At 68.3% G+C, this 55,008-nt stretch carries 55 protein-coding genes (1 of these 55 cut by a window edge); 25 read left to right on the top strand and 30 right to left on the bottom strand.

Translation table 11 applies throughout. The features are described 5' to 3' along the window. From mnmA to BKK81_RS17040, 5 genes are all read right to left on the bottom strand, one after another. Positions 1-593, bottom strand: partial view of a tRNA 2-thiouridine(34) synthase MnmA gene (gene mnmA / locus BKK81_RS17020; protein ID WP_071015375.1) — the 5' portion only. 487 nt of this gene lie to the left of the window's left edge; the window shows 593 of its 1,080 coding nt (coding positions 1-593); it begins with the start codon at positions 591-593; its stop codon lies beyond the left edge, outside the window. Continuing rightward, complete coding sequence (locus tag BKK81_RS17025) at positions 590-1,081, bottom strand: NUDIX hydrolase (protein WP_071016573.1); 492 nt, start codon at positions 1,079-1,081, stop codon at positions 590-592. Before BKK81_RS17025 ends, mnmA begins: the two co-directional genes overlap by 4 nt. A 74-nt stretch (positions 1,082-1,155) precedes the next feature. Beyond that, complete coding sequence (locus BKK81_RS17030) at positions 1,156-2,124, bottom strand: 4-hydroxy-tetrahydrodipicolinate synthase family protein (RefSeq protein WP_083384143.1); 969 nt, start codon at positions 2,122-2,124, stop codon at positions 1,156-1,158. Further along, entirely contained in the window at positions 2,111-2,446 is a 336-nt protein-coding gene (locus BKK81_RS17035; RefSeq protein ID WP_071015377.1) for a hypothetical protein, read from the bottom strand. Before BKK81_RS17035 ends, BKK81_RS17030 begins: the two co-directional genes overlap by 14 nt. A 176-nt stretch (positions 2,447-2,622) precedes the next feature. Then, positions 2,623-3,426 (bottom strand): TorF family putative porin, encoded by an 804-nt coding sequence (locus tag BKK81_RS17040; RefSeq protein ID WP_071016577.1) that lies wholly within the window; start codon positions 3,424-3,426, stop codon positions 2,623-2,625. Positions 3,427-3,802: 376 nt separating this feature from the next. On the opposite strand from BKK81_RS17040, the gene BKK81_RS17045 reads away from it, so the two are divergent. From BKK81_RS17045 to BKK81_RS17065, 5 genes are all read left to right on the top strand, one after another. Further along, entirely contained in the window at positions 3,803-4,927 is a 1,125-nt protein-coding gene (locus BKK81_RS17045; protein WP_071015380.1) for a Re/Si-specific NAD(P)(+) transhydrogenase subunit alpha, read from the top strand. A 98-nt stretch (positions 4,928-5,025) separates the two neighbouring features. Further along, on the top strand, positions 5,026-5,388 hold the full coding sequence (gene panD / locus BKK81_RS17050) for an aspartate 1-decarboxylase (protein ID WP_071015386.1): 363 nt from the start codon (positions 5,026-5,028) through the stop codon (positions 5,386-5,388). Positions 5,389-5,585: 197 nt separating this feature from the next. After that, positions 5,586-5,918, top strand: a complete 333-nt coding sequence (locus BKK81_RS17055; protein ID WP_071015388.1) for an NAD(P) transhydrogenase subunit alpha — start codon at positions 5,586-5,588, stop codon at positions 5,916-5,918. After that, a complete protein-coding gene (locus tag BKK81_RS17060; RefSeq protein WP_071015390.1) occupies positions 5,915-7,387 on the top strand; it encodes an NAD(P)(+) transhydrogenase (Re/Si-specific) subunit beta in 1,473 nt (490 codons plus the stop codon). The genes BKK81_RS17055 and BKK81_RS17060 overlap by 4 nt, the downstream gene beginning before the upstream one ends. A 191-nt stretch (positions 7,388-7,578) precedes the next feature. Beyond that, entirely contained in the window at positions 7,579-8,625 is a 1,047-nt protein-coding gene (locus tag BKK81_RS17065; protein ID WP_071015393.1) for a response regulator, read from the top strand. Positions 8,626-8,662: 37 nt separating this feature from the next. On the opposite strand, the gene BKK81_RS17070 is transcribed toward BKK81_RS17065, so the two are convergent. The 9 genes from BKK81_RS17070 to BKK81_RS17110 all read right to left on the bottom strand — a co-directional run bounded on the left by BKK81_RS17070 (position 8,663) and on the right by BKK81_RS17110 (position 18,601). Then, positions 8,663-9,907, bottom strand: a complete 1,245-nt coding sequence (locus tag BKK81_RS17070; RefSeq protein ID WP_071015395.1) for a THUMP domain-containing class I SAM-dependent RNA methyltransferase — start codon at positions 9,905-9,907, stop codon at positions 8,663-8,665. Between the two features lie 126 nt (positions 9,908-10,033). Then, on the bottom strand, positions 10,034-10,639 hold the full coding sequence (locus BKK81_RS17075; RefSeq protein ID WP_071015398.1) for a 2-hydroxychromene-2-carboxylate isomerase: 606 nt from the start codon (positions 10,637-10,639) through the stop codon (positions 10,034-10,036). 110 nt (positions 10,640-10,749) lie between these two features. After that, the gene (locus BKK81_RS17080; RefSeq protein ID WP_071015401.1) at positions 10,750-11,172 is read right to left on the bottom strand and encodes a CopD family protein; all 423 of its coding nucleotides are present in this window, start codon (positions 11,170-11,172) and stop codon (positions 10,750-10,752) included. 90 nt (positions 11,173-11,262) lie between these two features. Continuing rightward, a complete protein-coding gene (locus tag BKK81_RS17085) occupies positions 11,263-12,543 on the bottom strand; it encodes a glutamate-5-semialdehyde dehydrogenase (protein ID WP_071015403.1) in 1,281 nt (426 codons plus the stop codon). A gap of 100 nt (positions 12,544-12,643) precedes the next feature. Further along, entirely contained in the window at positions 12,644-13,693 is a 1,050-nt protein-coding gene (gene holA / locus BKK81_RS17090) for a DNA polymerase III subunit delta (RefSeq protein ID WP_071015406.1), read from the bottom strand. A gap of 28 nt (positions 13,694-13,721) precedes the next feature. Further along, a complete protein-coding gene (locus BKK81_RS17095) occupies positions 13,722-14,237 on the bottom strand; it encodes an LPS-assembly lipoprotein LptE (protein ID WP_071015408.1) in 516 nt (171 codons plus the stop codon). A 35-nt stretch (positions 14,238-14,272) separates the two neighbouring features. Continuing rightward, positions 14,273-16,891: a leucine--tRNA ligase gene (gene leuS / locus BKK81_RS17100; RefSeq protein ID WP_071015411.1), complete on the bottom strand. Its 2,619-nt coding sequence runs from the start codon at positions 16,889-16,891 to the stop codon at positions 14,273-14,275. Positions 16,892-17,075: 184 nt separating this feature from the next. After that, complete coding sequence (dapB, locus tag BKK81_RS17105) at positions 17,076-17,873, bottom strand: 4-hydroxy-tetrahydrodipicolinate reductase (RefSeq protein WP_071015413.1); 798 nt, start codon at positions 17,871-17,873, stop codon at positions 17,076-17,078. Between the two features lie 113 nt (positions 17,874-17,986). Further along, entirely contained in the window at positions 17,987-18,601 is a 615-nt protein-coding gene (locus tag BKK81_RS17110) for an outer membrane protein assembly factor BamE (protein WP_071015416.1), read from the bottom strand. A 186-nt stretch (positions 18,602-18,787) separates the two neighbouring features. On the opposite strand from BKK81_RS17110, the gene fur reads away from it, so the two are divergent. After that, positions 18,788-19,219, top strand: coding sequence for a ferric iron uptake transcriptional regulator (fur, locus tag BKK81_RS17115; protein ID WP_071015419.1), 432 nt, complete (start codon positions 18,788-18,790; stop codon positions 19,217-19,219). A 103-nt stretch (positions 19,220-19,322) separates the two neighbouring features. Here the strand turns inward: fur and BKK81_RS17120 are convergent, their stop codons facing one another. Beyond that, positions 19,323-20,303 carry a LysR family transcriptional regulator gene (locus BKK81_RS17120; RefSeq protein WP_071015421.1) on the bottom strand — a complete coding sequence of 327 codons (981 nt, stop codon included), beginning with the start codon at positions 20,301-20,303 and terminating at the stop codon, positions 19,323-19,325. A 298-nt stretch (positions 20,304-20,601) separates the two neighbouring features. On the opposite strand from BKK81_RS17120, the gene BKK81_RS17125 reads away from it, so the two are divergent. Next, entirely contained in the window at positions 20,602-21,204 is a 603-nt protein-coding gene (locus BKK81_RS17125) for a flavin reductase family protein (protein ID WP_071015424.1), read from the top strand. Between the two features lie 94 nt (positions 21,205-21,298). Here BKK81_RS17125 and gap read toward each other — a convergent pair whose 3' ends face one another. Next, positions 21,299-22,297 carry a type I glyceraldehyde-3-phosphate dehydrogenase gene (gene gap, locus BKK81_RS17130; protein WP_071015427.1) on the bottom strand — a complete coding sequence of 333 codons (999 nt, stop codon included), beginning with the start codon at positions 22,295-22,297 and terminating at the stop codon, positions 21,299-21,301. Positions 22,298-22,397: 100 nt separating this feature from the next. Then, positions 22,398-24,431 (bottom strand): transketolase, encoded by a 2,034-nt coding sequence (tkt, locus tag BKK81_RS17135; RefSeq protein ID WP_083384145.1) that lies wholly within the window; start codon positions 24,429-24,431, stop codon positions 22,398-22,400. 440 nt (positions 24,432-24,871) lie between these two features. On the opposite strand from tkt, the gene BKK81_RS17140 reads away from it, so the two are divergent. Genes BKK81_RS17140 through BKK81_RS17150 form a run of 3 tightly spaced genes read left to right on the top strand, consistent with a single transcriptional unit; the run spans position 24,872 to position 26,667 of the window. After that, positions 24,872-25,294 carry a VOC family protein gene (locus tag BKK81_RS17140; protein WP_071016579.1) on the top strand — a complete coding sequence of 141 codons (423 nt, stop codon included), beginning with the start codon at positions 24,872-24,874 and terminating at the stop codon, positions 25,292-25,294. Continuing rightward, positions 25,294-26,034 carry a 16S rRNA (uracil(1498)-N(3))-methyltransferase gene (locus BKK81_RS17145; RefSeq protein ID WP_071015431.1) on the top strand — a complete coding sequence of 247 codons (741 nt, stop codon included), beginning with the start codon at positions 25,294-25,296 and terminating at the stop codon, positions 26,032-26,034. The genes BKK81_RS17140 and BKK81_RS17145 overlap by 1 nt, the downstream gene beginning before the upstream one ends. A 42-nt stretch (positions 26,035-26,076) precedes the next feature. Then, on the top strand, positions 26,077-26,667 hold the full coding sequence (locus BKK81_RS17150) for a YidB family protein (protein ID WP_071015434.1): 591 nt from the start codon (positions 26,077-26,079) through the stop codon (positions 26,665-26,667). A gap of 84 nt (positions 26,668-26,751) precedes the next feature. On the opposite strand, the gene BKK81_RS17155 is transcribed toward BKK81_RS17150, so the two are convergent. From BKK81_RS17155 to BKK81_RS17165, 3 genes are all read right to left on the bottom strand, one after another. Continuing rightward, on the bottom strand, positions 26,752-27,372 hold the full coding sequence (locus BKK81_RS17155; protein WP_071015436.1) for a barstar family protein: 621 nt from the start codon (positions 27,370-27,372) through the stop codon (positions 26,752-26,754). Beyond that, positions 27,369-27,749, bottom strand: coding sequence for a ribonuclease domain-containing protein (locus tag BKK81_RS17160; protein ID WP_071016581.1), 381 nt, complete (start codon positions 27,747-27,749; stop codon positions 27,369-27,371). Before BKK81_RS17160 ends, BKK81_RS17155 begins: the two co-directional genes overlap by 4 nt. Before the next feature lie 329 nt (positions 27,750-28,078). Then, on the bottom strand, positions 28,079-30,403 hold the full coding sequence (locus BKK81_RS17165) for an NADP-dependent malic enzyme (protein WP_071015439.1): 2,325 nt from the start codon (positions 30,401-30,403) through the stop codon (positions 28,079-28,081). A 396-nt stretch (positions 30,404-30,799) separates the two neighbouring features. Between BKK81_RS17165 and thiL the strand changes: the two genes are divergently transcribed. The 3 genes from thiL to BKK81_RS17180 all read left to right on the top strand — a co-directional run bounded on the left by thiL (position 30,800) and on the right by BKK81_RS17180 (position 33,066). After that, positions 30,800-31,780, top strand: coding sequence for a thiamine-phosphate kinase (gene thiL / locus BKK81_RS17170; RefSeq protein WP_071015441.1), 981 nt, complete (start codon positions 30,800-30,802; stop codon positions 31,778-31,780). A 130-nt stretch (positions 31,781-31,910) separates the two neighbouring features. After that, on the top strand, positions 31,911-32,477 hold the full coding sequence (locus BKK81_RS17175) for a phosphatidylglycerophosphatase A family protein (RefSeq protein WP_071015443.1): 567 nt from the start codon (positions 31,911-31,913) through the stop codon (positions 32,475-32,477). A 91-nt stretch (positions 32,478-32,568) separates the two neighbouring features. Beyond that, positions 32,569-33,066 (top strand): CinA family protein, encoded by a 498-nt coding sequence (locus tag BKK81_RS17180; RefSeq protein WP_071015446.1) that lies wholly within the window; start codon positions 32,569-32,571, stop codon positions 33,064-33,066. Between the two features lie 27 nt (positions 33,067-33,093). On the opposite strand, the gene pyrF is transcribed toward BKK81_RS17180, so the two are convergent. Next, positions 33,094-33,912, bottom strand: coding sequence for an orotidine-5'-phosphate decarboxylase (gene pyrF / locus BKK81_RS17185; RefSeq protein ID WP_071016583.1), 819 nt, complete (start codon positions 33,910-33,912; stop codon positions 33,094-33,096). 191 nt (positions 33,913-34,103) lie between these two features. On the opposite strand from pyrF, the gene BKK81_RS17190 reads away from it, so the two are divergent. Both BKK81_RS17190 and corA read left to right on the top strand, forming a co-directional pair. Further along, the gene (locus tag BKK81_RS17190; protein ID WP_071015449.1) at positions 34,104-34,988 is read left to right on the top strand and encodes a DMT family transporter; all 885 of its coding nucleotides are present in this window, start codon (positions 34,104-34,106) and stop codon (positions 34,986-34,988) included. Between the two features lie 439 nt (positions 34,989-35,427). After that, entirely contained in the window at positions 35,428-36,390 is a 963-nt protein-coding gene (gene corA, locus BKK81_RS17195) for a magnesium/cobalt transporter CorA (RefSeq protein ID WP_071015451.1), read from the top strand. Positions 36,391-36,411: 21 nt separating this feature from the next. Here the strand turns inward: corA and mtgA are convergent, their stop codons facing one another. The 8 genes from mtgA to mpl all read right to left on the bottom strand — a co-directional run bounded on the left by mtgA (position 36,412) and on the right by mpl (position 44,979). Further along, positions 36,412-37,113 (bottom strand): monofunctional biosynthetic peptidoglycan transglycosylase, encoded by a 702-nt coding sequence (mtgA, locus tag BKK81_RS17200; RefSeq protein WP_071016585.1) that lies wholly within the window; start codon positions 37,111-37,113, stop codon positions 36,412-36,414. Between the two features lie 71 nt (positions 37,114-37,184). Beyond that, positions 37,185-38,084, bottom strand: coding sequence for a shikimate dehydrogenase (gene aroE, locus BKK81_RS17205; protein WP_071015453.1), 900 nt, complete (start codon positions 38,082-38,084; stop codon positions 37,185-37,187). Next, positions 38,084-38,953, bottom strand: a complete 870-nt coding sequence (locus BKK81_RS17210; RefSeq protein ID WP_071015457.1) for an energy transducer TonB — start codon at positions 38,951-38,953, stop codon at positions 38,084-38,086. Before BKK81_RS17210 ends, aroE begins: the two co-directional genes overlap by 1 nt. Before the next feature lie 251 nt (positions 38,954-39,204). Further along, positions 39,205-41,319, bottom strand: coding sequence for a ribonuclease catalytic domain-containing protein (locus BKK81_RS17215; RefSeq protein WP_071015458.1), 2,115 nt, complete (start codon positions 41,317-41,319; stop codon positions 39,205-39,207). A 197-nt stretch (positions 41,320-41,516) separates the two neighbouring features. Further along, a complete protein-coding gene (gene fabG / locus BKK81_RS17220) occupies positions 41,517-42,257 on the bottom strand; it encodes a 3-oxoacyl-ACP reductase FabG (RefSeq protein WP_071015461.1) in 741 nt (246 codons plus the stop codon). A gap of 31 nt (positions 42,258-42,288) precedes the next feature. Then, on the bottom strand, positions 42,289-42,894 hold the full coding sequence (locus BKK81_RS17225; RefSeq protein ID WP_071015463.1) for a chorismate--pyruvate lyase family protein: 606 nt from the start codon (positions 42,892-42,894) through the stop codon (positions 42,289-42,291). Further along, positions 42,891-43,496, bottom strand: coding sequence for a YqiA/YcfP family alpha/beta fold hydrolase (locus BKK81_RS17230; RefSeq protein WP_071015466.1), 606 nt, complete (start codon positions 43,494-43,496; stop codon positions 42,891-42,893). The genes BKK81_RS17225 and BKK81_RS17230 overlap by 4 nt, the downstream gene beginning before the upstream one ends. 16 nt (positions 43,497-43,512) lie before the next feature. Further along, positions 43,513-44,979 (bottom strand): UDP-N-acetylmuramate:L-alanyl-gamma-D-glutamyl-meso-diaminopimelate ligase, encoded by a 1,467-nt coding sequence (gene mpl / locus BKK81_RS17235; protein ID WP_442873384.1) that lies wholly within the window; start codon positions 44,977-44,979, stop codon positions 43,513-43,515. Positions 44,980-45,049: 70 nt separating this feature from the next. On the opposite strand from mpl, the gene BKK81_RS17240 reads away from it, so the two are divergent. From BKK81_RS17240 to BKK81_RS17285, 10 genes are all read left to right on the top strand, one after another. Beyond that, the gene (locus tag BKK81_RS17240; protein ID WP_071015470.1) at positions 45,050-45,757 is read left to right on the top strand and encodes a UDP-N-acetylmuramate--alanine ligase; all 708 of its coding nucleotides are present in this window, start codon (positions 45,050-45,052) and stop codon (positions 45,755-45,757) included. Positions 45,758-45,797: 40 nt separating this feature from the next. After that, positions 45,798-46,340: a TlpA family protein disulfide reductase gene (locus BKK81_RS17245; RefSeq protein WP_071015473.1), complete on the top strand. Its 543-nt coding sequence runs from the start codon at positions 45,798-45,800 to the stop codon at positions 46,338-46,340. A 206-nt stretch (positions 46,341-46,546) separates the two neighbouring features. Further along, a complete protein-coding gene (gene aroQ, locus BKK81_RS17250; RefSeq protein ID WP_071015476.1) occupies positions 46,547-47,032 on the top strand; it encodes a type II 3-dehydroquinate dehydratase in 486 nt (161 codons plus the stop codon). Positions 47,033-47,180: 148 nt separating this feature from the next. After that, entirely contained in the window at positions 47,181-47,636 is a 456-nt protein-coding gene (accB, locus tag BKK81_RS17255; RefSeq protein WP_071015478.1) for an acetyl-CoA carboxylase biotin carboxyl carrier protein, read from the top strand. 168 nt (positions 47,637-47,804) lie between these two features. Further along, positions 47,805-49,172: an acetyl-CoA carboxylase biotin carboxylase subunit gene (accC, locus tag BKK81_RS17260; RefSeq protein WP_071015481.1), complete on the top strand. Its 1,368-nt coding sequence runs from the start codon at positions 47,805-47,807 to the stop codon at positions 49,170-49,172. A gap of 191 nt (positions 49,173-49,363) precedes the next feature. Then, positions 49,364-50,257 (top strand): 50S ribosomal protein L11 methyltransferase, encoded by an 894-nt coding sequence (gene prmA, locus BKK81_RS17265; protein ID WP_071015483.1) that lies wholly within the window; start codon positions 49,364-49,366, stop codon positions 50,255-50,257. Positions 50,258-50,267: 10 nt separating this feature from the next. Then, entirely contained in the window at positions 50,268-51,602 is a 1,335-nt protein-coding gene (locus BKK81_RS17270) for a DUF3426 domain-containing protein (protein ID WP_071015485.1), read from the top strand. A 69-nt stretch (positions 51,603-51,671) separates the two neighbouring features. Then, positions 51,672-52,172, top strand: coding sequence for a thiol peroxidase (gene tpx / locus BKK81_RS17275; protein WP_071015488.1), 501 nt, complete (start codon positions 51,672-51,674; stop codon positions 52,170-52,172). A gap of 73 nt (positions 52,173-52,245) precedes the next feature. After that, a complete protein-coding gene (locus BKK81_RS17280) occupies positions 52,246-53,193 on the top strand; it encodes a carbohydrate kinase family protein (RefSeq protein WP_071015491.1) in 948 nt (315 codons plus the stop codon). A gap of 20 nt (positions 53,194-53,213) precedes the next feature. Continuing rightward, on the top strand, positions 53,214-53,681 hold the full coding sequence (locus BKK81_RS17285; RefSeq protein WP_071015493.1) for a hypothetical protein: 468 nt from the start codon (positions 53,214-53,216) through the stop codon (positions 53,679-53,681). A gap of 284 nt (positions 53,682-53,965) precedes the next feature. Here the strand turns inward: BKK81_RS17285 and BKK81_RS34365 are convergent, their stop codons facing one another. Further along, positions 53,966-54,682 carry a histone H1 gene (locus BKK81_RS34365; protein WP_083384147.1) on the bottom strand — a complete coding sequence of 239 codons (717 nt, stop codon included), beginning with the start codon at positions 54,680-54,682 and terminating at the stop codon, positions 53,966-53,968. Positions 54,683-55,008: the final 326 nt, after the last annotated feature.

A 55,008-nucleotide genomic window follows, 5' to 3' on the forward strand; every position in this document is an offset into this window, starting at 1 on the left:
AAGCAGATACCGGTCGAGTCTTTCTTCTTCGCGTTGGGCAGGCCGATCTCGGCCGCGATCTCGCGCACGCGCGTCTTTGGCATCTCGCCCAGCGGGAACAGGGTACGCGACAATTGCGCCTGGTTCAGGCGATGCAGGAAATAGCTCTGGTCCTTGGTGTGATCGAAGGCCTTGAGCAGTTCGAAGCGCCCGCCCGCCGCCTCGCGCACGCGCGCATAGTGGCCGGTGGCGATGGTCTGCGCGCCCAGCGACATGGCGTGGTCGAGGAAGGCCTTGAACTTGATCTCGGCGTTGCACAGCACGTCCGGGTTGGGCGTGCGGCCGGCCGAGTACTCGCGCAGGAATTCGGCGAACACGCGGTCCTTGTACTCGGCGGCGAAGTTCACCGCTTCCACATCGACACCGATCAGGTCGGCCACCGACACCACATCGAGCCAGTCCTGGCGCGTCGAGCAATACTCGCCGTCGTCGTCATCCTCCCAGTTCTTCATGAACAGGCCGATGACTTCATAGCCCTGCTGCTTGAGCAGCCAGGCCGTGACCGAGGAATCGACGCCACCGGACATGCCGACCACCACGCGCTTGCCGCTCATGGCTGCCCTGCCTTGCCCAGCGCCGAGCTGTGCGTGAACAGCGCGTCGAGCGCGAAGCGCTTGCCGGCCAGGTAGTCGTCGACACAGGCCTGCACCAGCGGCGTGCGATGACGTTCGGGACAGGCGCGCACCTCGTCCGCGCTCATCCACACCGTGCGCACGATGCCGGTGTCCAGCTTGCGGCCGCTCTCGAGGGCACCCAGCTCGCCGGTAAAGGCGAAGCGCACATAGGTGACGTCCTTGCCGGTGCGCGAAGACCTGGCGCGACCCATGTAGCAGCCGAGCAAGGCGCGCGGCTCGAAGGCGTGCGCGGTTTCCTCCAGCGTTTCGCGGATGACGGCGTGGATCAGGCTCTCACCCTCTTCGAGATGGCCGGCGGGCTGGTTCAGGCGCAGGCCCTCCGGCGTCTCTTCTTCCACCAGCAGGAAGCGGCCGCCGCGTTCGATGACGGCGGCAACGGTGACGCTGGCCTTCCAATCGTTTGACATGATGCTCAATATTTAGGCAATCCGGCATTTTACCGGTTGCCGGGGCATCATGCAGGAAGGCAGCGGCGACCGCTTCAAGCCGGCAGGCCTGCCAGGGCCTGCTCGAGCGCCTTGACCAGGCCCGCGCTGGCAGGCTGCAGCGGGCGCCGCACTTCCGCGCGCACCAGCCCGCACAGCGCCAGCGCGGCCTTCACCGGGACCGGATTGGGCTCGGAGAACAGCAGGCCGACCAGCGGCTGCAGTTGCGCGAACAAGGCGCGGGCCGCTTCGTGGTGTCCGCTGCGCACCAGCCGCGCAAGCCGCACGAACAGGTCGGGACGCACGTGGGCCGAAGCCGGCACGGCGCCGGCGCCGCCGGCCAGCAGGTGCACCAGCATGGCGGCATCCTCGCCGCAGAAGACGTCGAGCGGTGCAGTGCCGGCGCCGCCGAGCGCCTGCGCTTCGCACTGCTTGATGGCAACGATGCGGGGGTGCACGGCGAGCCGGGCGATAAGCGGCGCCGACAGGCTGCAGCCGGTGCGCCCGGGTACGTTATAGAGCATCAGCGGGCGCCAGGTGGCAGCGGCCACCTGCTCGAAATGCCAGGCCATGCCGGCATCGCCGACACGCAGGTAGTAGGGCGGCGGCACCAGGTAGCCGGCCACGTCGCAGCGGTCCAGCTGGCGCACCTGCTCGCACACGGCGGCGGTATCCACGCCGCCCACGCCGGCCATCACGGGCACGGCGCCGTCGAGTGCCTGCGTGACGGCCGCCACCAGCGCGAGGCGCTCCCATGGGCGCAGCAGGCCGCCCTCCCCGGTCGTGCCGAGCAGGATCAGTCCGTCGACGCCCGCCTCCGCGTAATGCAAGGCCAGGCGCTGCGCGCACGCCAGGTCGAGCTCACCGGCGTGCAGCGGCGTCACCATCGGCAGCCACAGGCCGTGCGCCAGCGCCCGGCTGCGCGCGGCCGCCGGCGCTTCGCGCCCGGCGGCCGGGCCGTCGTCGCCAGCGCCGCTGACATGGCACGCAGGGGCCGATCCGGTCTCCGCCTCAGTGCGCCACATGGTCGGGCTCCAGCGCCGTCGTCACACCGAACTCGGCCTCGGGCAGCGCCGCCATGATGGCGTGCATGGCCGCGTCGCGCCCGCCGCGCGCCACCTCCACATGCAGCGTGGCCAGGCCGTGGCGATGATCGACCTCGACCACGTAGACGCGCGCCAGCCCGCCGATCGCACGGTGCAGGGACTGGCGCAAGGCATGCACCTGCGCCGAGGCCAGCGCCAGCCGCAAGCGGATCCAGCTGCCGGGCTGCTTGTCCGTCTCGGCCGCGAGGCGGGGCGCAGGAGCAAGCGCAGGCGCTGCAGCCTGGCTGGCGGCATGGCGCATGGAACGGCGTCGGGGCACGGCGGCAAAGGCCGCGGCTAGGCTTGGCTGTCGCATGGATGGCTGGCCCGCGCTGGGCGGGTCGTCTGTTGGAGTGATTCCATGCTAAGGACGGCGGCCTCAAATTGATGCAGGTTTGGCGTGCTCGCGCGTCAACATGCCGTAAAGATCAGAAAAAGTCAGAAGCTCTTGGTGAGCGAGGCCCAGGCGGTGGCGCGGCCCACGTAGCGCCCGCTGGTATTGGTGTACACCGAGCGGTTCGCGTTGGTGTCGATGTACGCCACCGCCAGCGAGAAGCCCTTGCCCAGGTCCTTGGTCAGCCCCACCTTCCAGTCCGTATACGACGCGTCCGTCACGTGCTGCACCTTCTGGTAGCCCACGTGCGCGTTGAACGTCAGGTCCCAGAAATTCAGCGGCACGTTCGCCGACAGGTCGATGTAGAAACTGTTCTTGCTGTCGTTGAAACCGAACAGGTTGGTCAGCGCGTGCGAGTACTTCAGGAACACCGGGCCGCTGCCGATCCCGCCGTACAGCTCCGTCGTGTGCGGCCGCGTGAAGCCCGTCGGGTAGTCGCCCGGGTAGTAGTACTGCAGCACCCCCACGTCATAGTTCCAGTCCAGCCCCGCCAGCGCGAAGGTGTTCTTGAAGCCGCCGTAGAAGTCCATCTCGATCGGCGCCGACACCTGCGAGCTGCTGTCCGAGAGCCAGCTGATGTTCGAGTTCCAGTTGCCCACGTAGAAACCGCTCTCGTGCGCGTAGTCGAAGCCCCCCTGGATCGCCGGATGGCGGTTGGTCTGCATCAGCCCGCGGTAGCGGTACTCGGTGGCCAGCGTCACATTGGCCGTGAACGTGTGCGGCGACGCCGGTGCCGCGTCCGCTGCCGGCGCGGCCGCCGCCGGTGCGGGCGTGGCTGCCGCGTCGCCGCTGCTCTGCGCAAAAGTGCCCGTGGCACCCAGGCAACCGGCCGCCAGCAGGCCGGCCATGGCGGCGCGCCGCGCCGAAGGAAGGAAGAAAGACGTCATCTGCAAGCTCCGAGAAATCCCGGCACATGCCTTGTGGTTGCGCCGGAAGCGCCACTGCCGCGCGCGTGATGCCGCGTCCAAGTGGCGCAGGCGCAACGATACGGAGCAGCGCCTCAAATCGGCGTCAAGATTGGCTGGCGCGGCGAAGTCTTTCGATAAAGGCTGAATGTGCGCTCATTACTACGTCTGCAATCCCCGACCGATGCGTCACCATTGAGCGTCAGATTCCTGTAAGCTGCGGCAAAATTGTGCGCTGCGGCCGGTCGCCGGCAGAGCGCAACGGGCCAGGCAATCCGCCCGCCAACAGAATGGAAGCCAGCCAAAGGAGAAATTGACGATGCACATCGGCATCCCGCAGGAGACGCGGGCAGGTGAGACGCGCGTCGCCGCTACGCCGGAGACGGTCAAGAAGTACCTGGCGCAGGGCCACCAGGTCACGGTCCAGGCGGAGGCTGGTGTGCGCGCCAGCCAGCCGGACGCAGCCTACGAGGCGCTCGGCGCCCGCATCGGCACTGCCGCCGAGGCGCTCGGCGCCGAGCTGGTGCTCAAGGTGCGCGCACCGGACGACGCCGAGCGCGCGCAGATGAAGCCCGGCGCGATACTGGTGGGCATGCTCAATCCCTTCGACGCAGACAACAACGCGCGCATGGCTACGGCGGGCCTGACCGCCTTCGCGCTGGAAGCCGCGCCGCGCACCACGCGCGCCCAGAGCATGGACGTGCTGTCCTCGCAGGCCAATATCGCCGGCTACAAGGCCGTGCTGGAAGCGGCCCACCACTACCAGCGCTTCATGCCGATGCTGATGACCGCGGCCGGCACCGTGAAGGCAGCGCGCGTGCTGATCCTCGGCGCCGGCGTGGCCGGGCTGCAGGCCATCGCGACGGCCAAGCGGCTGGGCGCGGTGATCGAGGCCTCCGACGTGCGGCCCGCGGTCAAGGAGCAGATCGAATCGCTGGGCGCCAAGTTCCTCGACGTGCCCTTCCTCACCGACGAAGAGCGCGAGATCGCCCAAGGCGTGGGCGGCTATGCGCGCCCGATGCCGGCCGACTGGATGCGCCGCCAGGCCGAACTGGTGCACGAACGCGCCCGGCAGGCCGACATCGTCATCACCACCGCGCTGATCCCCGGGCGCGCGGCGCCGGTGCTGCTCAAGGAAGACACCGTGCAGCAGATGAAGCCCGGCTCCGTGGTGGTGGACCTGGCGGCGGCGCAGGGCGGCAACTGCCCGCTGACGGTGCCCGACCAGGTGGTGCAGCGCCACGGCGTCACGCTGGTGGGCCACACCAACCTGGCCAGCATGGTGGCGGCCGACGCGTCCGCCCTGTACGCGCGCAACGTGCTTGACTTCCTCAAGCTGATCGTCGACAAGGAAGGCAAGCCGGTGATCGACCTGTCTGACGACATCGTCGCCGCCTGCCTGATGTGCAAGGGCGGCGAGGTCGTGCGCCAGTCGGCATCCTGAGCTTTTCCACGGCCCTGCGGGGCCCTCTCCCGGTCCCGGCGCCGCGCGCTGCGCGCAGGCGCGCCGGACCTGCATCAACCAAGAAGGACGTATCACCCATGCAACGCATCATGCTCCGCGCCAAGCTGCACCGTGTCACCGTGACGCAGGCGGACCTGAACTACGAAGGCTCGTGCGGCATCGACCAGGACCTGCTCGACGCGGCCGACATGAAGGAATTCGAGAAGATCGAGCTGTACAACGTCAACAACGGCGAGCGCTTCTCGACCTACATCATCAAGGGCGAGCGCGGCAGCGGCGAAATCTCGCTGAACGGCGCCGCCGCGCGCCGCGCGCACCTGGGCGACCAGCTCATCATCTGCACCTATGCGCCGATGAGCGACGAAGAGATCGCCAGCTACAAGCCCAAGGTCATCCTGGTCAACGAGAAGAACGCGATCAAGGAAATCAAGAAGATCTGAGGCCGCCGGCCCATGCCCAGCCTCGCCCCGCATCCCGCCCATGCCAGCCGCACGGCATGGCGCGGGCGACCCGCGGGCCGGGGCGGCGCGCCGCCCTGGCGCGCTGCGCCGCACCGGCCGCGCCGGTATTCGTGACGAGCCACAGCCCCACAACAATGAAGCGGTAGCACGGATTCAAGCAAACGGAGGAGAAGTCGATGGAGATGGTGAACCACACGGTGATCAACCTGATCATCTTCGTGCTGGCGATCTACGTGGGCTACCACGTGGTCTGGACGGTCACGCCGGCCCTGCACACGCCCCTGATGGCGGTGACCAATGCGATCTCGGCCATCATCATCGTCGGCGCCATGCTCGCCGCGGGCCTGACCGAAGGCATGGTCGGACGCACCATGGGCACGCTCGCCGTGGCCCTGGCCGCGGTCAACGTGTTCGGCGGCTTCCTGGTGACCCAGCGCATGCTGGAGATGTTCAAGAAGAAGGAGCCCAAGGCCAAGGCCGACACCAAGGGCAAGGAGGGCGCGCAATGAGCGGCCTCGTCAGCATGAACCTCGTCACCCTGCTCTACCTGCTCGCCTCGGTCTGCTTCATCCAGGCGCTCAAGGGGCTGTCCCACCCTGCCACGGCACGCCGCGGCAATGCCTTCGGCATGGCCGGCATGGCCATCGCCGCACTCACCACGGTGGCGCTGATCGCCAAGCTCAAGGCGGAGTTCCTCGCCGCCGGCGCGGCCCAGTCCTCGATCGCCACCGGCCTGGGCCTGATCCTGCTGTCCCTGGTGGTCGGCGGCGGCATCGGCGCCTATGTGGCGCGCAAGGTCGAGATGACCAAGATGCCCGAACTGGTGGCGGCGATGCACTCGCTGATCGGCCTGGCCGCGGTCTTCATCGCGGTGGCGGCGGTGGCCGAGCCGGCCGCCTTCGGCATCACGCCGCCGGAGTCGCACGAGATCCCGATGGGCAACCGCGTCGAGCTGTTCATCGGCTGCTTCGTCGGTGCCATCACCTTCTCCGGCTCGGTGATCGCCTTCGGCAAGCTGGCCGGACGCTACAAGTTCCGCCTGTTCCAGGGCGCGCCGGTGGTCTTCCCCGGCCAGCACTGGCTGAACCTGCTGCTGGCGCTGGCCATGGTCGGCTTCGGCGTCGGCTTCTTCCTGACGCAGGCCTGGCTGCCCTTCCTGGTGATGCTGGCGCTCGCCTTCGTGCTCGGCGTGATGATCATCATCCCGATCGGCGGTGCCGACATGCCGGTGGTGGTGTCGATGCTGAACTCGTACTCGGGCTGGGCCGCGGCCGGCATCGGCTTCTCGCTGAACAACCCGATGCTGATCATCGCGGGCTCGCTGGTGGGCTCCTCCGGCGCCATCCTCTCGTACATCATGTGCCGGGCGATGAACCGCTCGTTCTTCAACGTGATCCTGGGCGGCTTCGGCGGCGACGCCTCGGCCGTTTCGGCCGGCGGCGCCCAGGCGCAGCGCAACGTCAAGTCCGGCTCGGCCGACGACGCGGCCTTCCTGATGGGCAACGCCGAGACCGTGATCATCGTGCCCGGCTACGGCCTGGCGGTGGCGCGCGCCCAGCACGCGCTGAAGGAGTTGACCGAGATGCTTTCGGAGAAGGGGGTCACGGTCAAGTACGCGATCCACCCGGTAGCCGGGCGCATGCCGGGTCACATGAACGTGCTGCTGGCCGAGGCGGAAGTGCCCTACGACCAGGTCTTCGAGATGGAAGACATCAACAGCGAGTTCGGCCAGGCCGACGTGGTGCTGGTGCTCGGGGCCAACGACGTGGTCAACCCGGCGGCCAAGACCGACCCGAACTCGCCGATCGCCGGCATGCCGATCCTGGAGGCATACAAGGCCAAGACCATCATCGTCAACAAGCGCTCGATGGCGGCCGGCTACGCCGGCCTGGACAACGAGCTGTTCTACATGGACAAGACCATGATGGTGTTCGGCGACGCCAAGAAGGTGGTCGAGGACATGGTCAAGGCGGTCTGAGCGGCGCCGGCGGCGCGTGCGGCCGCCGAGGCCGCCGGCATGCCCGTGCACGGGTCGTGCCGGCGGCACACGTTTGCGCGGGTTCGCGGGCGCGCTATACTGCCTTGCCATCGAGGCTCGCGCGCGCCCGGCTGTGCCTCGGAAGCCGAACCCCTTGCCTGCCGTGCGGCCCGCACGGCCGCCGAACCGCCATGACATTCAGCCAGCACGACCGGAGCCTGTCGGTCTTCCACCACCCGATCCTGACGGTCCTGGTGGACGACAGCAAGTCGTTCATCGACAGCTTGGCCTTCCAGATGGATGCCTCGCGCGCCGTGGTGTCCTTCACCGATCCGCGCGAGGCGCTGCAGTGGATCCGTGATGCCTACACGAGCCGCTTCCCGGGCTTCCTGCCGGTGCGCGTGACGCACGACGACCTGACCTTCCTCAGCGAGCGGCGCACCGTGCAGCTCGATGTCGACCGCATCTACCGCCAGATCCACGACATCCACCGCTTCCTGCAGCCGGGGGTGGTGGTGGTCGACTACTCGATGCCGCAGATGGACGGGCTGAGCTTCTGCCAGGCCTTGCAGGACCTGCCGTGCAAGACCATCCTGCTGACCGGGACGGCCGACGAAAGCATCGCGGTCGAGGGCTTCAACCACGGCCTGATCGACCGCTACGTCAAGAAGCACGAAAGCAATATGGTGGGACGCCTGTGCAAGGAGATCGATGCACTGCAGCAACAGTACTTCGCCGTGCTGTCGCGCACGCTGCGCGACCTGCTGACGCGCCACTCGTACTCCTTCCTGTCGGACCCTGCGGTGGCCGACAGGGTGCGGCAGATTGCCGCACGCTACAACTTTGTCGAGTATTACCTCTACCCCAACCCGGTCGGCATCCTGATGCTGACGGCGCAGGGCCAGGCCACGCTGATGGTCATCGAGACCCAGGCCGGCCTGATGAGCCAGGTCGAGTCGGCCGAGGCCTACGATGCGCCGGCGCCGCTGGTCGAGGGCCTGCGCGAGGGCCGCATCGTCCCGTTCTTCTGGCCCGGCAATGGCATGTTCACCCCGGCCTGCATCGACTGGGAGCAGTACTGCCTGCCTGCCGAGCGCTGCGAAGGCCGCGAGACCTATTACTACGCCCTGTTCGACCTGCCACGCCACCTGCTGCAGGAACCGGTGGTCAGCTACCAGTCATTCCTGGCCGATTTCGCGCGCGACCCGGACGCACTGACCGGCCGCAAGCGCGACTGAGCCTGCCGCCCGGGCGCGCTTTCCCTGGCGCAATGGACTAGGCGCTGCGGTTGCCGCCGCGCACCATGTCGAAACGGAACAACCGGCACTCGATATTGCCGTTGTACAGCGGGGTGCGGCGCGATTCCTTCAGTCGCAGCCGCCGCGGCAGGCTCAGGTCGCCGGTGAAGATCCAGGCCTGCCAGCCGGCGAACTGCTGCTTGAGCGTGGCGGCGAAGGCGGCCGCGAACTGGTCGGCCGCCGCTTCCTCCGCCTCGTCGCGCGGCAAGACCTCTTCCGGCTGGCGCCGCGCGCCGCGCACGGCGATACGCTCGCCATAGGGCGGATTCATCAGCAGCAGGCCCGGCTCGGCGAACGGCGGCTGGGTATGGCGGGCATCGACCTGCTTCAGGCGTGCCTCGCCGGGTAGGCCGGCGCGCTGCCAGTTCGCCTGTGCCATCGCCAGCATGTCCGTGGAAATATCGCTGCCGGCGATCTGCAGCCCGTCGCCGCCGGCCAGCATGCGCGCGCGCTGCGCATCGGCCTTCAACGCCTGCCAGGCCTTGCCGTCCAGGCCCTTGAGCCATTCGAAGGCGAAGCTGCGGCTGGCGCCCGGCGCCAGGCCCAGTGCAACCTGCGCCGCCTCGACCATGAAGGTGCCGCTGCCGCACATCGGGTCGTAGAAGGGCCGCGCGGTGTGGCCGGGCACCCAGCCAGCCAGGCGCAGGATGCCGGCCGCGAGGTTCTCCTTCAGCGGTGCCTCGCCCTTTTCCATGCGCCAGCCGCGCTTGAACAGCGGCTCGCCGGAGGTGTCGAGGTAGAGCGTGCAGTCGCGCTCGGTCAGGTGGGCGTAGATGCGTACGTCCGGACTGGCGGTGTCGACACTGGGCCGCCCCCCCAGGCGTTCCCGCATCGCGTCGCAGATGCCGTCCTTGACCCGCAGCGCAGCGAAGTTCAGGCTGCGCAGCGGTGACTTGTTGGAGGTCACGTCCACGCGCAGGGTCTCATCCGGCGAGAACCACTGCTCCCAGCGCTGGGCCCGCGCCAGTGCATAGACGTCATCCTCGTGCCGGTAGCCGCGCGCGGCCACGCGCATCAGCACGCGGCTGGCGATGCGCGAATGCAGGTTGACGGCATAGGCGGCCGCCGGCACGCCGGAGAATTCGACCCCGCCCGCCACCTCGCGGTGCACCTGGAACGGCGCGACCGAGGCAATGCCTGGGCGCGCCGCGATCTCGCGCAACTCGTCGGCGAGGGCGGTCTCGAGGCCACGCGGGCAAGGGGCGAAGAAGGCTTGGGTCATGAGGTTCCTGCAAAGAAGAAAAGCGCCGCCGGCGGACAGCGCCGGCGCAAATGAAAACGTCCGCCAGGGCGGACGGTAGCACACCCGCGCCGCCTGTGCGCCGCCGGTGGACATGGGACGGAGCGATCAGCCGGCCGCCAGCGCGCGGTCGAGGAAATCGAGCCGGTCCTGGCCCCAGAACGATTCGCCCTCGTAGACATACCAGGGGGCACCGAACACGCCGGCCGAGATCGCGTCCTGGGTATGCTGGGCATAGGCTGCCTGCACGGCCTGGGCCTCGCTGGCCTTGAGCAGGGCCGCGCCGTCGAGCCCGGCCTCGCCGGCGATCTGCGCCAGCGTGGCACCATCGGCGATATTGCGCTGCTCGGCCCACACCGCACGGCCGATGGCGCCGGTCAGGTCCATCGCGCGCGCGGTACCGTGCGCGAGCTGGGTGGCGATGATCAGCCTGGCTGCGGCGTCGCCCGACACCGGGAAGAAGGTCGGCTGCAGGTTCAGCGGCATGCCCAGATAACGGCTCCAGCGTTCCAGCTCGACCAGGCGATAGGCCTGGCGCTGCGGCGGGCGCTGGGCAAGCGGCAGGCCGCCGGAGACGGCGAAGACCTTGCCCAGGTCACAGGGCTTGAGGTTGACCTGGACGCCGTGCCGCGCCGCGATGGCGGCGAAGCGCTCGTGGCCGAGGTAGACGAAAGGCGAAGGGGCGGTGAAGTAGTAGTCGACCTGCTTGCTCATCGGGTTGGTCTCGCTAAGTCATGCACCGGGCCCGTGGGCACCGGCGGGTTCGTACAGCTGGCTGCAAGGGTATCAGGGCGGGATGACAGGCGACCGCGCGGCGGCCGCTCTCAGAAGGGCTTCACCACCACCAGGATCACCACCGCCAGCAGCACCAGCACCGGCAGTTCGTTGAACCAGCGGTAAAAGGTGTGCGAGCGGGTATTGCGACCCGCCTCGAACTTGCGCAGCAGCACATCGCAGCCGTGGTGGTAGCCGATCAGGACCAGCACCAGTGCGAGCTTGGTGTGCATCCAGCCCTGGCCGGGCCCGCGCCCGATGCCGTAGCCGAGATAGAGCCACAGGCCGAACACCAGCGCCGGCACCGCCAGCATGGTCATGAAGCGGTACAGCTTGCGTGCCATCAGCAGCAGCCGCTGCAGGGCGGCCGCGTCGGTTTCCATCGCCAGGTTGACGAAGATGCGCGGCAGGTAGAACAGGCCGGCGAACCAGGAGACGACGAAGACGATATGCAGCGCTTTGACCCAGAGCATCGGCAGGCGTGAGTTATCGGTTGGAGATGAAGAAGTCCGCGGCGGCGGGGCAGCGGACCGGTGGGCCGGCGCGGCGCCGGCCGCCCTGCCTCAGGTGCGGATCTCGCCGTGGCCGAACACCACGTACTTGAGCGAAGTCAGGCCTTCCAGTCCAACCGGGCCGCGCGCATGCAGCTTGTCGTTGGAGATGCCGATCTCCGCGCCCAGGCCGTACTCGAAGCCGTCGGCGAAACGGGTCGAGGCATTGATCATCACGCTGGCCGAATCCACCTCGCGCAGGAAGCGCAGGCCGGTGGAGTAATTCTCGGTGATGATGGAATCGGTGTGCGCCGAACCGTAGGTATTGATGTGCTCGATGGCGGCATCTACGTCGTCGACGGTGCGGATCGCCAGCACCGGCGCCAGGTACTCGAGCCGCCAGTCTTCGTCGGTGGCATTGACCAGGCCGGAGAAGCCGGCGGCCTCCAGCGTCGCGCGCGTGTCGGCGCACACGCGCAGCTCCACACCCTTGTCCTGATAGATGCGGCACAGCGGCGGCAGCACGGTGGCGGCGATATCGCGCGCCACCAGCAGCGTTTCCATCGTGTTGCACGGCGCATAGCGCTGCGTCTTGGCGTTGTCGCAGACGCGCACCGCCTTCTCGACATCGGCATCGACGTCGATGAAGACGTGGCAGATGCCGTCCAGGTGCTTGATCATCGGCACGCGCGCTTCCTGCATCAGGCGCGCGATCAGGCTCTTGCCGCCGCGCGGCACGATCACGTCGACGTATTCCGTCATGGTGATCATCCGGCCGACCGCTGCGCGGTCGGTGGTCTCGATCACCTGCACGGCCTCGGCCGGGAGGCCGGCCGCGGCCAGCCCCTCTGCCACCAGCCGGGCCAGCGCGGTATTGGATTCGATCGCCTCCGAACCGCCGCGCAGGATGGTGGCATTGCCGGATTTCAGGCACAGCGCCGCCGCATCGATGGTGACGTTGGGACGCGACTCGTAGATGATGCCGATCACGCCCAGCGGCACGCGCATCTGGCCGACCTGGATGCCGGTCGGGCGGAACTTCATATTGCTGATCTCGCCGATCGGGTCCGGCAGCGCGGCGATCTGCTCGAGGCCGGCGGCCATGGTGGCGATGGCCTTGTCCGACAGCGTCAGGCGGTCGACGAAGGCGGCGTCCTGGCCATTGGCGCGCGCACGCTCGACGTCGCGCGCGTTGACGGCCTTGAGCTGCTCGGCGTCGCGGCGGATGGCCGCGGCGATGGTCAGCAGCGCGCGGTTCTTGTCGGCGGTACTGGCGCGCGCCATCGCGCGCGAAGCGGCGCGGGCCTGGCGGCCGACGCGGTCCATGTAGAGGTTGAGATCGAGCTCGTTCATATGTCTGGCCGGGGCGTCCCCTGCCCTCAATGCTTGTCTTCTAATACCTGGAGTCGGTGCGCCGGCGCGTCGCCCGCGCCAGCCGGGCATGGCGCCGCGGCTAGCGCGCGATCATCAGCGCGAGCTGCTGCAGGCCATCCCAGGGTTCGGCCGGCAGCGGCTCGCCCGGACCGGGCAGCAGGCCCTTGACCTGGCGGTCCAGCCGCGCGGCCAGCGCCAGCGCCGCCTCCAGCCGGGCCATCGATAACCGTTGTGCGGCCTGCGGCGCGAGCTTCTCGCGCGCACCCCAGATGCGCAGCTCGCGTGCCAGCACGGCGGCGGGCTTGCCTGCCGCCAGTCCTTGCCGGAGCTTGGATAATACGCGAATTTCCTCGGCCAGCGCCCATAGCACCAGCACCGTCGCCTCGCCCTCGCCGCGCAGCCCTTCGAGCATGCGCACCAGGCGCGGCACATCGCCGGCCAGCATGGCCTCGGACAACTTGAAGACGTCGTAGCGCGCCACATTGAGCACGGCGTCGTGGACCTGCTCGAAGCTCAGCTCACCGGCCGGATAGAGCAGGCCCAGCTTCTGGATCTCCTGGTGGGCCGCCAGCAGGTTGCCTTCGACCTTGTCGGCGATGAACTGCAGCGCGCGCCGGCCGGGTTCACCGCCCTCCACCCGCTGCTGCTGCAAGGCCAGCCGTTCACCGATCCAGGCCGGCAGGCGCGCGCGGTCCACCATGTCGACCTTGACCGAGACGCCGGCGCCTTCGAGCGCCTGGAACCAGGCCGACTTGGCCGCGGCGAAATCCAGGCGCGGCAGCGTCACCAGCAGCAGCACATCCGGCGACGACTGGGCCGCGACCGCGCGCAAGGCCTCGCCACCGTCCTTGCCCGGCTTGCCGGACGGGATGCGCAGCTCGACCACCTTGCGGTCGCCGAACAGCGACATCGACTGCTGCGCCTCGGTCAGCTGGCTCCAGTGGAAACCGCGCTCGGCCACCAGCACGTCGCGCTCGGTGAAGCCGCTCTCGCGCGCAGCGCGGCGCAGCCGGTCCACGGCCTCGAGCACTAGCAGGTGCTCGTCGCCGTGCACCACGTAGAGCGGGGCCAGCCCCTTGCTCTTGGCCTGGCGCAGGTGCGCTTCGAGGGCGTCTGGCTTGATCTGCATGCCTTGCGTGCGCCGCGGACGGCCCCGCTCAGAGCGACTTGACCGACGCCAGGCGGCGGATCAGCTGCTGCACGATATCGCTCTGCATGTCGCGGTAGAGCTGCTGCTCCTCGTAGTCCTTGGCCAGCGTGTTCGCCTCGTTGTAGGTCAGGTCGCGCGTCAACATCATCTGCGAGGGCGCGATCAGTTCCTTGCCGTCGGCGCCGCGCAGGCGGAAGGTGAAGCGCTGCGTCAGGCGGTATTCGCGCACCACGCCGGCGGTGGTCAGCGACAGCACGGTCTTGACGCGCGAGTCCTGCAGCACGTCGAGCAGGGCGTCGGCCTGCTTCGGATCGTCGACGACGACGGTGTCGGAGCCACCGCGGATGGTGCGACGCAGCTCTGCGCCCATCGGCGAATTGGCCGGAATTCCAACGTACAGCCGCTTGAAGGCGAAATCGCTCTGGCCGCGCAGGTGGAAGCCGCAGCCGCCCAGCAGGCCGGCGGCGGCGCCGGCGAGGATCAGGGCGAGCGCCTTGCGGCGGGACGGGCTCGGGCTATCCATGTCGTTGACGTTCCTTGGAAGATAGGCGGCGCCGCTTACAGCACCACGTTGACCAGGCGGCCCGGCACCACGACGATCTTCTTCGGCGCGGCACCGGCGGCGAACTTCGCCACCGTCTCGCTGGCTGCCGCGGCCGCCTCGATGGCGGCGCGATCGGCACCTGCCGGCACCACGATGCTGCCGCGGACCTTGCCATTGACCTGCAGGACCAGTTCGATCTCGCTCAGCACCAGCGCCGACTCGTCGACCTGCGGCCAGGGTGCATCGAGCAGGTCGCCGGCGGACGCGGCGTAGCCCAGTTCCTGCCACAGCACATGGGTGACGTGGGGCACCACCGGATAGAGCGCGCGCAGCAGGATGCCGAAGCACTCGCGGCGCGCCGCGGGCGAAGCCGCCTTGGCGTCCTCCAGCGCGTTCAGCATCTTCATGGTGGCGGACACCACGGTGTTGTACTGGATGCGCTGGTAATCGTAGTTGGCCTGCTTGAGCACGCTGTGGATCTCGCGGCGCAGCGCGCGGTCGGCTTCCGCCGTCTCCCTGCCGTCGGCGCGGATGGCCTCGGCATGCGCATGGCCGTAGGCCCAGACGCGGCGCAGGAAGCGCGATGCGCCTTCCACGCCGGAGCCGCTCCATTCGAGCTGCTGCTCGGGAGGTGCGGCGAACATCACGAACAGGCGCGCGGTATCGGCGCCATACTGGTCGATCAGCGCCTGCGGGTCGATGCCGTTGTTCTTCGACTTCGACATCTTCTCCACGCCACCGATCACCACCGGCTGGCCGTCGGCCTTCAGCGTGGCGCCGAGCGGGCGACCGCGCTCGTCGGTCTGCAGGTCGACGTCGGCGGGGTTGTACCAGGTCTTCTTGCCGGACGCATCCTCGCGGTAGAAGGTCTCGTTGAGCACCATGCCCTGGGTCAGCAGGTTGGTGAACGGCTCGTCGAACTTGACCAGGCCCAGGTCACGCATGACCTTGGTCCAGAAGCGCGCGTACAGCAGGTGCAGGATCGCGTGCTCGATGCCGCCGATGTACTGGTCCATCGGCATCCAGTAATCGTTGCGCGCGTCGACCATGGTGGCTGCGTCCGGGCAGGTGTAGCGCATGTAGTACCAGCACGAGTCGATGAAGGTGTCCATCGTGTCGGTCTCGCGCCGCGCCGGCTTGCCGCAGGACGGGCAACTGCAGTTGAGGAAGCGCGGGTCCTTGGCCAGCGGATTGCCGCTGCCGTCCGGCACCAGGTCTTCCGGCAGCACCACCGGCAGGTCCTTCTCGGGCACCGGCACCACGCCGCAGCTCTCGCAGTGGATCAGCGGGATCGGCGTGCCCCAGTAGCGCTGGCGCGAAATGCCCCAGTCGCGCAGGCGCCAGGTGATCTTCTTCTCGCCCAGGCCCTGCGCCGCCAGGTCGGCCGCGATGGCGTCGACGGCGGCTTCGTAGCCCAGGCCGTCGTACTTGCCGCTGTGGATGCAGCGGCCATGTTCCTTGTCGCCGTACCACTCGGCCCAGGCCTCGGTCGAATACGCCTGGGCCTTGACGTCGATCACCTGCTTGATCGGCAGGCCGTACTTGCGCGCGAAGGCGAAATCGCGCTCATCGTGCGCCGGCACGCCCATCACGGCACCGTCGCCATAGCTCATCAGCACGTAGTTGCCGACCCAGACGTCGACCGGCTCGCCGGTCAGCGGGTGGGTGACCTGCAGGCCGGTCGGCATGCCCTTCTTTTCCATGGTCGCCATGTCGGCTTCCATCACCGAGCCGCGCTTGCACTCCTCGATGAACGCCGCCAGCTCGGGATTGCCCGCGGCGGCATGGGTCGCCAGCGGGTGCTCAGCGGCCACCGCGCAGAAGGTCACGCCCATGATGGTGTCGGCGCGCGTGGTGAACACGTACAACTTGCCGTCATTGATAGGCTTGCCGTCGTCGCCGGGGATGCTGTGCGGGAAGGCAAAGCGCACGCCGGAGCTCTTGCCGATCCAGTTCTGCTGCATCAGCTTGACGCGCTCGGGCCAGCCCAGGTCGTCCAGGTCGCTCAGCAGTTCCTGCGCGTAGTCGGTGATGCGCAGGTAGTACATGGGGATCTCGCGCTTCTCCACCAGCGCGCCCGAACGCCAGCCGCGCCCGTCGATGACCTGCTCGTTGGCCAGCACGGTCTGGTCGACCGGGTCCCAGTTGACGGTGCCGGTCTTGCGGTAGGCAATGCCCTTTTCCAGCATCTTCAGGAACAGCCACTGGTTCCAGCGGTAGTAGTCCGGGCTGCAGGTGGCAACCTCGCGCGACCAGTCGATGGCCAGGCCCATCGACTGCATCTGCTTCTTCATGTACGCGATGTTGTCATAGGTCCAGGCAGCCGGCGCCACGCCGTTGTTCAGGGCGGCGTTCTCGGCGGGCATGCCGAAGGCATCCCATCCCATCGGCATCAGCACGTTATGGCCGTTCATGCGCAGGTAGCGCGCCATCACGTCGTTGATGGTGTAGTTGCGCACGTGGCCCATGTGCAGCTTGCCCGACGGATACGGCAGCATCGAGCAGGCGTAGAACTTCGACTTCTCCTTGCCGTCGGCGCCCTTCGCATGCTCCGAGACGCGGTAGGCGTCGATGGCTTGCCAGTGCTGCTGGGCGGCTTGTTCAACGGCGGAGGGAAGATATTTGTCTTGCATGGTCAGGACGGCGATCTGGGCGGCGCCCGGCTGCGGGCCGGCGCTGGCGTGCGCGGATGGTGGAAACGTAAGCGGCGGGCGGCCTGGCGGCGCCCGCCTCGATCTGGTGCTGCGAATGCTGCGAATGCGAAAGGCCGATTATAACCGTCGGCCAACCCACAGCGGCCGGCCGGGGTCCCGCGCCTTACTTCAGGCCCAGCACGTCCTGCATGTCGAACATGCCGCTGGCCTTGTCGGCCAGGAAACGCGCCGCGCGCACCGCACCGTCCGCGTAGGACTGGCGGCTCGACGACTTGTGGCTGATTTCGATGCGCTCGCCGATGCCGGCGAACATGACGGTATGATCGCCGACGATGTCGCCGCCGCGCACGGTGGCGAAACCGATCGAGTCCGGATCGCGCTCGCCGGTGTGGCCTTCGCGCGCGAACACGCCGCAGGTCTTGAGGTCGCGCCCGAGCGCCTTGGCCACCACTTCGCCCATGGCCAGCGCCGTGCCGGAGGGCGCATCGACCTTGAAGCGATGATGGGCTTCGATGATCTCGATGTCGTAACCGGTCGACAGCAGCCTGGCCGCCACGTCGAGCAGCTTGAAGGTGGCGTTCACGCCCACGCTCATATTGGCGGAAAAGACGATGCCGACGGCCTTGGCGCCCTCGGCCAGCGCGGCCTTGCCGGACTCGTCGAAACCTGTCGTGCCCACCACCATCTTGACGCCCAGGCGCTTGGCCACTTCGAGGTGGGCCAGAGTGCCTTCAGGACGGGTGAAATCGATCAGGCAGTCGGCACGCGACAGCACCGCCTCGATGTCGGAGGCGATCTGCACGCCGGTCTGGCGGCCCAGGAAAAGGCCGGCATCCTGGCCCAGCGCGGCCGCGCCCGGCACGTCCAGCGCGCCGGCCAGTTCGACCCCGTCGGTGTTCAGCACATGTTCGATCAGCATGCGGCCCATGCGGCCGGACGCCCCAGCGATAGCGATTTGCATAGCGATATCAGGATGCAAGGAAGATGCCGTCACGCCCCCGCCGCGAAGCGCGCGGCGGACGGGTGGCGGGAAATGGGCGGTGCGGCAGCGCGCCCGCGCCCAGGGAAGACGGCTCAGTTGGCCGGTTTGCCGGCGGCGGCGTCGGCCGACAGCGCGGAAGCGGCGGAGGCGTCCGCCTGCGGCTGTGCCGCGGCAGGTGCAGCCGCCGGGGCGCTGGCGGCGGTCTGCGGCGCGGCCGCCGCCGGCGCGGAAGCGGCGGCTTCGGTACTTTGGCTGAAACTGATCTTGCCGGGGGTCTGCTCCTTCAGTGCCTTCTTCATGCCGTCGATCTCCGCGATCAGCTCGTACTCGGAGGGCAGGTCGTCACCCCCGAACTTGACCAGCTTGTCGCCGTCGAAGAACACCGTGTAGCGGCGCTGCTGCACCACCGGCGTGTTGCCGCGGCGGAACGAGAAGACATAGTCCCAGCGGTCCGTGTGGAAGACATCGGTCAGCAGTGGCGTGCCGAGCAGGAACTTGACCTGGTCGCGCGTCATGCCTTCGTGCAATTGCGCCGCCGCCTCGCGCGAAACGAAGTTGCCCTGGACGATGTTGATCCGGTACGGCGTGATCAGGTTGGTCAGCTTGCGGGAAGTCGTGTCGTAGGTCGAGCAGGCGGCAAGCAGCATCGAGGCCAGCAGCGTGATGGCCAGCGTCGGGCGAACGGCAGACGGAGGGAAAGAACGCATGTGTCTCGCTTCGGGTAACAGGGAAATGTGCCGAATCCGGCGTGCCAGGCCGTCCGGGACGGCCACGTGTGCCGTGGCGCGCATTGCCGCACGGCCAGGGCTGGCGCGGGTACGCCAGGGCGACTTTTGTCGCCAAAACCCTTATGATTCAAGAATCCACACATTGTACTCTAGGGAGTCCAGCCTATGCCGAGTCCGGCGGACCTCAAAAACATCGGCCTCAAAGCAACCGTCCCCCGCCTCAAGATCCTGGAGATCTTCCAGACCAGCGAGGAACGCCACCTGAGCGCGGAAGACGTCTATCGCATCCTGCTGAGCGAGCACATGGACATCGGCCTGGCAACCGTGTACCGGGTGCTGACGCAGTTCGAGCAGGCAGGCCTGCTGTCGCGCAACAACTTCGAGTCCGGCAAGGCCATCTTCGAGTTGAACGAAGGCAAGCACCACGACCATCTGGTGTGCCTGGACTGCGGTCGCGTCGAGGAATTCTTCGACTCGGAAATCGAGCAGCGCCAGCAGAGCATCGCGCGCGAACGGGGCTTCGCGCTGCAGGAACACGCGCTGTCCCTGTACGGCAACTGCACCAAGACCGATTGCCCGCACCGTACCAAGCGCTGACCTTCCCAAGGTAGGAGCGCGGTGCTGGCGGCCGCGCGGATCGCAAGAAAAAACCGGCGCCTGACGCCGGTTTTTTCTTAGCCAAGCCAGACGGGCAACCCCTTTAGAGGTCCTGCTCGGCAACCGCCGGCGTGCCCTGCTGCGGCGCCGGCAGGCTCTCGAACTCGCCCACCACCTGGCGGAACAGGCCGCGCGCCCAGACCAGCATCGGATGCGTGTTGCGGCTGCGGTGCCAGAACATATTGAGGCCCAGCGTGGTGTTGATCTCCGCCGGCAGCGGGAAGGCCTTCAGGCCGTAGGTCTCGCAGGCCATGTCCTTGGTCAGGGCGTTGACCGTGAAGATCATGTCCGTCTGCGCTGCCAGTTCTGCCTGCGCACGCCAGGAATGCACAGTCAGCGTGGCATTGCGCTTGAGGCCGCGCTGCTGCAGTGCATAGTCGAGCGGGATCAGCGAGGGCGCGGCACGGCCGGTCGAACCGGATGGCGCCATGAATATGTGGCTGCAATCCAGATACTGGTCGAGCGTGCAGCCGCCCTTCAGCACCGGATGCTGGCTGCGCGCGCAGACCCACAGGTTCAGCGAACTGACCATCTCCTCGACGATTTCCGGATGGCGCGTCGGATACGGCGAGAAAGCCAGGTCCAGCTCGTTCGCTCGCATCGCGGCGATGTCGGCCTCCCAGGAATGGGACTCCACCAGGCGCAGGTGCAGGTCCGGCGCGAGTTGCTTGACGCGCAGCACGAAGCGATTGAAAACCGTGTCGCCAAGTTCGGCGGAAAAACCGATATGCAGCGTACCGGTGGCGATGCCCGGATCGAAATTGTCCGCGTCACCCTCGTTGATCGAGGTCCACAGGTCCAGCATGTCGCGGATTTTCGGCCCCAGTTCCAGGGCGCGTGGCGTCGGCGTGAGGCCGTGCGGCACACGGATGAAAAGCGGATCGTCGAAGATTTCGCGCAGACGACCCAGCGAATGCGAAACCGCTGGCGCCGTCATATGCATCTTTTCGGCGACATAGGTTGCGTTCCGCTTGCTCAGCAGCTCGGTGAAAATCACCAGCAGCTTGGTGTCAACGTTCACCATGGTTGTGCCCGGCTCGGTTCCCTTTTTCCAGATGGCGGCCTCATTTACACGAGCTGCACATCAGATATCAATAAATCAATGTAAACACTGGCAGTGTAAGTTGAATTTTCCACTCCGGAAAGCGGATTTCGCATTCTGAACGTCGAGAAAACCCTGCTTTGGTAGGGATAATATCTTTTCTGTTACGGACATAAGTCTGGAACGGCACCCCGACGCCTGCCGGCGCTGCGCAATATAATGCGCGAAGCGCGGCAAGCCAGCCCGGACCGGCAGCCGCCCTCCCTGCCCGACGACCACCATGCCCAGCCACCGCCACCCCGTTGAACTCGCCAAGGCCTACCGACTGTTGAACCATGGCCCCACGGTGCTGGTCAGTGCTGCAGCCGGAGGCCGTCGCAATATCATGGCCGCCGCCTGGGCCATGCCACTCGACTTCGCCCCGCCCAAGGTCGCCGTGGTGCTCGACAAGAGCACGTGGACGCGGGAGCTGCTGGAGGACAGCGGTGAGTTCGCCCTCCAGGTCCCCACGCGCGCCCAGGTCGACCTGACCCAGGCACTCGGTTCGAGCAGCGGGCGCGAACTGGTCGAGCGCGACGGCGCCGACAAGTTCGAAACCTATGGCCTGGCAAGCTTCGCCGTGGCGGAAACCAGCGCGCCGCTGCTGGAGGGCTGCGCGGCCTGGCTGGCCTGCCGCCTGCTGCCCGAGCCCGCCATCCAGCAGCGCTACGACCTGTTCCTGGGGGAAGTCGTGGCGGCCTGGGCGGATGCCCGCGTATTCAGCAAGGGCCGCTGGCATTTCGAAGGGCATGATGCGCTGCGCACCATCCATCATGTGGCCGGCGGACATTTCCTGCTCGACGGTGATGCGATCGATGCGCGTCCCCTGCCCGGCCGGACATGAGTCACGTGCCAGGCACGTCCAACGAAAAACGCGCCCGAGGGCGCGTTTTTCGTTGGACGGCGGCCGCGATGGGCCGCCCCGGGGGCGATGATGCTTACTTCGCCACCACGCGGACCATCTCCAGCACCTTGTTGGAGTAGCCCCACTCATTGTCGTACCAGCTCACGACCTTGATGAAGGTGCCGTCCAGCGCGATACCGGCCTCGGCGTCGAAAATCGAGGTACGGGCGTCACCGCGGAAGTCGGTGGCAACCACCTTGTCCTCGGTGTAGCCCAGCACGCCCTTCAGCGCGCCCTGGCTCTGGGCCTTCATTTCGGCGCAGATCTCGGCGTAGGTCGCGGCCTTGTCCAGCTCGACGGTCAGGTCGACCACCGAGACGTCGGAGGTCGGCACACGGAACGACATGCCGGTCAGCTTCTTGTTCAGCTCGGGGATCACCACGCCAACGGCCTTGGCTGCGCCGGTCGACGACGGGATGATGTTCTCCAGGATGCCGCGGCCGCCGCGCCAGTCCTTGTTGGACGGGCCGTCGACGGTCTTCTGGGTGGCGGTGGCAGCGTGCACGGTGGTCATCAGGCCACGCTTGATGCCCCACTTGTCGTTCAGCACCTTGGCGACCGGCGCCAGGCAGTTGGTGGTGCAGGAGGCGTTCGAGATGATCGCCTCGCCCTTGTAGGTCTTGTCGTTGACGCCGAAGACGAACATCGGGGTGTCGTCCTTCGACGGTGCCGACATGATCACCTTCTTGGCGCCCGCATCGATGTGTTTCTGCGCGCCTTCCTTGGTCAGGAAGATGCCGGTGGATTCGACCACCACGTCGGCGCCGATCTCGTCCCACTTCAGTTCGGCCGGATCCTTGACCGCGGTCAGGCGGATCTTCTTGCCATTGACGACCAGGGTGTTGCCCTCGACCGACACCTCGCCGTCGAAGCGGCCGTGCACCGAGTCGTACTTCAGCATGTACGCCAGGTAGTCGGGTTCCAGCAGGTCATTGATGCCGACGACTTCGATGTCGTTGAAGTTGGCGACGGCGGCACGGAACACCATGCGCCCGATACGGCCGAAGCCGTTGATGCCGATCTTGATGGTCATTGTCACTCTCCTGAAATACCTGATCGATGAATGCGACGTGGCCGCCGCGCCTGCCCGGCGGGCGGCGCAGCGGCCGCCCCGGAGGCTCTGCGGCCGCTGATTACGCGAGCGTGGCGCGCACCGTGTCGGCCACGTTTTCCGCCGTGAAACCGAAGTGCTTGAACAGCACGCCGGCCGGCGCGGACTCGCCGAAGGTGTCGATGCCGACCACGGCCTGCACCTGATACTTCCACCAGAAATCGCTCACGCCCGCCTCCACGGCCACGCGCGGCACGCCCGCGGGCAGCACCGAAGCCTTGTAGGCGGCGTCCTGCTTGTCGAACACCGTGGTGGCCGGCACCGACACCACGCGCACGTGCACGCCGTCGATGGCCAGCTGATCGGCGGCGGCGACCGCCAGCGCGACTTCCGAACCCGTGGCCAGGATCACGGCGTCGGGCCGCTTGCTCTTCGGGTTCACGCTGTCGCGCAGCACGTAGCCGCCGCGCGCGATCTGGGCGCGGGTGGCGTCGTCGCGGCGCTGGAACGGCAGGTTCTGGCGGCTGAAGATCAGGCAGCTCGGGCCGTCCTCGCGGCGCACCGCGTGAGCCCAGGCCACCGCGGTCTCGGTGGTGTCGGCCGGACGCCAGACATCCATATTGGGGATCAGGCGCAGGCTGGCGACGTGCTCGACCGACTGGTGCGTCGGACCGTCCTCGCCCAGGCCGATGGAATCGTGGGTGAATACGAACAGTGTGCGGATGCGCATCAGCGCCGCCATGCGCAGCGCGTTGCGGCTGTAGTCCGAGAAGGTCAGGAAGGTGCCGCCGTAGGGGATGTAGCCGCCATGCAGCGTGATGCCGTTCATGATCGCGCTCATGCCGAACTCGCGCACACCGTAGTTGATGTGGTTGCCCCAGGCGTCGGCGCGCACGGCCTTGCTGCCGCTCCAGTTGGTCAGGTTCGAGCCGGTCAGGTCGGCAGAGCCGCCGAGGAACTCGGGCAGCACCGGGCCGAAGGCCTCGATGGTGTTCTGGCTGGCCTTGCGGCTGGCAATGGTCTCGGCCTTGTCCTCGCACTTGGCGATGAAGGCTTCCACGGCCGCCTCGAAGGCACCGGGCAGCTCGCCGCGCATGCGGCGCTGGAACTCGCCGGCCTCGTAGGGGAAGCGCTCGGCATAGGCCGCGAACAGGGCGTTCCAGGCCTTCTCCAGCGCCTGGCCGTTGGCCTTGGCGTCCCAGGCCGAATAGACCTCGGCGGGCAGTTCGAACGGCTCGTGGGCCCAGCCCAGCGCCTCGCGCGTAGCCTGGATCTCGGCGCCGCCCAGCGGCGCGCCGTGCACGTCGTGGCCGCCTTCCTTATTGGGCGCGCCCTTGCCGATCACGGTGCGGCAGCAGATCAGGGTCGGCCGGTCGCTGGCCTTGGCCTGGGCGATGGCGGCGTCCACCGCGTCGGTGTCATGGCCGTCGACGGCGCGGATCACGTTCCAGCCATAGGCCTCGAAGCGCTTCGGCGTGTCGTCGGCGAACCAGTGCACGACGTCGCCGTCGATCGAGATGCCGTTGTCGTCCCACAGCGCGATCAGCTTGTTCAGCTTCAGAGTACCCGCCAGCGAGCAAGCCTCGTGGCTGATGCCTTCCATCAGGCAGCCATCGCCAAGGAAGACGAAGGTATGGTGGTTGACGATGTCGAAGCCCGGGCGGTTGAACTCCTCGCCCAGCAGACGTTCGGCCAGCGCCATGCCCACCGCATTGGTGATGCCCTGGCCCAGCGGGCCGGTAGTGGTTTCCACGCCCGGGGTGATCGCATACTCCGGATGGCCGGGGGTCTTGCTGTGCAGCTGGCGGAAGTTCTTCAGTTCCGCGACCGGCAGGTCGTAGCCGGTCAGGTGCAGCAGCGCATACAGCAGCATCGAGCCATGTCCGTTCGACAGCACGAAACGGTCGCGGTCGGCCCACTTCGGATTCGTCGGGTTGTGCTTCAGATGGCGCGCCCACAGCGCTACGGCGATGTCTGCCATCCCCATCGGCATGCCGGGATGGCCGGAATTGGCCTGCTGGACGGCGTCCATGGCGAGCACGCGGATTGCGCTGGCCATCAGCTTGGCGGGCTGAGAAGCGTAGGGACTTGTGGCGGGATGTGCGAGGGCAGACATGCGACGGGAACCTGGCGGGAAAAGCGCGATTTTACCAGAAGGCCGAGGCATTTCCGGGCCTGCCGGGAGCGTTCCCGCCTGCGGCACACCCTGGATGGAATGGCCGGCGCCGGGCCTTGCCGGCGCGCCGGGCGGCGCCACGCGGCCGGCAGCGGCGTGCTCGCCGCACCGCCAGGCGGAAATACCGCAAAGGGCACATTTCAACCGCGTCTCCCGCCTGGGCGGATATGCCGAGCGCAGCAGGTCCCGGACATCCGCACGGATGGCCCCACTGCCGATGGCCGCGCCACGCCGCGCCGCCCTGCCCCGCCGCCCGCGGGCCTGCTTCGACAGCGGCGACGCCAGCGCGTAAGATGCCCACTCGCACCGCGCAAGACGCCCGCCCCGTTCCGGCGTCCGCGCCCGGTTTCCGCTGCACGGAAACGACCACGGAGATGCTCATGACCCGACCGGCCAACACGCCCTGGCTCACCCCCTACCTGACCGTGGCCAATGCCCGCGCTGCCCTGGACTTCTACTCCCGCGCCTTCGGTTTCGCCGCCGGCGACGTGGTCGACGAGAACGGGGTGCCGATCCATGCGGAAATGCGCTACCAGGACGAACTGGTGCTGATGTTCGCGCCGGAAGGCGCCTGGGGCAGCACGGCCCGCTCGCCCCGCTCGCTGGGCGTGGAATGCCCGCAGACCTTCTATGTCTACTGCGACGACGTCGATGCCATGCACGCGCGCGCGGTGGCGGCCGGCGCCACCAGCCTGATGGCGCCGGCCGACCAGTTCTGGGGCGACCGCTACTGCATGGTGGTCGACCCCGACGGCTATCGCTGGGGCTTCGGCAAGCCGCTCGCCAAAGCGGGTGCCGCCTGATGCCGCCCCGCTTCTTCGTCGCCGAGCCGCTGGCGGCCGGCGCCGACCTCGCCTTGCCGGAATCCGTGGTGCGCCACGTCCAGGTGCTGCGCCTCAACCCGGGCGACCCCATCACCCTGTTCGACGGCCGCGGCGGCAGCTACGCGGCCGTACTGCTGGACCTGGGCAAGCGCCAGGCAGTTGCGCGCGTCGGCGCACAGACGCACGACGAGGCCGAGCCCCCGCTGCGCGTGACGCTGGCGCAGGGCCTGGCAGGCGGCGACAAGATGGACTGGTTGATCGAAAAGGCGGTCGAACTCGGCGTAGCAGCCGTGCAGCCGCTGCAGGCAGCCCGCAGCGTGGTGCGCCTGGCCGGCGAGCGCGCCGACAAGCGGCGCGCGCACTGGCAGGCCCTGGTCGAGGCGGCGTGCGAGCAGTGTGGACGCAACCGCGTGCCGGCCGTTGCCCCGATCGTGCCGTTCGAGGCCTGGCTGGCCCGGGCCGGCACCGGCGAGCGCCTGCTGCTGACGCCGCGCGCCAGCCAGCCGCTGGTGACGCTGGCCGCACAGCGACGCGAGACCTGGCTGGCCGACGGGCTGACGTTGCTGATCGGCCCGGAAGGCGGGCTCAGTCCGGAAGAAGAGGATGCCGCCCTGCGCGCCGGATTCACCGGCGTGTCACTCGGGCCGCGCATCCTGCGCACCGAAACGGCCGGGCTCGCCTGCCTGGCCGCCTTGAACGCCGTGCTTGGCGGATTCTGACGGCCGCAGGCGGGCCGTCGCTCTCAGTGGAAGGAGTCGATCATGGGACTACTCGATAGCGTGCTGGGCGGAGTGCTGGGGCAACGTGACGCGGCGCAGGCCGGCGGCGGCAATCCCAAGCTGATGCTGGCGCTGGGCTTGCTGGCGATGCTGGCCGCGCGCCACCAGGGCGCCGGCGAGGCGCAGGCCGGCCAGGCGGAAAGCCAGGGCGGGGGCCTGCTCGGCAGCCTGGGGGGCCTGCTGGGCGGCCTGACCGGCGGCAACGGTGCCGCGGCTGGCGGCGCTGGCGCGGGCGGCCTGGGGGATCTCGGCTCACTGCTGGGCGGGCTGCTCGGCGGCCAGGCCGGCGGCGCACCGAGCGAAAGCGCGGCAGCGGGCGGCATCGGCGTGTTGCAGCAGGTGCTCGCGCAGGCCGGCCTCGGCCAGCAGGTGGCGTCCTGGATCGGCACCGGCGCCAACCAGCCCGTCAGCGCTTCCGACCTGAGCAGCGCGCTGGGCCACACCGGCGCACTCGCCTCGCTGGCACAGGCCACCGGCATGTCGACGGACGATGTCGCCGCTCATCTCAGCGAAGGCCTGCCGGAACTGATCGACAAGCTGACGCCGAACGGCCAGGTACCCCCGGCGGCCTGACGGCGGCTCGCCGCCCGCATGCATGAAAACGGCCCGCAGATGCGGGCCGTTCTTCCTTCCGGCTTGCGCCGGTTCAGGCAAAGATCAGGCGAAGGAATAGAAGACGCGGAACTGGACCTTGCGCTCGCCCCAGAATTCGGCCGCGTCGCGGAACACGTCGAGCAGGACCTCGCGTGCTTCCTTGTCGAACTTCTGCGCCACCGGCAAGCCCTCCAGCACGATCACGAAGCCGGGCTGCTGGCCTGCCTTGTAGATCAAGTCGGTCAGGCAGTCGGCCAGCGCATCGAAGTTCTTGCCGAAATGCTTGGGGAACAGGAAGGCGGTGGCGATCGTCTCCAGCACTTCCGCCTTGCTCGCGCAGTGCGCGCAGTTGGCATAGAGGAAATGCTGGCCCAGGTCCGCCGCCGCCCTGGCGAGTTCGGGCACGCGGAAGGCTCGGATCGACTGGACGATGTTCGGACGCACCGTCTTGAACAGGTTCATGGCATCCTCGTTGGCGCCCTCGGCGCCGGCCACGGCGCCCGCGGAGGCGGGCGCTGCCGGGGCAGCAGGGGGGAGGTTGTGCGAGAGCTCGGGACGCGGCATCGCCAGCACGTTGTCGTAAAGATTTCGGGCCTGGTTCTGCGCCCGCTGCCAGCCATCTCCGGCGCCGCGCTCTTCGCGGGCGGCAAGGGCGTCGCCCAATCCGAAAATGTCAGTCATCATTTGCTTATCCGTTTGAAGCTGTTGTAGTGGTCTTCCGTGTAGTAGCAATCGTTGGCGGCACGCTGGTCGCCGCCGCAGACGATGCGTTTGGCACCCCGGTTGCGCCCGCCGCTCTTGACCGTGTACTCGCGGTAATAGCCACGCGGCTGCGCCGGCAGGACACGCTCGTAGTTACCGAAGCGGGAGCCGTCCTTGTCATACGGGAACGGTCCACCGGCCTCGATCCGCTCCAGGGTACGCTGTGCTTCCTTGGGCAGTTCCTGCGCGGCGATGGTTCCCACCGCCGTGTCCGGCTGCTGTCGCGCCAGCACCGGCTGGACCAGCAGGCAGGCGGCCAGGGCCAGGCTGCCCGCGAGGCATGCCGCCCGTTTCGCCAGGGACTGCGGTGTCGCGCGCTGCGTCAGAGAATTCTGGGAACCCACTTGGTAGTCTTGGTTGAACCGGCAACCTGCCTGAGGCCCGGACATCGGGGACAGACCGCTCGCCCTGGCCGAGCTTGCAGCAACATCGAGACGCGCATCACGATGCGTATGCATCGAAGGCGTAAGGTTACGCGCATGCGTCCAAATAATCAATCCCTGCGCCAGATGCGGCAGGAATTGTTCAATCGTATCAAGATGTTAAATGAAGGTGTGCGCATACTAACCTCCCAAGCGCAGAAACAAAAAAAGCCGGGCGGGCCCGGCTTCGGAAAAGTCAGCGCGACCTAGCGCTTGGCCGCGGCATCGGCCACCACCAGGGCCGTCATGTTGACGATGCGGCGCACCGTCGCCGACGGCGTCAGGATGTGGGCCGGCGCCTTGACACCAAGCAGGATGGGGCCGATCGCCACATTGTTGCCCGCCGCCACCTTCAGCAGGTTGTAGGCGATATTGGCCGAGTCGATGTTCGGGCAGACCAGCAGGTTGGCCTCATCCTTCAGCACGCCGTCCGGCACCAGCGTATTGCGCAGCTTCTCGTCGAGCGCGCAATCGCCGTGCATCTCGCCATCGACCTCCAGGTCCGGCGCGCGCTCGCGCAGGATCGCCAGCGTCTGCCGCATCTTCTGCGCGGACGGGGCCTCGGAGGTGCCGAAGTTGGAATGCGACAGCAGCGCCACCTTGGGCACGATGCCGAAGCGTTTCAGCTCATCGGCCGCCATCAGCGTGATCTCGGCCAGTTCACTGGCGCTCGGATCGATGTTGACGTGCGTGTCGACCAGGAAGATCTGGCGCCCCGGCAGCACCAGTCCGTTCATCGCGGCATAGACCGTATTGGAGCAGCCGAGCACCTGGTCGATGTAGCGCAGGTGGGCGGCGGTGCTGCTGACGGTGCCGCACACCATGCCGTCGGCCTCGCCATTCTTGATCAGCATGGCGCCGATCAGCGTGGTACGGCGGCGCATCTCCAGCTTGGCGTACTGGGGCGTGACGCCCTGGCGCGCCATCATCCGGTAGTAGGACTCGGAATACTCGCGGAAACGCGGATCGTTCTCGGGATTGACGACGGTGAAGTCGATTCCCTCGCGCAGGCGCAGGCCGAAGCGCTCGATGCGATGGGCCAGCACGGCGGGACGGCCGACCAGGATCGGATTGGCCAGCCGCTCATCGACGATCACCTGCACCGCGCGCAGCACGCGCTCCTCCTCGCCCTCGGCGAAGACGATGCGTTTCTTCTCCGCTTCCAGCTTGCGCGCCGCCGCGTAGATCGGCTTCATCAGCGTACCGGAGTGGTAGACGAACTGCTGCAGTTGCTGGCGGTAGGCATCCATGTCCTCGATCGGGCGCCGGGCGACGCCGGACTGCATGGCCGCCTCGGCCACCGCCGGCGCGATCTTGACGATCAGGCGCGGATCGAAGGGCTTGGGGATCAGGTATTCCGGCCCGAACGACAGGTCCTGGATGCCGTAGGCCGAAGCGACGATGTCGCTCTGCTCCTGGCGCGCCAGGTCGGCCACCGCGTGCGCGACCGCGATTTCCATCTCGCGCGTGATGGTGGTGGCGCCGCAATCGAGTGCGCCGCGGAAGATGAAGGGGAAACACAGGACGTTGTTGACCTGGTTCGGATAGTCGGTGCGGCCGGTGGCGATCACCGCGTCGGGACGCACCTCCTTGACCAGTTCCGGCATGATTTCCGGATTGGGGTTGGCCAGTGCCAGCACCAGCGGCTTGTCGGCCATGCGCTGCACCATGTCCTGCTTGAGCACGCCGGCCGCCGACAGGCCCAGGAAGATGTCGGCCCCGTCGATGACCTCGCCCAGCTTGCGCTTGTCGGTCTTCTGCGCGAAGCGGGCCTTCTCGGGGTCCATCAGCTCGGTACGGCCCGCGTAGACCACGCCGGCCAGATCTGTCACCCAGATGTTCTCGACCGGCAGGCCCAGGTCGACCAGCAGGTCCAGGCAGGCCAGCGCCGCCGCGCCGGCGCCGGAGGCCACCAGCTTGACCTTGGCGATGTCCTTGCCGACCACCTTCAGGCCGTTGATCACCGCGGCGCCGACCACGATGGCAGTACCGTGCTGGTCGTCGTGGAAGACGGGGATCTTCATGCGCTCGCGCAGCGTACGCTCCACGTAGAAGCACTCCGGCGCCTTGATGTCTTCCAGGTTGATGCCGCCGAAGGTCGGCTCCAGCGAGGCGATGATGTCGACCAGCTTTTCGGGGTCCTTCTCGTCGATCTCGATGTCGAAGACGTCGATGCCGGCGAACTTCTTGAACAGCCCGGCCTTGCCTTCCATCACCGGCTTGGAGGCGGTCGGGCCGATATCGCCCAGGCCCAGCACGGCGGTACCGTTGGTCACCACGCCGACCAGGTTGCCGCGCGCGGTGTAGCGGAAGGAATTGGCGGGATCGGCGACGATCTCCTCGCAGGCGGCGGCCACGCCGGGCGAATAGGCCAGCGCCAGGTCGCGCTGGTTGGATAGCGGCTTGGTCGGCGTGACCGAGATCTTGCCCGGGGTGGGAAACTCGTGGTACTCGAGCGCGGCTTTGCGCAGCGCCTCGCGTTGCTGCTGCTTGAGCTCGTCTTGGGACGTGGGCTGCTGGGAACTGGTCATCGGCGCGTCTTCCGGTCAGCGGAGCCTGGATGGTGAGGACGAGGCGACGGGCCGGCTCCACCCGCCCGCGCCTCCTGCCCGTGCCTGCCACCGGGCCGCCGGCCGCCGCTGCGCATGGTCTGCCAGGGCGCCCGCTTCGCTTGAATCGGAGCGGGAATTTTATATTGTGAAATATTATTTCACAATCAGCATTTCCCACGAGTCGCCATTGCGATTCGGTACAATCTGGCCACCTGCCATGTGGCATGCGCCAGGCGCCGCGGGCGCCCCTGGCGCGCAGCATGGCTGCCTGCCGACGATAGTCCTTTTTAGTCCTTTTGCGGCTGTCGCGCTGCGATTTCCGCTGCGGCGCGCCCCTTTCGCCGGCCGCCTCCCCACCACCGGTCCAGATCCACCATGTCCGACGCCGCCAGCGCCCCGCTCTCCGAATTCGAGCTGATCCGACGCTATTTCACCCGCCCCGCGCAGAAGGCGGCACTGGGCGTCGGCGACGACTGCGCCCTGCTCGAGGCACGGCCGGGCCATCTGCTCGCGATCAGTACGGACATGCTGGTCAGCGGGCGGCATTTCTTCCCCGACGTGTCGCCTGAGGCCCTGGGCCACAAGGCACTGGCGGTCAACCTGTCCGACCTCGCCGCCATGGGCGCCGAGCCGCGCGCCTTCACCCTGGCGCTGGCGCTGCCCGAGGCCGACCCCGACTGGCTGGCCGGGCTGGCCCGCGGCATGCTGGCCCTGGCCGACGCCCACGGCTGCGAGCTGATCGGCGGCGACACCACGCGCGGGCCGCTCAACCTGTGCCTGACCGTGTTCGGCGACGTACCGCCCCAGGCAGCGCTGCGCCGCGACGCTGCCCGCGCCGGCGACGACATCTGGGTGTCCGGCACGCTCGGCGACGCGCGCCTGGCCCTGGGCGACTGCCGCGGCGAATGGCTGCTGCCCGAGCCGGAGTTCACGCAGGTGCGCGAGCGCATGGAACGGCCCACGCCGCGCGTCGCGCTCGGCCTGGCGCTGCGCGGTGTCGCCCATGCCGCACTCGATATTTCCGACGGATTGCTGGGTGACCTCGGCCACATCCTCGAGCGCTCGCAAGTGGGCGCCCTGGTCGATGTCGATGCACTGCCCCGTTCCACGGTACTGGCGCAGCAGCCGGCCGACCTGCAGCTCGAATGCCTGCTGGCCGGCGGCGACGACTACGAGCTCTGCTTCACCGCCCCGGCCGGCGCGCGCGACGCGGTGCGCGCCATCGGCAGGCGCCTCGAGCTGCCCCTGGCACGCGCCGGCTCGATCACCGCCGAGCCCGGACTGCGCCTGGTCAACCGCTGGGGCAGCCCGATCGCTTATGCGGGCAGGAGCTTCGATCATTTCGCGCCGGGCTGAAGCCCGGCATGCGGCGCCCGGCCAACTGGCACGCGGACGGCCGCCGTGCCATGATGCGGGACGTGCCGCCGGTGGCGGCGCCAGCTGCCGCAAGACACCATAAGACAAGAACCAGACGAGCCAAGCCTTGATGTCCGCCAATCCGTCAGGACCCGCGCCCCGCGATCCTGCCATGACCCTCGACGCCGGCCAGACCACCAAAGTGATGCGTCCGACCGCCCGCTTCATGCTGTCCCACCCCGCCCACCTGATCGCGATGGGCTTCGGTTCGGGACTGTCCCCGGTCAGCCCGGGCACCGTGGGCACGCTGTACGGATGGCTGTCCTACGTCGTCATTTCGATGTGGGTCCAGCCCTTCACCTGGCTGTGGCTGATTGCCGGCGGCTTCGTGCTGGGCCTGTGGGCCTGCAACCGCACGGCCCGGGACATGGGCGTGCACGACCACGGCAGCATGGTCTGGGACGAGATCGTCGCCATCTGGCTGGTGCTGGCCTTCGTCACGCCGACCAGCTTCTGGGGCCAGTTCGCCGCCTTCCTGTGGTTCCGCCTGTTCGACATCGCCAAACCCGCCCCGATCGGCCACTACGACCGCAGCCTCAAGGGTCCCGGCCTGCGCGGCGCCTTCGGCGTCATGTTCGATGACGTGCTGGCTGCCTTCTATACGCTGCTGGTGTTCGCCATCTGGCGCTCGATCTAGAGGATCCACACGCGCGACGCCCCCTTGCTACCGGCCGCCAAGCCCAGCCAACGCCTCTCTACGCTACTCAACGCCTTCCCGTCTTCCGACCATGCCCGTCAGCCGCCTGCTCGAACAACTCGCCATCCAGGCAGGAACCGTCCTCGCCGATCGCTCGCTGATGCTCGCCACCGCCGAGTCCTGCACCGGCGGCCTGGTGGCGGCGGCCGTCACAGACATCTCCGGCTCGTCGGGCTGGTTTGAGCGCGGCTTCGTCACCTACTCGAACGAGGCCAAGACGACCATGCTGGGCGTGCCGGCCAAGCTGATCCGCGAACACGGCGCGGTCAGCGAGGAAGTCGCGCGGGCGATGGTGGACGGGGCGCTGCTCAACAGCCGTGCCCAGGTAGCCCTGTCGATCACCGGCGTGGCCGGGCCGAACGGCGGCACGCCGGAAAAGCCGGTGGGCATGGTCTGCTTCGGCTGGAGCAACCGCGTCACCACCATCGTGGAAACCCAGCGCTTGCGCGGCGACCGGGCCCAGGTACGCCGCCAGGCCGCCGAGCACGCGCTGCGCGGCCTGATCGAGCTGGTGCGCAGCGAGGCCTGAGCCGCGCCGGCCGGGCCGGCGCGGCCCTCAGCCGTGGCGGTAGCGGTTGATGGTATCGCGCGTCTGCTGCGCTACCGCACGCGCGGCGCTGGCGAAGTCCTTCTCGCGGCTGGCATACAGGATGGCGCGCGAAGAATTGATCATCATGCCGGTACCGTCGGCGGTGCGGCCCGCCTTGACGGTGGCCTCGATATCGCCGCCCTGGGCGCCGATGCCCGGAATCAGCAGCGGCATATCGCCCACGATCTCACGCACCTTGGCGATCTCGTTGGGGAAGGTGGCGCCTACCACCAGGCCCATCTGACCATTGGTATTCCAACGCTCGCGCGCGGACTCGGCCACGATCTGGTAGACCGGCTTGCCGTCCACCTGCAGGAACTGCACGTCGGAGCCGCCGGCATTGGAGGTGCGGCACAGCACGATCACGCCGCGCTCCGGGTAGGCCAGGTAGGGCTGCATCGAATCGAAGCCCATGTAGGGACTGACCGTGACCGCATCAGCCTGGTAGCGCTCGAAGGCCTCGCTGGCGTAGTGTTCGGCGGTGGAGCCGATGTCGCCGCGCTTGGCATCGAGGACCACCGGGATGCCGGGGTGGGCGTCATGGATATAGTGGATCAGCTGCTCGAGCTGGTCCTCGGCGCGCTGGGAATGGAAGTAGGCGATCTGCGGCTTGAAGGCACAGACCAGGTCGGCCGTGGCGTCGACGATCTCGCGGCAGAAGGCGAAGATGGCGCCACCGGTGCCGGTCAGGGAAAGCGGCAGCTTGCCCGGATCCGGATCGAGGCCGACGCACAGCAGGGAATCATTGCGCCGCCACGCTGCGGCGAGCTGCTCGGTGAAGGTCATGGAATGCTCGGTGTCCTGGTTGGCCGGCGGCTGCACCGGCCGGTTGGCCGCTGGGCGGCGCCGGGGCGCGCCCGTTCCTGCGGCATCGATGCTCATGGCGGGATTTTACCCGCTGCGTGCTATCGTTTCGCGTCTCCTCGCATACAAAGCGTAGCGCGCGCCGGCCTGCTGCGCATCCCCCCTTTGCGCTCATGACCCTCGACCGCCGCGGCCTCGTCCTGCTCGTCCTGCTCACCGTCGCCTGGGGCGTCAACTGGCCGGTCATGAAACTGGGCGTGGCGCATTTCCCGCCGCTGGCCTTCCGCCTGCTGTGCATGGCCGGCGGCGTGGTGGCACTGGGCCTGGCCCTGCGGCTGCGCGGGGAGTCCCTGCGGCTGCCGCGGCGGGACTGGGGCCCGGTGCTGCGCCTGGCCCTGCCCAATATGGTGATCTGGCACCTGTTCGCGATCTGCGCGGTCAAGCTGCTGTCGTCCGGGCGCGCCGCCATCCTCGGCTACACCATGCCGATCTGGGCGGTGCTGTGGGGCCTGCTGCTGTTCCGCGACCGTCTGGCCGCCCCGGCCTGGGCCGGCATTGCCTGCGCGCTGTCGGGCATCGCCCTGCTGCTGTCGGGCGAGCTGGCCACGCTGACGGGCAGCCCGGCCGGCACCCTGCTGATGCTGCTCGCCGCGGCCGGCTGGGGCTACGGCACCCAACTGATGAAGCGCAGCACCCTGGCGCTGCCGGTCGGCGTGCTGACCTTCTGGATGCTGGTCTGCACCCTGCCCTTCCTGCTCGCCGGCACCCTGCTGCTCGAGAGCGGCTGGCGCCTGCCCGATGCCGTCGAATGGGCCGCCATCGCCTACAACGCGGTGGTCGTGTTCGCCTATTGCCACCTCGTCTGGTTTTCGCTGGCGCGCTCGCTGCCGCCCGCCGTGTCCAGCCTGTCGGTGATGTTCATCCCCGTGGTCGGCGTCTTCTCCGGCATGTGGATGCTGGGCGAGCAGCCGCACTGGCAGGACTACGCCGCCGTGGCGCTGATGCTGGCCGCGCTGGCCTCGGTACTGCTGGTGCCGCTGCTCGGCACGCGTCGCTGAAGCCGGCTCCGACGCCACCGCCTACGCACCAAGATTTCACTTAACAAGCCCCCATGCGTTGGGCTACACTCGCGCCCATCCATAATCCCGGAGAGATTACGTGGGCAGTAGCATCGGGTGTTCGAGCCGTCGTGGCAAGGCCGCGGCAGGCACGGATGCCATGTCACTGCGGGCTGCGTAACGACCGTCGCCGGAGCGCGCGCTCCGCCCGGTCGCCCTTGGCCCGCAGCACGCTGCGGGCGAGCGGCATCCGTCCCCGGCAGGCCTCGCACAGGTGCGACGCCGCCCCGGGACCTCACCTCCCCCCGACCGCCGGCCTGACCGGCAAACGCCATCGCCTTGCGCGATGCCGGCGCCGCCGGCATGCACAGCGCGATCACGCTTGCCAGCCGAATCTGCTCGCGCCTGTCTTGGCCGAACGCAACGAGGAACCCCAGGGATGATCAATCTGTTCGTCCTGCAGAAAGGCCGGCTCGCACAGGAGCAGGTCGACGACCGCAACGAACTGCTGCAGCACAAGCCCATCTGGATCGATGTCGTCAATCCGGACGACGAGGAACTCGCCTGGATCAAGGAAGCCTACGGCGTGGCCCTGCCCGAGCTCGAGGATCTCGGCGACCTGGAAGCCTCGGCACGCTACTTCGAAGGCGAGGACGGCCACCTGCATATCCGTACCGACTTCCTGCTCGACGAGGAAGACGCCTCGCACAACGTGCGCGTGGCCTTCGTGCTGACGCGCGACGTCCTCTTCTCCATCCATGACGAGGACCTGCCGGTGTTCCGCCTGGTGCGCCTGCGCGCCCGCATGCGCCCGGGCTCGGTGCGCAATGCCAAGGACGTGCTGATGGACCTGTACGCGACCGACGCCGAGTACTCGGCCGATTCGATCGAGGAGGTCTACGAGCGGCTGGAAGAGGCCAGCCGGCGCGTGCTGGCGGAGAACGTGACCGATGCCGCCGCCGCCGACGTGCTGGAAACCATTGCGCGCGAGGAAGACCTGAACGGGCGCATCCGCCGCAACGTGATGGACACCCGCCGCGCCGTCTCCTTCCTGATGCGCAGCCAGCTGCTGTCGGCCGAGCAGCAGGACGAGGCGCGCCAGATCCTGCGCGACATCGACTCCATCGAGAACCACACGGCCTTCCTGTTCGACAAGATCAACTTCCTGCTGGATGCCACCGTCGGCTTCATCAATATCAACCAGAACAAGATCATCAAGCTGTTCTCGGTGGTGTCGGTGGCGCTGATGCCGCCCACCCTGATCGCCAGCATCTATGGCATGAACTTCAAGATCATGCCGGAGATCGACTGGTCGCTCGGCTATCCCTGGGCCATCGCCCTGATGGCCGTGTCCGCCGCGGTGCCGCTGGTGTATTTCCGCCGCAAGGGCTGGCTGAGCTGAACGGCACGCCCGGCGCGGCGCTCAGTCCGGCAGCGTGGCGGCGCCCATGCGGCGCGCGATGATGCCGGCCTTGGCCTTGAAGTTGACGCGCACATTGGCGCAGTATTGCGTCTTGTCGAAGCACTTGGGCGCCGGCAGCGCCGCCGCCAGCCGGGCGGCCTGGCCCACGCTCAGCCGCGCCGCGCTGGTCTTGAAGTAGTGCTGGGCCGCGGCCTCGGCGCCGAACACTCCCTCGCCCCACTCCACCGAGTTCAGGTAGATCTCGAAGATGCGCTGCTTGTCGAGCCAGAACTCGAGCATCCAGGCGATGGCCAGTTCCTGGCCCTTGCGCAGGTAGTGCTGCTCCGGCGACAGGAACAGGTTCTTGGCCAGTTGCTGGGTGATGGTGGAGCCGCCGCGCACGATGTGGCCGCGCTGCTTGTTGCGCTCCCAGGCATTGAGCATGGCGTCGAGCTCGTAGCCGGGATGGTTGACGAAGTCGGCGTCCTCGCTGGCGATCACCGCGCGCTTGAGGTTGCGCGAGATATCGTCGTAGGACACCCAGCGGCGCTCGATGCCACAGCCCCACAGCCTGGCGCCGCAGAGCCGCCAGCGCTCGGCGCGCATGAAGCTGGTGCTCGACGGATTGAGAACCTGCCAGGCCGCGATCTGGCAGAAGAAATAGAGCTGCATGACCAGCACGCCGGCCAGCAGGCAGCCGGCCAGGTAAGCCAGCCAGCGCAGCGGATGCATGGGGTGCCGGCCGGCGGCCGGCGGGCGGGCGCGGCGCAAGGCCACGGCAGGCTCCGGTCCGCTCAGCGGCCGGCTTCGGCGCGCAGCGCCGCGCGCAGCTCGGCCAGCACCGGCGCGGTGCGCGGGCGCACGCCGCGCCAGTTGTAGAAGGCCTCGGCGGCCTGCTCGACCAGCATGCCCAGGCCGTCGCTGACACGTGCCCCGCAGCGCTCGGCAAAGCGCAGGAAGACCGTGGGTTCGGCGCCGTACATCATGTCGTAGGCCAGCACGCCCTCGCCCAGCATCCACTCGGGCACCGGCGGCACCTCGCCGTGCAGGCTGCTGGACGAGGCGTTGATGACGATCTCGCAACCCTCGTCCTCGGCCAGCGCTTCCAGCGCATCCAGGCCGCCGCCCCACAGCTCGACGCCGTACTGGTCCGCCGCCTCGACGAATTCTTCCAGCATGTCGCTGGCCCGCGCCGCGGTACGGTTGGCCACCACGATGCGCGACGGCCGGCACTCGATCAGCGGCAGCATGGCGCCCATGGCCGCGCCGCCGGCGCCCAGCAGCAGCACGCGCCGGCCTTCGAGCAGCACGTCGAGGTTGTCCTGGATATCGCGCACCAGGCCCACGCCGTCGGTGTTGTCGCCATGCAGCAGGCCGTCTTCCTGCCACATGGTGTTGACCGCGCCGGCGGCTTCGGCGCGCTCCGTCAGGCGGTCGGCCAGGTCGTAGGCCTCGAGCTTGAAGGGCACGGTCACATTGAAGCCGTGGCCGCCCTGGGCGAGAAAATCGCGCACGGTCGCGGCGAAGCCGTCCAGCGGGGCTTCGAGCCGGTCGTAGGCGATCGCCTCGCCGGTCTGCCGGGCAAAGGCGGCATGGATGGCGGGCGAGCGGCTGTGCGCGACGGGGTTGCCGATCACCACATAGCGATCGGGGGTCTGGCCGGATGCGGCCGGATCTTGCGGGGAGCTTGTCATCAGCGTGCCTGCAGCCGGGTTTCCAGCCCGCTGCGCGAAAACTTGAAGGTGGAAATGACTTCCAGGATGTCCTGGCGCGCCTGCATCTGCGGCGTGAAGGCGCCGAACGGCGCGGCGGCGCGCACGATGGCCACGGCCTGGCGGTCCAGCGCTGGATCGCCCGAGCTCTTGACCACGTCGACCGCCTCGACATTGTAGCCGTCGCGGTTGTAGCCGAGCCGGCCGGCCCGGTTGACGTTGATCACCAGGATCAGCTGCCCGTACAGCGGCTTGCCGTTGCGCTGGGGAAAGTCTGCAGTACCGCGCGCCTCGATCCTGTGGCGCAGCCGGTCATAGTATTGCGCGTAATCGACCTCCTGCGCGCTGGTGGCGGTCAGCTGGAAGCGCTTGGGCCGCTTGGCGTAGTGGTCGAGGTTGCGGCCGATCTCGGCCTCGAGCTTGGCCATCTCGTCCAGCGAGGTGCGCTCGTCCTGGCCGCGCAGGGTATCGTCGGCCGGATTGTCGCCCGGCTTCAGCGGCTGGCTGCGCAGCGCGGGCGCGGGCTGGCGCGACTGCGTCATCAAGCGCCGCTGTTCGTCTTCGAGCTGCGTCACGCGCCGCTGCATCTGCCGCAGCAGGTCGCCGTCGCGCGCCTCGGTCTGCGACGGCAGCGGCGTGGTGGCGCGCTGGGTCTCGTGCTCGCCGCCGCCATCGAGGTTGGCCTGCGCCAGCACGGTGGGCTTGTGCGGCCGCTCGGCCGACTTGGCGTTGACCAGCACCACGTCCAGCGCGGCATCGGCACGCTTGATCTCGAATACGTCCGGCGCCGCCACGCGCACGGTCAGCAGCAGCGCGTGCGCGGCCAGCGAGATGGCCAGCGCGCGCGTCATCGCGCTGCTGGCGTTCCACCACTGGCGGGGAGCGAGGACGGCTTTCACGATGGCAGGCGAGGCAGCGGTGCGGAAACGAGGCGAAGACGCAGTGGATACGGCGGCAAGGAACAGCCGCGGAAACGGGAGCGAAGACAGGGCAGCGATGCAGGGCGGCCATCCGGTGCCCTGCATGCGGTGGCGCCGACATCACGCGCCATCCGCTTCGATCCGTCCGGCATTGTAAGGGAGTGCCGGACCTTTGCCATGCCTCAGGCGCCGCTGCCGGCGCCGGTGTCGCGCGCGCCCGACGCCTCGCCGGCCGGAGCCCCGTCGGCATCCGCCGACGGTTGCGCAGACGGCTCCGCCACCTGCTCTGCCGCCTGTTCTGCTGCGTCCTCGGCCGCGGCTTCGGCAGCCGCCTCGGCCGACACTTCCGAGGCCTCCTCGTCGAGCTCCAGCATCTCGTCGGTCAGGTCGACATCGCCGGCGAAGACCTCCTGCACACGGCACGACACCTCGAGCGACAGTTCGTCGGTGGAAGCGATCTCCAGCATCACCTGTGTGCCGCGCGCCGCCTGCATCAGCTCGGGTACGCGCGCCACCAGCGGGATGTCGGCGAAGCGGACCGCGCCATCCTTCAGCACCGAAGCCATCATGCGCTGGCGCTTCTCCTGCTCCAGCCAGCGCAGGCACCAGTAGCGCTCCATGGTCGACTGGTGGTCGGCGTAGGCGGCGTAGGTCCCTTCGAAGTCCGCCACGGCGGCCAGCAGGTCGGCATCCTTGGGCTTGAACGGCGCCACCAGCTTGGCGACACCGCCGTGCTGTGCCACCGCGATGATCTGCCACTGGTTGACCAGGTCGACATAGCGGCGCAGCGGCGAGGTGCTCCAGGCGTACTGGGCCACACCCAGGCCCTCGTGCGGCGCCGGATAGGTCTGCATGCGGGTGCGATGCATGCCCCAGGCCTTCTGCGTGCGGTAGATGCCCGGCACGCCGTGGTCGGCCAGCAGCTTGCCCCAGGTGCTGTTGGCCAGGATCATCAGCTCGGCCACGATCTTGTCCAGGGGCGAGCCGCGCCGGCGCTGCTCGATGCGCACGCGTTCGCCGCCACCTTCGAGCTGGTCGATATAGAAGCTGTAGTCGGCGCGGTTGTGCACCTCCGGGCGCAGGCCGCTGGCCAGGCGTGCCTTCTGGCGCTCGTCGTACAGGTAGCCGGCGAACTGCCACAGCTTGGCCAGTTCGTCACGGAAGGGATAGTCGCCGGAACCCTCGGCCAGCGCCTGTTCGGTCACCACGTCTTCGAGCAGGTTGTGGCGCAGATTGGCCGCGATCGGCACCAGCTCGGCGCGCGTCTCGCTGCCCAGGATCATCGGCAGGCTCGGATCGACGGTCACGTACAGCGACAGGGCCGGGCACTGCCGGCCTTCCTGCAGCGTGTAGCGCTCGACCACCGCGTCCGGCAGCATGGTGATCTTGTCACCGGGGAAATAGACCGTGGACAGGCGCTGGCGCGCGATCGCGTCGAGCGCGTCGCCCCGGCGGATGCCCAGGCCTGGCGCGGCGATGTGGATGCCCACGCGCAGCTTGCCGTCCGGCAGCGTGACCACCGACAGCGCGTCGTCGATCTCGGTGGTGGTGACGTCGTCGATCGAGAAGGCCTGCACGTCGGCCACCGGCAGGTCGGCCGGCGGCTCGGACACGTCGACGGCGGGAAAGCCGATGCCCTTGGGGAAGCATTCCGCCAGGAACTTGGCCTCGTGCAGCGCACGCGCGCTCTCCACGCCGCCGCATTCCAGCATCAGGCGCATCGGCGTCATGCCCAGCGCGATGCAGGCGGCGTCCATCGCCTTGTATTCCAGGCTGTTCTTGTCCGGCTTGAACAGCAGGCTCATCACCTTGCCGCGGAAGGCCTCCGGCAACTGGCGCGCCTTCAGCTGCGCCTCGTACTCAGCCTGCACCAGTGCCTGCTGGCGCTTGCGCTCGAGCGCCGCCAGCGCCGCCTTGAGCTGGTCTTCCGGGGCGCGCAGGTAGCGGCCGCGGCCCTTGCGGCGGAAATAGACGGGACTGCCGTGCAGCGCCATGGCCAGCGCGGCCTGCTGCACCGGACCGGCCTCCGCCCCGTAGTACTCGGCCGCCAGCTCGGCGAAGCCGAATTCCTCTTCCGGTGCGCATTCCCACAGGAAATCGAGGTCGGTCTCGGCCACCAGCGCCTCGGTCTGGCGCATCAGTTCGGCGGCCGACGGCTGGGCGAACTGCAGCAGCACATCGCGGGACTTGACCTTGGTGCGCTTGCCGGCAGGCAGCTCCACCTGGTAGGCCTCGCCCTGCTGGCTCAGTACGGTGCCGGCGCGGATCTCGCCGCCTTCTTCGAACAGCAACTGCATGGATACGGGTCTTTCTGAAATGCCGGGCGCTCCGCCGCTGGCGCCGCAACTGGGCGGCACCCGCGAAGCCGGTCCTGCGGGAGGGAATGGGGCCGGTCGGCGCGCCGCCCGGTCAGAGACGCGATGATACCGCACCGGCGCGGGGCGTCGGCCGGGGCAGGATTGCCGCCCCGGGCAAGGCGCGCCCGCAGTGGCGCTCAGAGCGACATGCCGCCGCTGGCCTCGATCGCGGTGCCGTTGATGTAGCTGGCGTCGTCGCTGGCGAGAAAGGCATAGACGCTGGCGATCTCGGCCGGCTGTGCCAGGCGGCGCAGCCAGCACGACTCCTGCATGCCGTCGAGCACCTTCTGCGGCACGGTCTGCAGGATCTCGGTGGCGACGAAGCCCGGGCACACCGCATTGACCCGCACGCCCTTCGGGCCCAGTTCGCGCGCCCAGGTCTTGGTGAAGCCGATTACGCCGAACTTGCTGGCGGCATAGTTGGTCTGGCCGAAGTTGCCATACAGGCCGACCACGCTGGATGCGTTGAGAATCACTCCGCGGCCCTGCTCGGCCATGATCGACGCCACCGCCTGCGAGCAGTTGAAGACGCCCTTCAGGTTGACGTCGATGACGGCGTCGAACTGGGCCTCGGTCATCTTGGCCAGGCGCGCATCCTTGGTAATGCCGGCGTTGTTGACGAGGACGTCGATGCGGCTATGCTTGGCCAGCGTGGCGGCGACCATGGCATCGACCTCGTCGCGCCGTGTCACGTCCACCTTGAAGGCGTCCACCGTGGCACCGGTGGCGGCCAGGCTGGCAGCCGCCTCGCGCACACGCGCCTCTTGCACGTCGCACAGGATGACGATGGCGCCCTCGGCGGCAAAGCGCTGCGCCGTGGCAAAACCGATGCCGGCCGCCGCGCCGGTGATGATCGCTACACGTCCCTGCAGTTTCATGGGTGTCTTCTCTTTCTCTTGGCTGGTATGGTCAGGATGGAGGGAGGGGCCGCAGTCTGGTGCCGCGATCCCCGGGAGCCGCTCGCCGCAGCAGGTCCGGCAGGAAGACCTCGGTGACGAGCATGACGCCGCCGCCGCGCCGGAACACGGAGCGGCGCGCGGGCAGCATGGTGCCGGCCGCGAGCGCCGGCAACGCCTGGCCCAGGCGCCGCCACAGCGGATGGTGGGGCAGCAGCCGGGCGAACTGGAAGGGCTCGCGCAGCACGCGCGGATCGGTGAACAGCGCGCCGCCCAACGGACGCTCGCCCAGGCCACGCAGGAAAGGCCAGTCGCGCGGCGCATGGCGGGCCTGCACCACGGTATGTGCGAACACGGCCGGCGCATCGTCGCACACCAGCACCACGTCGCGCTCGAGCACCGGCAGCGGTCGTACCGCGCCCAGCGCCCGCCATTCGTCGGCCAGCGGCAGCGCCATGCGCTGCGCCAGCCGGCGCACGCGGAATTCATGGCTGGCGGCCACCAGGCGCGCGGTCAGCGAACCGTCGCCGCAGACCCAGCGCCGCAGATTGGCGGGAATGGCCTCGTCGGCCGGCAGCACCGTGCTCCAGCCGCAGCGGCGCAGGTGCGGGGTGCTCATGCGCCGGGCCGGACGCCGCCGGGCCCGTAGCCGCAGAACTCCAGCACCTCGTCGAGATAGTCGGCGAACTCGCTGATGCCGTGGTCGCTGCCCTGGATCAGGCGCGTACGCGCACCGGGGAAGGCGGCCAGCATGTCGCGGTAGTCCAGCACTTCGTCGCCGGTGGCGGCCAGCAGCAGGTAGCGCTCGGGCTGGCTGATGGCGTCGACGCGCAGGTCGAGCAGCTCCTGCAGATGGCGGCGCTCGACCAGGACCTCGCCGCCGCCGTGCCACAGCGGCTGCGCGCCCAGGTAGGCCTCCAGGTCGGTCCAAGGATGGACGGCGGGATTGAGCAGCACCGTGCGGCAGCCATGGCGCTCGCCCAGCCAGCGCGCATAGAAGCCGCCCAGCGACGAACCGACGATGGTGAGCGGCTGGCCGGGGTTGCCGCCACGCGCTGCGGCGATGGCCGTCTCGGCCTGCGCGATCGCGCGCGCGGGCGAGACGTCGAGTTGCGGGCAGGCGTAGTAGCGCGCCACGCCCCACTCGCGCATGCGCTGCTGGATCAGCTGCGCCTTGAACGATTGCGGCGAGGAACGGAAGCCGTGCAGGTAGAGCAGCATGGCGCCGGCGGCTGGATCAGGCGGCCCGCAGGGCGAGGGCGTCCAGCAGCTTCTGGTGGACACCGCCGAAGCCGCCGTTGCTCATCACCAGCACATGGTCGCCCGGACGGGTGGCGGCGCTGACCGCCGCCACCAGGGCATCGAGATCGTCGAAGGCGCTCGCGCGGGCGCCCAGCGGCGCCAGCGCCCCGGCCAGGTCCCAGCCCAGCGCATCCTTGCCGCCCGGCGCGCCATAGCCGAACACCAGGTCGGCGCCGGCCAGGCTGGCCGGCAGCTGCGCCTTCATCACGCCCAGCTTCATGGTGTTGGAGCGCGGCTCCAGCACGGCCAGGATGCGCGCCTGGCCCACCCGCTTGCGCAGGCCGTCGATGGTGGTCTGGATGGCGGTGGGATGGTGGGCGAAGTCGTCGTAGACGGTCACGCCGGCGGCTTCGCCGCGCACTTCCATGCGCCGCTTGACGTTGGCGAAGCGGGCCAGCGAAGCGATCGCCTGCGCCGGCGGCACTCCCACGTGGCGCGCGGCGGCGATCGCGGCCAGCGCGTTCATGCGGTTGTGCATGCCTTGCAGGGACCACGCCACGCGGCCCTGCACGGACTCGTCGAGCAGCACGTCGAAGGCTTCGCCATGCGCGTGCGCGGCCGCGGCGTCGCGCTCGGTCCAGTTGCCCGCGCCGAAGGTCTCGACCTCGCTCCAGCATCCGCGCTCGAGCACGCGCGCGAGGCTGTCCTCCATGCCGTTGACCACCAGCCGGCCCTGCCCCGGCACGGTGCGCACGAGGTGGTGGAACTGAGTCTCGATCGCGGCCAGATCGGGGAAGATGTCGGCGTGATCGTATTCCAGGTTGTTCAGGATGGCGGTGCGCGGCCGGTAGTGGACGAACTTGCTGCGCTTGTCGAAGAAGGCCGTGTCGTACTCATCGGCCTCGATGACGAAGAAGTCGGAATCGGTCAGGCGCGCCGAGATACCGAAGTTCTGCGGCACGCCGCCGACCAGGAAGCCGGGCTGGTAGCCGGCATCCTCCAGGATCCAGGCCAGCATCGAGGTGGTGGTGGTCTTGCCGTGCGTGCCGGCCACGGCCAGTACCCAGCGCCCGGCCAGCACATGCTCGCCCAACCATTGGGGCCCAGATATATAGGGCAGGTTGCGGTCGAGGATCGCTTCCATCAGCGGATTGCCTCGCGAGACCACGTTGCCGATCACGAACAGGTCCGGCTGGAGGGCGATCTGCGCCGGGTCGAAGCCTTCGATCAGTTCGATGCCCTGGGCCTGCAGTTGCGTGCTCATGGGCGGGTAGACGTTGGCGTCGCAGCCGGTCACGCGGTGGCCGGCCTGCCTGGCCAGCACGGCCAGGCCACCCATGAAGGTGCCGCAGATGCCGAGGATGTGGATATGCATGGAATCCGGTATCGCTTGGGCCGGCGCAGGCGCCGGACGGTCAGCCATTGTACCCGAGCGCCTGCGCGCTTCGCTGCACTGCGGCATCCGGATCGATCCCGATGGACCGCCCCCATGACAGCACGGCCGCCGCGGCCGGCTCCGGTATCATCGAGGCATGCCAAGACGCCTTCCCTCCGACCCCGCCCACCTGCGCGAAGAGATCGCCCAGGCCGCCGCCCGCATGATCGCGGAGGACGGCGCCGACTACGCCACCGCCAAGCGCAAGGCCGTGCGGCAGCTGCTGGGCGACGTACGCGTGGCCGGCGAGTGGCTGCCCGACAACGATATGGTGGAAGAGGAAGTGCGCGCCTACCAGGCGCTCTTCCACAGCGACAGCCAACCGCGCATCCTGGCGCTGCTGCGCCGCCTGGCCGTGCTGGCCATGGCCGAGCTGGCGGGCTTCCGCCCCTACCTGGTCGGGGCCGCCCTCAACGGCACGGCCACCGAGCACTCCGACGTCTACCTGCAGTGCTTCTGCGACAGCCCGAAGGATGTCGCGCTGCACCTGCTCAACGCAGGCGTCGACTTCGAGACCAGCGAGACCCGCCATTTCGCCGGCCGCGGCGAGGTCGAGACTCTCAGCTTCCTGTGGCGCGGCCAGTGGCCGGCGAGCCGCGAGACGCGCGAGCTGTCGGCCGAGGTGCGCGCGGAGCTCGGCACGCCGGTCGGCATCCATATAGCACTGTATGATGCGGACGATGAGCGCGGCGCCGTGCGCGCCGATGCCAGCGGCCGGATCGCCCGGGCCGACCTGAACGCCGTGCGCGCCCTGCTGGCCACGGCTGCCGACTCCGGCCAGGCCGCCACGGCGCCCCGGGATTGACGCGCCCGCCGCGGGCGCTCCAACCACCTAGCTGCAAGACATGACCCTGACCCCCGCCCCGCGGCGCTCGCGCCTGTGGATCTGGCTGCCGGCCATCCTGCTGGCCACGGTGGCCGGCATCCTGGCCGGCCGCCATGTGTTTTCTCCCAAGCCGGCCGCCGACCATGCCGTGGAAACCTTCTTCCAGGCCAAGCTGCCGGATCCGAACGGCGCCAGCCTCGACCTGGCGGCGCTGCGCGGCAAGACCCTGGTGGTCAACTTCTGGGCGCCCTGGTGCGGACCGTGCGTGGAGGAAATGCCCGAACTGACCGCCCTGCACCGCGAATACGCTGGCAAGCCGGTCGAATTCGTCGGCATCGGCATCGATTCGCCCAGCAATATCCAGCAGTTCCTGAAGAAGGTGCCGGTCGACTATCCGCTGGCCGTGGCCGGCTTCACCGGCACCGAACTGGTGCGCAACTTCGGCAATAGCGCCGGCGGCCTCCCTTATACGGTGATCATCTCGCCCGATGGTGCCGTGCAGTTCCGCAAGCTGGGCCGGGTGACGGCCGACGAGTTGCGGGCCGTCCTGCCCAAGACATGAGCGAATCTCGCACAATTGCACCGATTTTTATCGAAACCGGGCCGATCTTTTCGCAATTTTCACAAAGATGCCAAAAAGCGTCGCATTCGGCACCATTCGATAGGGGGCAACCCTCGGAATTACCCGAGGCCTTGTATCGCGCGCTAGACAAATCCCTCTAAGCTACGGTAACCTCCGCGCAATTTCGTTGAAATGGTCGAGCTGCCGTGACCGCTACCCGCTCCAACCGACGCTCAGCTGGCTACCGCAAGGTCCTGGTCCTGCACGGACCGAACCTGAACCTGCTGGGAACCCGGGAACCGGAGACCTACGGGCACACGACCCTGGCCGATATCGACGCCGCGCTGGCACAGCGTGCCACGCAGGGTGGCCTGGCGCTGAGCAGCTTCCAGTCGAACCACGAAGGCGCGCTGGTCGACTGCATCCATGCGGCGCGCGGCGAGGGCGTAGACTTCATCATCATCAACCCGGCTGCCTACACGCATACCAGCGTAGCGATCCGGGATGCGCTGGCCGGTGTCGCCATTCCCTTCGTGGAGGTGCACCTGTCCAATGTGCATCGCCGTGAAAGCTTCCGCCATCACTCCTATTTCTCCGACCTGGCGGTCGGCGTGATCTGCGGACTTGGCTGGCAAGGCTACCTGCTGGCGCTGGACTACGCGCTATGGCAGGAAGCGCCCCCGGGAACCTGAACACCCGCTGTTCGCAGCAATAGACGAAAGATGGCGCCCCGAGCGCCTGGTGCCGCCGTGCGCGGCGAGGTCGGAAACGGCCGCAAACAATTTTTTCCGTCGCCGCCATGCCTGGCGGCGGCCGGACAACCGATTGGAGGAAAAGAAGATGGACCTGCGCAAGCTGAAGACGCTGATCGACCTGGTGGCCGAATCCGGCATCTCCGAACTGGAAGTGACCGAAGGCGAAGGCAAGGTACGCATCGTCAAGGCACCGCCGCAGATCGTGGCCGCGCCGCAAATCCTGCCCCAGATGCAGGCGATCGCCGCCGCACCGGTGGCCCCCGCCGTGGCAGCCCCGGTCGAGCCGGGCGCTCCCCAGTTGCCGGCCGGCCACATCATCACCTCGCCGATGGTGGGTACCTTCTATCGCGCGCCGTCGCCCGGCGCCGCACCCTTCATCAATGTCGGCGACACGGTCAAGGAAGGCCAGACCGTCTGCATCATCGAAGCGATGAAGCTGCTCAACGAAATCGAGGCCGACAAGGCCGGCGTCATCAAGGAAGTCCTGGTCGAGAACGGCCAGGCGGTCGAGTACGGCCAGCCCCTGTTCGTCATCGGCTGATCCTGGCCGGCATGTCCGGGCAGCCGCTCCGCGCGCATTGCCCGGCCCCGCAAACGGGGCTCCGACACGCGGTCGTGCCGAGCCGGCAGCGGGCCCCTGCCAGGGCCGCCGGCCTGGCGGTCCGCCGTGCCATGCGGCTTCGCCGCCCAGTTCTCGCAGAGAGATACCATGTTTGAAAAAATCCTGATCGCGAACCGCGGCGAAATCGCCCTTCGCATCCAGCGCGCCTGCCGCGAACTCGGCATCAAGACCGTCGTGGTCTACTCCGAAGCCGACAAGGAGGCCAAGTACGTCAAGCTGGCCGACGAAGCCGTCTGTATCGGCCCCGCGCCGTCGCCGCAGTCCTACCTGAACATGCCGGCCATCATCTCGGCCGCCGAGGTCACCGACGCCCAGGCCATCCACCCCGGCTACGGCTTCCTGTCGGAGAACGCCGACTTCGCCGAGCGCGTGGAGAAATCCGGCTTCGTCTTCATCGGCCCGACCGCCGACAGCATCCGCCTGATGGGCGACAAGGTCTCGGCCAAGCAGGCCATGATCAAGTCCGGCGTGCCCTGCGTGCCGGGCTCCGAAGGCGCACTGCCCGATGATCCGAAGGAAGTCATGGCCACCGCCCGCCGCGTCGGCTATCCGGTGATCATCAAGGCCGCCGGCGGCGGCGGCGGCCGCGGCATGCGCGTCGTGCACACCGAGGCCGCGCTGATCAATGCCGTCAACATGACGCGTGAGGAAGCCGGCCGGGCCTTCGGCAATCCCGAGGTCTACATGGAGAAGTTCCTGGAGAACCCGCGCCACGTGGAGATCCAGATCCTCGCAGACCAGCACCGGCAGGCCATCTGGCTGGGCGAGCGTGACTGCTCGATGCAGCGCCGCCACCAGAAGGTGATCGAGGAAGCGCCCGCGCCTCACATTCCGCGCCGCCTGATCGAGCGCATCGGCGACCGCTGCGCCGAAGCCTGCAAGAAGATCGGCTACCGCGGCGCCGGTACCTTCGAGTTCCTGTACGAGAACAACGAGTTCTACTTCATCGAGATGAACACGCGCGTGCAGGTCGAGCACCCGGTCACCGAGATGATCACCGGCATCGACATCGTGCAGGAGCAGATCCGCATCGCCTTCGGCGAGAAGCTGCGCTTCCGCCAGAAGGACGTGCAACTGCGCGGCCACGCGATCGAGTGCCGCGTCAATGCCGAGGACCCGTTCAAGTTCACGCCTTCGCCGGGCCGCATCACCGCCTGGCACATGCCGGGCGGCCCCGGTGTGCGCGTCGACTCGCACGCCTACGACGGCTACTTCGTGCCGCCCAACTACGACTCGATGATCGGCAAGATCATCACCTACGGCGCCACCCGCGAGCAGGCCATCGCCCGCATGCGTATCGCGCTGTCGGAAATGGTGGTGGATGGCATCCTGACCAACGTGCCGCTGCATCGCGAACTGATGCTCGACGCCAACTTCGTCGAGGGCGGCACCAGCATCCACTACCTGGAGCACCGCCTGCAGCAGAAGGAAGTCGCCAAGGGCGACAAGTCCTGACATGCTGGCGCACTGACGCGCAGACGTCCCGATGTCCTGAAGCGTCAGCTGGCCGGGCCGGTCGTTTCCCCGGCCCTCCCTCCCGCCGCCATGTCATACTGGCGGCTACGGCCGGCCCGGCAGTGCCCGGGCCGCCATCCGACACAGGCGCCACGCCGCGCGCCGCTCACCGGTTTGAAGAAGGATCATCCGTGGCATTCCAGGAATGTGTGATCGAGATCGCCGAAGAACAGGCGGAAGCCTGGTCCGACGCGCTGTTCGATCTGGGTGCGCTGTCGGTCTCGGTAGAAGATGCCGATGCCGACACGCCCGACGAGCAACCGCTGTTCGGCGAGCCGGGGCTGGAGCCCACGCGCCTGGCCTGGAACCGCTCGCGCGTGGTCGCGCTGTTCGACGACGGCGCGGATCCCGCCCTGGTCGTGGCAGCGGCCGCCAATGCGCTTGGCGTCACGCCCGTCCCCTCCTACCTGCTGCGCAGCGTCGAGGACCAGGACTGGGTGCGCCTGACGCAATCGCAGTTCGAGCCGATCCGCATCGGCGAGCGCATCTGGGTGGTACCGTCCTGGCATGACGCCCCGGAACCCGATGCCGTGGTGCTGGAGCTGGATCCCGGCCTGGCCTTCGGCACCGGCAGCCATCCGACCACGCGCCTGTGCATGCAGTGGCTGGAGCAGAATCTGCGGCCGGGCGAGACCGTGCTCGACTACGGCTGCGGCTCCGGCATCCTGGCCATCGTCGCCAAGAAGCTGGGCGCAGGCAACACCCTCGGCATCGACATCGACCCCAATGCGGTCGAGGCCTCGCGCTACAACGCCGAGCGCAACCGTGTCGAAGCCACCTTCGCGCTGCCGGAAACCGTCTCCGAAGCCACCCACGACCTGGTGGTGGCCAATATCCTTTCCAACCCGCTCAAGCTGATGGCAGCCATGCTCAGCGCGCGCGTGCGCCCTGGCGGCCGCCTGGTGCTGTCGGGCGTGCTCGAACGGCAGGCCGACGAGGTCGCGGCAGCCTATGCGCGCTGGATCGCGCTGAGCGTCTGGCGCAGCGAGGAAGGCTGGGTCTGTCTGCACGGTACCCGCACCTGACATCCCGACGATGGCCGCCGTCAAGCTCGTCACGCGCTGCCCCGCATGCCGCACGGCCTTCCGGCTGGTGGCGGACCAGTTGCGGCTGCGGCAGGGACTGGTGCGCTGCGGCCGCTGCGATACGGTCTTCGATGCCCGCCAGCACCTGATCGAGATTCCCGCCCCGACCGCGCCGGCGCAAGGTGTGCGCGACGCGGCACAGACCGCCACGGCACCGGCGGCCCCCGCGGGTCCTGCCGACGATACCAGCCAGGGTGCTGCGGCAGAGCCGTACCGCGCGCCACCGTTCGACCCGGGCTATGACCCCGGCTATGATGTGCCGGCGCTGGACGCGCCGACCATGATGATGGGCTCACCCGGCTCCACCACCGCTGAAGCCGAGCCCGCGCAATCATCGGTGCCACCGCCGGAAGCGCGGCATGCCGGCGCCCCCGTTGGTTCGCCCGGGCAAGCCGCCACGGCGGAAGGAACACCTCGCCAGCAGGCGCCCGCTGCCTCCGCGCAGGCGCCTGCCCCCACCTGGCCCGCAATCGATGCAGCCGGGCTCGATGAGCCTGGCACCGGCACGACGCCGCGGGACGCTCCACCAGCGGAAGCGCCGCCTGCTGCCGAGGCTGCGGCGGAAGACGTCTCCGCCGGAGCGCCCGGGAAGCCCGGCGTCACGATGGCGGCTCCTCCGGAAGACAACGCCCGGCAGCCGAACGAAGGCATCCCGGATGCCTTCGCCGGCACCCCCACCGCGATCGCCAGCGAGCACGCCACGCGGCGCTGGGCCGCGCGGCAGGACGAAGCGCCCGCCGCTGCGTACGCCCCGGATTTCCTGCGCCATGCGCGCACACACGAAACACCGCGCGCGCGTGGAGCAGGTCGGCGTGCCTGGCTGCTGGCCGGCGTGGTGGTACTCGCCATCGGCGCCGCCGCGCAGGCCACCTACCTGGCCCGCTCGCAGCTCGCCGGCCGCTTCCCGGCGCTGCGTCCAGCGCTGGAATGGGCCTGTGCGCCACTGGGCTGCACGGTGGCGCCCTGGCGCGACCTCGATGCCCTGCGCATCGACAGCTCGCAGCTGCAGAAGCAGGAAGAAGGCGGCGATACCTATGTGCTCAGCGTCACCCTGCGCAACCAGGGACGCGCCACCACCGCTCTGCCCGCCATCGAACTGGTGATGACGGACCTGCAGGACCAGCTCCTGCTGCGGCGCGTGCTGCAGCCCGCCGAATATCTCTCCCCGGCACAACGCGCCTTCGCCCAGTACGGCATGCGGGCCGGCACCGAGCTGTCGGTTCGGGTACGATTCCGTTCGCAGCAGGCGGCGGCCAACTACCGCGTGCTGCTTTTCTATCCCTGAATTCTGCAGACCCGCCGCACGCCGCCCTGCGCGCGCAGGCGGGCCCGCGCATCCACACAGGAGCCAAACATGAGCAACGTGACCCTCGGCGGTAACCCGATCGAAGTCGGCGGCAAGTTTCCCCAGCCCGGCGACCATGCCGCTTCCTTCTCGCTGGTCGGCAAGGACCTGAAGGACGTCAAGCTGGAAGACTTCGCCGGCAAGCGCAAGATCCTGAACATCGTGCCCAGCCTCGACACGCCCGTGTGCCAGGCTTCCGCGCGCCGCTTCAATGAAGCCGCCGGCAAGCTCGCCAACACCGTGGTGCTGACCATCTCGGCCGACCTGCCCTTCGCCATGGGCCGCTTCTGCACCACCGAAGGCCTCGACCACGTGGTGCCCCTTTCGCTGATGCGCGGTGCCGAGTTCAAGTCCAGCTACGGCGTCGACATCCAGACCGGCCCGCTGGCCGGCCTGACCGCGCGCGCGGTCGTGGTGCTGGACGAGAACAACGTCGTCAAGTACAGCCAGCTGGTGCCCGAGATCAAGACCGAGCCGAGCTACGACGCCGCGCTCGCCGCCCTGCTGTAATCCTCATCCGCCCGGCGCGCCTGCGCGTGCCGGGCCTGCCCCGCCACACCTCAACGCATTCCCTGGAGAAAGCATGGCCAGCCTGATTTGCGGCTCCGTTGCCTACGACACCATCATGACCTTCGAAGGACGGTTCCGCGAACACATCCTTCCGGACCAGATCCACATGCTCAACGTATCCTTCCTGGTCCCGGGCATGCGTCGTGAGTTCGGAGGCTGCGCGGGCAACATCGCCTACACGCTCAAGCTGCTGGGCGGCGATCCACTGGTGATGGCCACGGTGGGCGCCGACGCCGAGCCCTATCTGCAGTACCTGCGCCAGCTGGGCATCCCCACCACCTATATCCGCACGTTGCCCGACACCTTCACGGCCCAGGCAATGATCACGACCGACCTGGACAACAACCAGATCACGGCCTTCCACCCGGGTGCGATGAGCCAGTCGCAACTGTCCAGCGTGCAGGAAGCGATGCAGGGCGACACGCGGCCGGCGCTGGGGATCGTCGCGCCGGACAGCCGCGAGGGCATGCTGCACCATGCCCGCCAGTTCGCCGAAGCGGACGTGCCTTTCATCTTCGACCTGGGCCAGGCCATGCCGCTGTTCAACGGCGACGACCTGCGCCAGTTCGTTGAACTCGCCAGTTACGTGACGGTCAATGACTACGAGGCGCAGGTCCTGCTCTCCCGCACCGGCTGGAGCCACGAGGATGTCGCCGCCCAGGTGCGCGCGTTCATCGTCACGCACGGCGAGCACGGTGCCAGCATCCATGCCGACGGGCGCAAGTATGCGATCCCCGCCGTGCCGGCAGAACGTGTGGTCGACCCCACCGGCTGCGGCGACGCGTTCCGCGGCGGCCTGCTGTACGGCATCGAACACGGCCTCGACTGGGAAACCACGGGGCGCCTCGCCAGCCTGATGGGCTCGCTCAAGATCGCGCATCAGGGACCACAGAACCACAAGCCATCGCGTGACGAAATCCGTGACCGTTTCCAGGCGGCCTTCGGATTCCACTACGCGTAGTCTTCTTTTCGGGACATACCATGAACCAGAAGCTCCGTATCGGCGGCGCCGCCGTCCTCGCAGCCGCCACCCTGCTGGCCGGCTGTGCCGCACAGTCGAACTCGAACAGCGTCTACACCCCCGGCCAGGCTCAGCGCGAGCAGACGGTACGCTACGGCGTGGTCGAATCGGTACGCGAGGTTCTGATCCAGGGTAACCAGACGGGGGCCGGCACCATCGCCGGCGGTGCCATCGGCGGCGTGGCGGCCGGCAGCCTGATCGGCAGCGGCAACGGCTCGGTGGCAGCGGGCATCCTCGGCGCAGTGCTGGGCGGAATCGCCGGCAGCGCCACCGAGAACAAGATCAACCAGCGCCGCGGCCTGGAGATCACCGTGCGGCTGGAGAACGGCGACCTGCGCGCGATCACGCAGGATGCGGACGAGACGTTCCGCCCGGGCGAGCGCGTGCGGCTGCTGTCCTCCGGCGGCGTGACACGCATCACGCACTGAACCGAAGCCCTGCCGCAGCGCAGACCAGGGCGCCGTGTCCCGCAAGGGGCACGGCGCCCTTTTTCATGACGGGGTAGCGAGGCCCGGCAGCCCACACGAGGCCGGCAGCGCACAGGACGAAGCGCAAGCGCCGCCCCAAAAGGAAAAGCCCGCCGGGCGCAAGCCATCGGCGGGCTGGCAAGACGCTGGTCTTGCTGACCGGATACGCAGTATCCGGTCATGATGGCACGCGATGCGTGCCAGGCGGCCTCCGGTGACCGTAAACGGACGCCGGCAAGGCGCGCTTACGGACGGTTGCCCGTCGGAAACGGCCAGGCCGCGGCCGGGTTCAGAGTCGTCTTGGCAGCGGCAGCGGGAGCCACTGCGGGAGCAGCGGCAGGAGCAGCCGGGGCGGCAGCCTTCTTGGCAGCAGCCTTCTTCGGGGCGGCAGCCTTCTTCGGCGCAGCAGCCTTGGGGGCAGCGGCCTTCTTCGGAGCGGCAGCCTTCTTCGCTGCAGCGGCCTTCGGTGCAGCAGCCTTCTTCGGCGCAGCGGCCTTCGGTGCAGCAGCCTTCTTCGGCGCAGCGGCCTTCTTCGGTGCGGCGGCCTTCTTGGCCGGTGCAGCTGCCTTCTTCGCGACGGCAGCCTTCTTGGCCGGTGCAGCCTTCTTGGCAGCAACCTTCTTCACTGCGGCCTTCTTGGCCGGTGCTGCGGCCTTCTTGGCGACAACCTTCTTCGCCGCGACCTTCTTCACTGCAGCCTTCTTGGCCGGTGCTGCCTTCTTGGCGGCAACCTTCTTCACAGCGGCCTTCTTGGCCGGCGCAGCAGCCTTCTTGGCGACAACCTTCTTGGCGACAACCTTCTTCGCCGCGACCTTCTTCACTGCAGCCTTCTTGGCCGGTGCTGCCTTCTTGGCGGCAACCTTCTTCACAGCGGCCTTCTTGGCCGGTGCAGCGGCCTTCTTGGCGGCGGGCTTGGCAGCGGCCTTCTTGGCCGCCGGTTTCTTCTTAGCAGTCGTTGCCATGGATAACTCCTTCACTAGCTAGTGAATATCGAATGACCTAGATTGGCGACCCGACCGACCCGAGGCCCGCCGCCTTGCGGCAGCCCCAGTCGAGCGAGCGATTCATCGGCGCGCTGCCGGACCGCAGCCGCACGCTTATGAATTCGGTGTCAGGCGTGCCGGCCCATCCGGCACGATTGCGGCAACAGGAAGCCCGCACCCGGACTTCCGACGCATGCCGCGTCCTGGAAGATTCGATTTGCCTGCGCCGCTCTTCGAGTCGGCGCCCGGCGGGGAATGAGGAGATATCGGTCGGCGTGCCTGTCGTGCGGGCTTGGCCTCGCGCA

Origin of the sequence: Cupriavidus sp. USMAHM13, from assembly GCF_001854285.1 — a bacterium.
Classification (GTDB): domain Bacteria; phylum Pseudomonadota; class Gammaproteobacteria; order Burkholderiales; family Burkholderiaceae; genus Cupriavidus; species Cupriavidus malaysiensis.

Bases quoted from the DNA above. Each gene is read 5' to 3' on its own strand.
- BKK81_RS17215 (WP_071015458.1), bottom strand. From the start codon at position 41,319: ATGCAGTTGCTGTTCGAAGAAGGCGGCGAGATCCGCGCCGGCACCGTA.
- BKK81_RS17140 (WP_071016579.1), top strand. From the start codon at position 24,872: ATGACCCGACCGGCCAACACGCCCTGGCTCACCCCCTACCTGACCGTG.
- BKK81_RS17085 (WP_071015403.1), bottom strand. From the start codon at position 12,543: ATGAACGAGCTCGATCTCAACCTCTACATGGACCGCGTCGGCCGCCAG.
- BKK81_RS17285 (WP_071015493.1), top strand. From the start codon at position 53,214: ATGAACCAGAAGCTCCGTATCGGCGGCGCCGCCGTCCTCGCAGCCGCC.
- BKK81_RS17150 (WP_071015434.1), top strand. From the start codon at position 26,077: ATGGGACTACTCGATAGCGTGCTGGGCGGAGTGCTGGGGCAACGTGAC.
- aroE (WP_071015453.1), bottom strand. From the start codon at position 38,084: ATGACAAGCTCCCCGCAAGATCCGGCCGCATCCGGCCAGACCCCCGAT.
- BKK81_RS17180 (WP_071015446.1), top strand. From the start codon at position 32,569: ATGCCCGTCAGCCGCCTGCTCGAACAACTCGCCATCCAGGCAGGAACC.
- BKK81_RS17040 (WP_071016577.1), bottom strand. From the start codon at position 3,426: ATGGCCGGCCTGCTGGCGGCCGGTTGCCTGGGTGCCACGGGCACTTTT.
- BKK81_RS17280 (WP_071015491.1), top strand. From the start codon at position 52,246: ATGGCCAGCCTGATTTGCGGCTCCGTTGCCTACGACACCATCATGACC.
- BKK81_RS17035 (WP_071015377.1), bottom strand. From the start codon at position 2,446: ATGCGCCATGCCGCCAGCCAGGCTGCAGCGCCTGCGCTTGCTCCTGCG.
- BKK81_RS17080 (WP_071015401.1), bottom strand. From the start codon at position 11,172: ATGCTCTGGGTCAAAGCGCTGCATATCGTCTTCGTCGTCTCCTGGTTC.
- BKK81_RS17240 (WP_071015470.1), top strand. From the start codon at position 45,050: ATGCCAAGACGCCTTCCCTCCGACCCCGCCCACCTGCGCGAAGAGATC.
- gap (WP_071015427.1), bottom strand. From the start codon at position 22,297: ATGACCATCAAGATCGGCATCAACGGCTTCGGCCGTATCGGGCGCATG.
- BKK81_RS17120 (WP_071015421.1), bottom strand. From the start codon at position 20,303: ATGGTGAACGTTGACACCAAGCTGCTGGTGATTTTCACCGAGCTGCTG.
- leuS (WP_071015411.1), bottom strand. From the start codon at position 16,891: ATGCAAGACAAATATCTTCCCTCCGCCGTTGAACAAGCCGCCCAGCAG.
- BKK81_RS17270 (WP_071015485.1), top strand. From the start codon at position 50,268: ATGGCCGCCGTCAAGCTCGTCACGCGCTGCCCCGCATGCCGCACGGCC.
- tkt (WP_083384145.1), bottom strand. From the start codon at position 24,431: ATGTCTGCCCTCGCACATCCCGCCACAAGTCCCTACGCTTCTCAGCCC.
- pyrF (WP_071016583.1), bottom strand. From the start codon at position 33,912: ATGACCTTCACCGAGCAGCTCGCCGCAGCGTGGCGGCGCAATGATTCC.
- BKK81_RS17155 (WP_071015436.1), bottom strand. From the start codon at position 27,372: ATGATGACTGACATTTTCGGATTGGGCGACGCCCTTGCCGCCCGCGAA.
- fur (WP_071015419.1), top strand. From the start codon at position 18,788: ATGCCGAGTCCGGCGGACCTCAAAAACATCGGCCTCAAAGCAACCGTC.
- BKK81_RS34365 (WP_083384147.1), bottom strand. From the start codon at position 54,682: ATGGCAACGACTGCTAAGAAGAAACCGGCGGCCAAGAAGGCCGCTGCC.
- fabG (WP_071015461.1), bottom strand. From the start codon at position 42,257: ATGAAACTGCAGGGACGTGTAGCGATCATCACCGGCGCGGCGGCCGGC.
- BKK81_RS17055 (WP_071015388.1), top strand. From the start codon at position 5,586: ATGGAGATGGTGAACCACACGGTGATCAACCTGATCATCTTCGTGCTG.
- panD (WP_071015386.1), top strand. From the start codon at position 5,026: ATGCAACGCATCATGCTCCGCGCCAAGCTGCACCGTGTCACCGTGACG.
- BKK81_RS17060 (WP_071015390.1), top strand. From the start codon at position 5,915: ATGAGCGGCCTCGTCAGCATGAACCTCGTCACCCTGCTCTACCTGCTC.
- tpx (WP_071015488.1), top strand. From the start codon at position 51,672: ATGAGCAACGTGACCCTCGGCGGTAACCCGATCGAAGTCGGCGGCAAG.
- BKK81_RS17030 (WP_083384143.1), bottom strand. From the start codon at position 2,124: ATGTGGCGCACTGAGGCGGAGACCGGATCGGCCCCTGCGTGCCATGTC.
- BKK81_RS17145 (WP_071015431.1), top strand. From the start codon at position 25,294: ATGCCGCCCCGCTTCTTCGTCGCCGAGCCGCTGGCGGCCGGCGCCGAC.
- BKK81_RS17165 (WP_071015439.1), bottom strand. From the start codon at position 30,403: ATGACCAGTTCCCAGCAGCCCACGTCCCAAGACGAGCTCAAGCAGCAG.
- BKK81_RS17225 (WP_071015463.1), bottom strand. From the start codon at position 42,894: ATGAGCACCCCGCACCTGCGCCGCTGCGGCTGGAGCACGGTGCTGCCG.
- thiL (WP_071015441.1), top strand. From the start codon at position 30,800: ATGTCCGACGCCGCCAGCGCCCCGCTCTCCGAATTCGAGCTGATCCGA.
- BKK81_RS17025 (WP_071016573.1), bottom strand. From the start codon at position 1,081: ATGTCAAACGATTGGAAGGCCAGCGTCACCGTTGCCGCCGTCATCGAA.
- BKK81_RS17095 (WP_071015408.1), bottom strand. From the start codon at position 14,237: ATGGATAGCCCGAGCCCGTCCCGCCGCAAGGCGCTCGCCCTGATCCTC.
- BKK81_RS17125 (WP_071015424.1), top strand. From the start codon at position 20,602: ATGCCCAGCCACCGCCACCCCGTTGAACTCGCCAAGGCCTACCGACTG.
- accC (WP_071015481.1), top strand. From the start codon at position 47,805: ATGTTTGAAAAAATCCTGATCGCGAACCGCGGCGAAATCGCCCTTCGC.
- BKK81_RS17245 (WP_071015473.1), top strand. From the start codon at position 45,798: ATGACCCTGACCCCCGCCCCGCGGCGCTCGCGCCTGTGGATCTGGCTG.
- corA (WP_071015451.1), top strand. From the start codon at position 35,428: ATGATCAATCTGTTCGTCCTGCAGAAAGGCCGGCTCGCACAGGAGCAG.
- BKK81_RS17070 (WP_071015395.1), bottom strand. From the start codon at position 9,907: ATGACCCAAGCCTTCTTCGCCCCTTGCCCGCGTGGCCTCGAGACCGCC.
- BKK81_RS17045 (WP_071015380.1), top strand. From the start codon at position 3,803: ATGCACATCGGCATCCCGCAGGAGACGCGGGCAGGTGAGACGCGCGTC.
- BKK81_RS17210 (WP_071015457.1), bottom strand. From the start codon at position 38,953: ATGACGCGCGCGCTGGCCATCTCGCTGGCCGCGCACGCGCTGCTGCTG.
- BKK81_RS17075 (WP_071015398.1), bottom strand. From the start codon at position 10,639: ATGAGCAAGCAGGTCGACTACTACTTCACCGCCCCTTCGCCTTTCGTC.
- BKK81_RS17230 (WP_071015466.1), bottom strand. From the start codon at position 43,496: ATGCTGCTCTACCTGCACGGCTTCCGTTCCTCGCCGCAATCGTTCAAG.
- accB (WP_071015478.1), top strand. From the start codon at position 47,181: ATGGACCTGCGCAAGCTGAAGACGCTGATCGACCTGGTGGCCGAATCC.
- mpl (WP_442873384.1), bottom strand. From the start codon at position 44,979: ATGCCGCAGTGCAGCGAAGCGCGCAGGCGCTCGGGTACAATGGCTGAC.
- BKK81_RS17190 (WP_071015449.1), top strand. From the start codon at position 34,104: ATGACCCTCGACCGCCGCGGCCTCGTCCTGCTCGTCCTGCTCACCGTC.
- BKK81_RS17110 (WP_071015416.1), bottom strand. From the start codon at position 18,601: ATGCGTTCTTTCCCTCCGTCTGCCGTTCGCCCGACGCTGGCCATCACG.
- BKK81_RS17065 (WP_071015393.1), top strand. From the start codon at position 7,579: ATGACATTCAGCCAGCACGACCGGAGCCTGTCGGTCTTCCACCACCCG.
- dapB (WP_071015413.1), bottom strand. From the start codon at position 17,873: ATGCAAATCGCTATCGCTGGGGCGTCCGGCCGCATGGGCCGCATGCTG.
- holA (WP_071015406.1), bottom strand. From the start codon at position 13,693: ATGCAGATCAAGCCAGACGCCCTCGAAGCGCACCTGCGCCAGGCCAAG.
- BKK81_RS17175 (WP_071015443.1), top strand. From the start codon at position 31,911: ATGTCCGCCAATCCGTCAGGACCCGCGCCCCGCGATCCTGCCATGACC.